This window comes from Modicisalibacter sp. (assembly GCF_055145905.1).
The window spans coordinates 1-54,309 of the sequence record NZ_JBSREH010000033.1 but is presented as its reverse complement, the minus strand read 5'-3'; the positions used below and the strand labels follow the sequence as shown (position 1 = coordinate 54,309).

The 54,309-nt window shown below is 68.1% G+C and carries 53 protein-coding genes and 3 tRNA genes (1 of these 56 only partly in view); 31 read left to right on the top strand and 25 right to left on the bottom strand.

Annotated elements, in window-relative coordinates:
* Positions 1-810: the 3' portion of a dicarboxylate/amino acid:cation symporter gene (locus ACTCB7_RS10675; protein WP_463006666.1), read on the top strand. Its footprint begins 450 nt before the window's first position; the window shows 810 of its 1,260 coding nt (coding positions 451-1,260); its start codon lies off the left edge, out of view; it ends in the stop codon at positions 808-810.
* A 237-nt stretch (positions 811-1,047) separates the two neighbouring features.
* Complete coding sequence (locus ACTCB7_RS10670; protein ID WP_463006665.1) at positions 1,048-1,608, top strand: hypothetical protein; 561 nt, start codon at positions 1,048-1,050, stop codon at positions 1,606-1,608.
* An 11-nt stretch (positions 1,609-1,619) separates the two neighbouring features.
* On the opposite strand, the gene ACTCB7_RS10665 is transcribed toward ACTCB7_RS10670, so the two are convergent.
* From ACTCB7_RS10665 to ACTCB7_RS10655, 3 genes are all read right to left on the bottom strand, one after another.
* Positions 1,620-2,624 carry an NADP-dependent oxidoreductase gene (locus tag ACTCB7_RS10665; RefSeq protein WP_463006664.1) on the bottom strand — a complete coding sequence of 335 codons (1,005 nt, stop codon included), beginning with the start codon at positions 2,622-2,624 and terminating at the stop codon, positions 1,620-1,622.
* 38 nt (positions 2,625-2,662) lie between these two features.
* Positions 2,663-3,679 (bottom strand): nucleoid-associated protein, encoded by a 1,017-nt coding sequence (locus ACTCB7_RS10660; protein ID WP_463006663.1) that lies wholly within the window; start codon positions 3,677-3,679, stop codon positions 2,663-2,665.
* A 95-nt stretch (positions 3,680-3,774) separates the two neighbouring features.
* A complete protein-coding gene (locus tag ACTCB7_RS10655) occupies positions 3,775-4,071 on the bottom strand; it encodes a hypothetical protein (protein WP_463006662.1) in 297 nt (98 codons plus the stop codon).
* A 537-nt stretch (positions 4,072-4,608) separates the two neighbouring features.
* On the opposite strand from ACTCB7_RS10655, the gene ACTCB7_RS10650 reads away from it, so the two are divergent.
* Positions 4,609-6,069 carry a catalase gene (locus tag ACTCB7_RS10650; protein WP_224416572.1) on the top strand — a complete coding sequence of 487 codons (1,461 nt, stop codon included), beginning with the start codon at positions 4,609-4,611 and terminating at the stop codon, positions 6,067-6,069.
* A 264-nt stretch (positions 6,070-6,333) separates the two neighbouring features.
* Here ACTCB7_RS10650 and ACTCB7_RS10645 read toward each other — a convergent pair whose 3' ends face one another.
* From ACTCB7_RS10645 to ACTCB7_RS10630, 4 genes are all read right to left on the bottom strand, one after another.
* Positions 6,334-6,882: a class I SAM-dependent methyltransferase gene (locus ACTCB7_RS10645; protein ID WP_463006661.1), complete on the bottom strand. Its 549-nt coding sequence runs from the start codon at positions 6,880-6,882 to the stop codon at positions 6,334-6,336.
* Positions 6,883-7,062: 180 nt separating this feature from the next.
* Positions 7,063-8,109: an aldo/keto reductase gene (locus ACTCB7_RS10640; RefSeq protein WP_463006660.1), complete on the bottom strand. Its 1,047-nt coding sequence runs from the start codon at positions 8,107-8,109 to the stop codon at positions 7,063-7,065.
* Positions 8,110-8,250: 141 nt separating this feature from the next.
* Positions 8,251-8,442: a DUF3008 family protein gene (locus tag ACTCB7_RS10635; protein ID WP_463006659.1), complete on the bottom strand. Its 192-nt coding sequence runs from the start codon at positions 8,440-8,442 to the stop codon at positions 8,251-8,253.
* A 133-nt stretch (positions 8,443-8,575) separates the two neighbouring features.
* The gene (locus ACTCB7_RS10630) at positions 8,576-9,301 is read right to left on the bottom strand and encodes a YebC/PmpR family DNA-binding transcriptional regulator (protein WP_463006658.1); all 726 of its coding nucleotides are present in this window, start codon (positions 9,299-9,301) and stop codon (positions 8,576-8,578) included.
* 181 nt (positions 9,302-9,482) lie between these two features.
* On the opposite strand from ACTCB7_RS10630, the gene ACTCB7_RS10625 reads away from it, so the two are divergent.
* Positions 9,483-9,854 carry an SPW repeat protein gene (locus ACTCB7_RS10625; RefSeq protein WP_463006657.1) on the top strand — a complete coding sequence of 124 codons (372 nt, stop codon included), beginning with the start codon at positions 9,483-9,485 and terminating at the stop codon, positions 9,852-9,854.
* Positions 9,855-9,974: 120 nt separating this feature from the next.
* The gene (locus ACTCB7_RS10620; RefSeq protein ID WP_463006656.1) at positions 9,975-10,430 is read left to right on the top strand and encodes an aminoacyl-tRNA deacylase; all 456 of its coding nucleotides are present in this window, start codon (positions 9,975-9,977) and stop codon (positions 10,428-10,430) included.
* Between the two features lie 57 nt (positions 10,431-10,487).
* Here ACTCB7_RS10620 and ACTCB7_RS10615 read toward each other — a convergent pair whose 3' ends face one another.
* On the bottom strand, positions 10,488-11,768 hold the full coding sequence (locus ACTCB7_RS10615) for an MgtC/SapB family protein (protein WP_463006655.1): 1,281 nt from the start codon (positions 11,766-11,768) through the stop codon (positions 10,488-10,490).
* Positions 11,769-11,852: 84 nt separating this feature from the next.
* Positions 11,853-12,983: an AI-2E family transporter gene (locus ACTCB7_RS10610; RefSeq protein ID WP_463006654.1), complete on the bottom strand. Its 1,131-nt coding sequence runs from the start codon at positions 12,981-12,983 to the stop codon at positions 11,853-11,855.
* Between the two features lie 263 nt (positions 12,984-13,246).
* On the opposite strand from ACTCB7_RS10610, the gene ACTCB7_RS10605 reads away from it, so the two are divergent.
* Positions 13,247-14,254 carry a zinc-dependent alcohol dehydrogenase family protein gene (locus ACTCB7_RS10605; protein ID WP_463006653.1) on the top strand — a complete coding sequence of 336 codons (1,008 nt, stop codon included), beginning with the start codon at positions 13,247-13,249 and terminating at the stop codon, positions 14,252-14,254.
* Positions 14,255-14,285: 31 nt separating this feature from the next.
* The gene (locus ACTCB7_RS10600; RefSeq protein ID WP_163649809.1) at positions 14,286-15,152 is read left to right on the top strand and encodes an NAD(P)-dependent oxidoreductase; all 867 of its coding nucleotides are present in this window, start codon (positions 14,286-14,288) and stop codon (positions 15,150-15,152) included.
* A 93-nt stretch (positions 15,153-15,245) separates the two neighbouring features.
* Here the strand turns inward: ACTCB7_RS10600 and ACTCB7_RS10595 are convergent, their stop codons facing one another.
* The 6 genes from ACTCB7_RS10595 to ACTCB7_RS10570 form a co-directional block, all read right to left on the bottom strand.
* Complete coding sequence (locus ACTCB7_RS10595; protein ID WP_463006652.1) at positions 15,246-16,745, bottom strand: tripartite tricarboxylate transporter permease; 1,500 nt, start codon at positions 16,743-16,745, stop codon at positions 15,246-15,248.
* A 34-nt stretch (positions 16,746-16,779) separates the two neighbouring features.
* Positions 16,780-17,316, bottom strand: a complete 537-nt coding sequence (locus ACTCB7_RS10590; RefSeq protein WP_463006651.1) for a tripartite tricarboxylate transporter TctB family protein — start codon at positions 17,314-17,316, stop codon at positions 16,780-16,782.
* Positions 17,317-17,327: 11 nt separating this feature from the next.
* The gene (locus ACTCB7_RS10585; RefSeq protein ID WP_463006650.1) at positions 17,328-18,326 is read right to left on the bottom strand and encodes a tripartite tricarboxylate transporter substrate binding protein; all 999 of its coding nucleotides are present in this window, start codon (positions 18,324-18,326) and stop codon (positions 17,328-17,330) included.
* A gap of 89 nt (positions 18,327-18,415) precedes the next feature.
* Positions 18,416-18,946, bottom strand: coding sequence for a chromate transporter (locus ACTCB7_RS10580; protein ID WP_463006649.1), 531 nt, complete (start codon positions 18,944-18,946; stop codon positions 18,416-18,418).
* A complete protein-coding gene (locus ACTCB7_RS10575) occupies positions 18,946-19,506 on the bottom strand; it encodes a chromate transporter (RefSeq protein WP_463006648.1) in 561 nt (186 codons plus the stop codon). Before ACTCB7_RS10575 ends, ACTCB7_RS10580 begins: the two co-directional genes overlap by 1 nt.
* A 2-nt stretch (positions 19,507-19,508) precedes the next feature.
* Complete coding sequence (locus ACTCB7_RS10570) at positions 19,509-21,143, bottom strand: gamma-glutamyltransferase family protein (RefSeq protein ID WP_463006647.1); 1,635 nt, start codon at positions 21,141-21,143, stop codon at positions 19,509-19,511.
* Between the two features lie 140 nt (positions 21,144-21,283).
* Between ACTCB7_RS10570 and ACTCB7_RS10565 the strand changes: the two genes are divergently transcribed.
* Positions 21,284-21,949, top strand: coding sequence for a GntR family transcriptional regulator (locus tag ACTCB7_RS10565; protein ID WP_463006646.1), 666 nt, complete (start codon positions 21,284-21,286; stop codon positions 21,947-21,949).
* A 74-nt stretch (positions 21,950-22,023) separates the two neighbouring features.
* Here ACTCB7_RS10565 and ACTCB7_RS10560 read toward each other — a convergent pair whose 3' ends face one another.
* Positions 22,024-23,334 carry a DEAD/DEAH box helicase gene (locus ACTCB7_RS10560; RefSeq protein ID WP_463006645.1) on the bottom strand — a complete coding sequence of 437 codons (1,311 nt, stop codon included), beginning with the start codon at positions 23,332-23,334 and terminating at the stop codon, positions 22,024-22,026.
* Positions 23,335-23,500: 166 nt separating this feature from the next.
* Between ACTCB7_RS10560 and ACTCB7_RS10555 the strand changes: the two genes are divergently transcribed.
* From ACTCB7_RS10555 to ACTCB7_RS10545, 3 genes are all read left to right on the top strand, one after another.
* Positions 23,501-24,211 carry a ZIP family metal transporter gene (locus ACTCB7_RS10555; RefSeq protein ID WP_463006644.1) on the top strand — a complete coding sequence of 237 codons (711 nt, stop codon included), beginning with the start codon at positions 23,501-23,503 and terminating at the stop codon, positions 24,209-24,211.
* 152 nt (positions 24,212-24,363) lie between these two features.
* Positions 24,364-24,633 carry a PepSY domain-containing protein gene (locus tag ACTCB7_RS10550; RefSeq protein ID WP_163649817.1) on the top strand — a complete coding sequence of 90 codons (270 nt, stop codon included), beginning with the start codon at positions 24,364-24,366 and terminating at the stop codon, positions 24,631-24,633.
* 3 nt (positions 24,634-24,636) lie between these two features.
* Positions 24,637-25,185 (top strand): cytochrome b/b6 domain-containing protein, encoded by a 549-nt coding sequence (locus ACTCB7_RS10545; protein ID WP_163649818.1) that lies wholly within the window; start codon positions 24,637-24,639, stop codon positions 25,183-25,185.
* 90 nt (positions 25,186-25,275) lie between these two features.
* On the opposite strand, the gene ACTCB7_RS10540 is transcribed toward ACTCB7_RS10545, so the two are convergent.
* Positions 25,276-26,865 (bottom strand): ArnT family glycosyltransferase, encoded by a 1,590-nt coding sequence (locus ACTCB7_RS10540; RefSeq protein ID WP_463006643.1) that lies wholly within the window; start codon positions 26,863-26,865, stop codon positions 25,276-25,278.
* 313 nt (positions 26,866-27,178) lie between these two features.
* Between ACTCB7_RS10540 and ACTCB7_RS10535 the strand changes: the two genes are divergently transcribed.
* Positions 27,179-27,985 carry a TSUP family transporter gene (locus ACTCB7_RS10535; RefSeq protein ID WP_463006642.1) on the top strand — a complete coding sequence of 269 codons (807 nt, stop codon included), beginning with the start codon at positions 27,179-27,181 and terminating at the stop codon, positions 27,983-27,985.
* Here ACTCB7_RS10535 and ACTCB7_RS10530 read toward each other — a convergent pair.
* A complete protein-coding gene (locus ACTCB7_RS10530; RefSeq protein WP_463006641.1) occupies positions 27,972-28,910 on the bottom strand; it encodes an AraC family transcriptional regulator in 939 nt (312 codons plus the stop codon). The two genes, ACTCB7_RS10535 and ACTCB7_RS10530, sit on opposite strands and share 14 nt — an antisense overlap.
* 227 nt (positions 28,911-29,137) lie before the next feature.
* On the opposite strand from ACTCB7_RS10530, the gene ACTCB7_RS10525 reads away from it, so the two are divergent.
* Positions 29,138-30,199, top strand: a complete 1,062-nt coding sequence (locus ACTCB7_RS10525) for an NAD(P)-dependent alcohol dehydrogenase (RefSeq protein WP_463006640.1) — start codon at positions 29,138-29,140, stop codon at positions 30,197-30,199.
* Positions 30,200-30,285: 86 nt separating this feature from the next.
* Here ACTCB7_RS10525 and ACTCB7_RS10520 read toward each other — a convergent pair whose 3' ends face one another.
* On the bottom strand, positions 30,286-31,098 hold the full coding sequence (locus ACTCB7_RS10520; RefSeq protein ID WP_463006639.1) for an acyl-CoA thioesterase: 813 nt from the start codon (positions 31,096-31,098) through the stop codon (positions 30,286-30,288).
* 57 nt (positions 31,099-31,155) lie between these two features.
* On the opposite strand from ACTCB7_RS10520, the gene tadA reads away from it, so the two are divergent.
* Entirely contained in the window at positions 31,156-31,629 is a 474-nt protein-coding gene (gene tadA / locus ACTCB7_RS10515) for a tRNA adenosine(34) deaminase TadA (RefSeq protein WP_463006638.1), read from the top strand.
* A gap of 3 nt (positions 31,630-31,632) precedes the next feature.
* On the opposite strand, the gene mltF is transcribed toward tadA, so the two are convergent.
* Positions 31,633-33,090: a membrane-bound lytic murein transglycosylase MltF gene (gene mltF, locus ACTCB7_RS10510; protein WP_463006637.1), complete on the bottom strand. Its 1,458-nt coding sequence runs from the start codon at positions 33,088-33,090 to the stop codon at positions 31,633-31,635.
* Between the two features lie 176 nt (positions 33,091-33,266).
* Between mltF and purL the strand changes: the two genes are divergently transcribed.
* Entirely contained in the window at positions 33,267-37,193 is a 3,927-nt protein-coding gene (purL, locus tag ACTCB7_RS10505) for a phosphoribosylformylglycinamidine synthase (RefSeq protein ID WP_463006636.1), read from the top strand.
* Positions 37,194-37,275: 82 nt separating this feature from the next.
* Here purL and ACTCB7_RS10500 read toward each other — a convergent pair whose 3' ends face one another.
* Entirely contained in the window at positions 37,276-37,512 is a 237-nt protein-coding gene (locus tag ACTCB7_RS10500) for a transposase (protein ID WP_224416594.1), read from the bottom strand.
* 169 nt (positions 37,513-37,681) lie between these two features.
* Between ACTCB7_RS10500 and ACTCB7_RS10495 the strand changes: the two genes are divergently transcribed.
* The 8 genes from ACTCB7_RS10495 to nadA all read left to right on the top strand — a co-directional run bounded on the left by ACTCB7_RS10495 (position 37,682) and on the right by nadA (position 44,034).
* Positions 37,682-39,493 (top strand): DEAD/DEAH box helicase family protein, encoded by a 1,812-nt coding sequence (locus ACTCB7_RS10495; protein WP_463006635.1) that lies wholly within the window; start codon positions 37,682-37,684, stop codon positions 39,491-39,493.
* Between the two features lie 308 nt (positions 39,494-39,801).
* Positions 39,802-40,776 (top strand): segregation and condensation protein A, encoded by a 975-nt coding sequence (locus tag ACTCB7_RS10490; RefSeq protein ID WP_463006634.1) that lies wholly within the window; start codon positions 39,802-39,804, stop codon positions 40,774-40,776.
* A complete protein-coding gene (gene scpB, locus ACTCB7_RS10485) occupies positions 40,754-41,566 on the top strand; it encodes an SMC-Scp complex subunit ScpB (RefSeq protein WP_463006633.1) in 813 nt (270 codons plus the stop codon). Before ACTCB7_RS10490 ends, scpB begins: the two co-directional genes overlap by 23 nt.
* Positions 41,563-42,423 carry a 23S rRNA pseudouridine(2605) synthase RluB gene (gene rluB / locus ACTCB7_RS10480; RefSeq protein WP_463006632.1) on the top strand — a complete coding sequence of 287 codons (861 nt, stop codon included), beginning with the start codon at positions 41,563-41,565 and terminating at the stop codon, positions 42,421-42,423. The genes scpB and rluB overlap by 4 nt, the downstream gene beginning before the upstream one ends.
* Before the next feature lie 70 nt (positions 42,424-42,493).
* Positions 42,494-42,569, top strand: a tRNA-Lys gene (locus ACTCB7_RS10475).
* A 40-nt stretch (positions 42,570-42,609) separates the two neighbouring features.
* Positions 42,610-42,685, top strand: a tRNA-Lys gene (locus ACTCB7_RS10470).
* A 31-nt stretch (positions 42,686-42,716) separates the two neighbouring features.
* A tRNA-Lys gene (locus ACTCB7_RS10465) sits at positions 42,717-42,792 on the top strand.
* Between the two features lie 213 nt (positions 42,793-43,005).
* A complete protein-coding gene (gene nadA, locus ACTCB7_RS10460; RefSeq protein WP_396821771.1) occupies positions 43,006-44,034 on the top strand; it encodes a quinolinate synthase NadA in 1,029 nt (342 codons plus the stop codon).
* 72 nt (positions 44,035-44,106) lie between these two features.
* Here nadA and ACTCB7_RS10455 read toward each other — a convergent pair whose 3' ends face one another.
* A complete protein-coding gene (locus tag ACTCB7_RS10455) occupies positions 44,107-45,555 on the bottom strand; it encodes a M48 family metallopeptidase (RefSeq protein ID WP_224416600.1) in 1,449 nt (482 codons plus the stop codon).
* A gap of 101 nt (positions 45,556-45,656) precedes the next feature.
* Between ACTCB7_RS10455 and ACTCB7_RS10450 the strand changes: the two genes are divergently transcribed.
* Both ACTCB7_RS10450 and ACTCB7_RS10445 read left to right on the top strand, forming a co-directional pair.
* Entirely contained in the window at positions 45,657-45,902 is a 246-nt protein-coding gene (locus tag ACTCB7_RS10450) for a sulfurtransferase TusA family protein (RefSeq protein ID WP_224416601.1), read from the top strand.
* Positions 45,899-46,996, top strand: a complete 1,098-nt coding sequence (locus tag ACTCB7_RS10445; RefSeq protein ID WP_463006631.1) for an AI-2E family transporter — start codon at positions 45,899-45,901, stop codon at positions 46,994-46,996. Before ACTCB7_RS10450 ends, ACTCB7_RS10445 begins: the two co-directional genes overlap by 4 nt.
* On the opposite strand, the gene ACTCB7_RS10440 is transcribed toward ACTCB7_RS10445, so the two are convergent.
* Positions 46,987-47,463 (bottom strand): peroxiredoxin, encoded by a 477-nt coding sequence (locus ACTCB7_RS10440; protein ID WP_463006630.1) that lies wholly within the window; start codon positions 47,461-47,463, stop codon positions 46,987-46,989. The genes ACTCB7_RS10445 and ACTCB7_RS10440 overlap by 10 nt on opposite strands.
* Before the next feature lie 223 nt (positions 47,464-47,686).
* Between ACTCB7_RS10440 and dapA the strand changes: the two genes are divergently transcribed.
* From dapA to purC, 4 genes are all read left to right on the top strand, one after another.
* Positions 47,687-48,571: a 4-hydroxy-tetrahydrodipicolinate synthase gene (gene dapA, locus ACTCB7_RS10435; RefSeq protein ID WP_463006629.1), complete on the top strand. Its 885-nt coding sequence runs from the start codon at positions 47,687-47,689 to the stop codon at positions 48,569-48,571.
* 35 nt (positions 48,572-48,606) lie between these two features.
* Positions 48,607-49,554 carry an outer membrane protein assembly factor BamC gene (locus tag ACTCB7_RS10430; RefSeq protein WP_463006628.1) on the top strand — a complete coding sequence of 316 codons (948 nt, stop codon included), beginning with the start codon at positions 48,607-48,609 and terminating at the stop codon, positions 49,552-49,554.
* Positions 49,554-50,357 (top strand): MBL fold metallo-hydrolase, encoded by an 804-nt coding sequence (locus ACTCB7_RS10425; RefSeq protein WP_224416604.1) that lies wholly within the window; start codon positions 49,554-49,556, stop codon positions 50,355-50,357. Before ACTCB7_RS10430 ends, ACTCB7_RS10425 begins: the two co-directional genes overlap by 1 nt.
* Before the next feature lie 109 nt (positions 50,358-50,466).
* Complete coding sequence (gene purC / locus ACTCB7_RS10420; protein WP_463006627.1) at positions 50,467-51,180, top strand: phosphoribosylaminoimidazolesuccinocarboxamide synthase; 714 nt, start codon at positions 50,467-50,469, stop codon at positions 51,178-51,180.
* Between the two features lie 10 nt (positions 51,181-51,190).
* Here the strand turns inward: purC and tsaA are convergent, their stop codons facing one another.
* The gene (tsaA, locus tag ACTCB7_RS10415; protein WP_463006626.1) at positions 51,191-51,940 is read right to left on the bottom strand and encodes a tRNA (N6-threonylcarbamoyladenosine(37)-N6)-methyltransferase TrmO; all 750 of its coding nucleotides are present in this window, start codon (positions 51,938-51,940) and stop codon (positions 51,191-51,193) included.
* 94 nt (positions 51,941-52,034) lie between these two features.
* On the opposite strand from tsaA, the gene ACTCB7_RS10410 reads away from it, so the two are divergent.
* Positions 52,035-52,538 (top strand): GNAT family N-acetyltransferase, encoded by a 504-nt coding sequence (locus tag ACTCB7_RS10410; protein WP_463006625.1) that lies wholly within the window; start codon positions 52,035-52,037, stop codon positions 52,536-52,538.
* On the opposite strand, the gene nadC is transcribed toward ACTCB7_RS10410, so the two are convergent.
* Positions 52,535-53,389 carry a carboxylating nicotinate-nucleotide diphosphorylase gene (gene nadC, locus ACTCB7_RS10405; protein ID WP_463006624.1) on the bottom strand — a complete coding sequence of 285 codons (855 nt, stop codon included), beginning with the start codon at positions 53,387-53,389 and terminating at the stop codon, positions 52,535-52,537. The genes ACTCB7_RS10410 and nadC overlap by 4 nt on opposite strands.
* Before the next feature lie 76 nt (positions 53,390-53,465).
* Here nadC and ampD point away from each other — a divergent pair, with 76 nt between their 5' ends.
* A complete protein-coding gene (gene ampD / locus ACTCB7_RS10400; protein WP_463006623.1) occupies positions 53,466-54,026 on the top strand; it encodes a 1,6-anhydro-N-acetylmuramyl-L-alanine amidase AmpD in 561 nt (186 codons plus the stop codon).
* Positions 54,027-54,309: the final 283 nt, after the last annotated feature.

Genomic DNA, 54,309 nt, shown 5'->3' with positions numbered 1-54,309 from the left:
TTTACCGCCATCGTCTTCGGTATCGCGCTGCTGATGCTGCGCTCCTCGGAGCGCCAGGGCGAGCTGGGCGAGCGCCTCTACCGGGTCATCGAGGCCCTGAACGAAGTGACGCTGCGGGTGATGGGCGGTGTGCTGCAGTACGTGCCCATCGGGGTGTTCGCGATTGTCGCCGGGACCGTGGGCAGACAAGGGCTGAACACGATCCTCTCGCTGGGCGACATGGTGGCGGTGCTCTATATCGCCCTGGCGGTGCAACTGGTCATCTATGCCGTGCTGATGGGGCTGTTCGGCGTGCGGCTGGGGAGTTTCTTCCGCGAGGCGCGCACGCCGATGGCCACCGCCTTCGCCACCCAGAGCAGTTCGGGCACGCTGCCGCTGACCCTCGATGCCGCCCGCCGCCTGCAACTGCCGCGCAGCATCTACGGCGTCAGCCTGCCGCTGGGGGCGACCATCAACATGGATGGCGCGGCGATCCGTATCGCCATCTCGGCGGTGTTCGCCGCCAACGTGATCGGCGCGCCGCTGGATCTGACCAGCATGCTCGAGATTGTGGTGATCGGCACGTTGACCTCGATCGGCACCGCCGGGGTGCCGGGAGCCGGCATCGTGATGATCGCCACCGTCTTCACTCAGGTGGGGCTGCCGATCGAAACGGTCGCGTTGCTGACCTCCATCGACGCGCTGGTCGGCATGGGCTGCACGGCGCTCAACGTCACCGGCGATCTGGTGGGTACGTCGATCATCGCCCGCAGCGAACGCCGGAACTCGACAGCCTCCGTCGCCGCGGCATCCGAGCCGGCCGGAGGGTGACGAGCGGAGTATGGCGGGGCGGGATGGTCGGAAACCCGCACCCGGGATGGCGGGGCTCGTGCTCCCGCCGTCGCGACAGGCAGCATGCCGGATGAGGGCGGTTTCCTGTGGTGAATGCGCCTGAACTTGCCTTGACTGGAAGGGCAGCGACCGTGTCGCTGCAGGTCATGCGCGTCACGCGAGGGGCCCGCGCCGGCCATGGCGGCAGGCGCGGGCCCGGCAAGGGAGGGCAGGACGATGAAAGCACGTATTGCGGTTGCCTGGGCCGGTGTCGCCAGCCTGGTTGCCGGTGGCCTGGTGGTAGCGGGGCCCGTGTCGGCCGCATCGGACACGCTCCGGGAGGCCTTGAGCGCCGCCTGGCCGGGGATGGCGAAAGAGGCCACCGTGGTCGACTGGGAGGGCAATGTCCTGCAGGAGGGCAGCAACGGGTATACTTGCATGCCGACGCCGCCGAGCCTGTCGGGCACGGCGCCGTTGTGTCTCGACGCAGCCTGGATGGCGTGGGCCAAGGCCTGGCAGGACAAGCAACCCTTCACCGCCGACCGGCTGGGCATCGCCTACATGCTGCAGGGCGATGCCGGGGCCAGCAACGTCGACCCCTACGCCGCGCAACGAACCGATGACAACCAGTGGATCGTCGAGGGGCCGCACCTGATGATCATCGCCCCGGCGGCGCTGCTCGGGGCGTTTCCCACCGACCCTGACAACGGCGGCCCCTACGTGATGTGGAAGGGCACCGACTACCAGCACCTGATGGTGCCCGTGGGCACTCGGCCGGCAGCCGGTGGCGATGAATAGACGGGCCGGTTTTACAGCCTGACCAGCATCTTGCCGGTATTGCTCCCGTCGAAGAGCTTGAGGAAGGCGTCGGGCGTGGCTTCCAGCCCTTCCTCGACGGTTTCGCGATAGGTGATCTCGCCGTTGGCCACCAGCGGGCCGACCGTGGTGAGGAAGTGCGCGTAGTGGTCCCAGTGATCCGTGACGATGAAGCCTTCCATGCGCGCCCGGTTGAACAGCAGCTTGGCGAGATTGCTCGGGCCGGGTGCGGGGGCCGTGGCGTTGTAGCTGTCGATCAGCCCGCATATGGCGATGCGGGCGCCGATGCGCAGGTTGTCGAGGGCGGCTTCCAGGCAGGCGCCGCCGACGTTCTCGTAGACCACGTCGAAGCCGTCGGGGCAGGCCTTGTGCAGATCGGCGGCGAGCTCGCCGGCGTCCTTGCCACGGTAGCTCACCGGCTCGACGCCCAGCGAGGCCAGCCACTCGAGCTTTTCCGGGGCGCCGGCGATGCCGACCACCTTGCCCTTGCCGCCCCGGGCCTTGGCCAGTTGCACGGCGAGTGACCCCACGGCACCGGCGGCAGCACTGACCAGCACGTTGTCGCCCTCGCGCATGTCTGCAATGCGATTGAGGCCGGTCCAGGCGGTCATGCCGGGCATGCCCAGCACGCCGAGGAAGGCGGAATCGGGCACGTCGAGCTCGGGCAGGGGATGAACGGCGTCACCGGGCAGCTGGGCCACGTCGCGCCAGCCGGCCATGTGGCTGACCCGGGTGCCCACCGGCAGGCGGGCGTCGCGGGATTCGATCACCTCGCCCACGGCGGCGCCATCCAGCGGTTCGCCGGCGATGAAGGGGTCGACATAGGTCTTCACGCCGCTCATGCGGCCGCGCATGTAGGGGTCGACCGACAGCCAGGTGTTGCGCACCCGGATCTCGCCGTCGCCGAGTTCGGGCAACTCGCGGGTACGCAGGTCGAACAGCTCGCGCGCCGGGGTGCCGTCGGGATAGTCGATGAGCGTGAAGTAGCGTGACTGCATGGGGCCTCCTGGCCGATGACGGTTGGCAGGGAAATGATTCAGGTGTGGCGCTCCCGAAGCTGTGTCTTCAGGGCGTCGGGCACCTGCTTGATGATCAGCCGGTCGCGATCGGCATCGTACTCGATGCTGTTGCCCAGCAGGTGCGAGTCGAAGCTGATCGAGACGCCGCCGGCGCGCCCGGTGAAGCGCTTGAACTGCTGCAGGGTGCGCTTGTCCGGCGGGATCTCCGGCGCCAGTCCGTAGTCTTGATTGCGAATGTAATCATAGAAGGCCCGGGGCTGCTGGTCGTCGACGAGTTCGGAAAGGGCGTCGAGCGTCAGCGGCTCGCCGCGGCCGGCCTGATCGCTGGCGTAGTCGAGCAGGGCGTCGGTCTTCTCGCGGGCGGCCTCCTCGGGCAGGGCCTCGCTTTCCACATAGTCGCTGAAGGCCTTGAGCAGGGTGCGGGTTTCCTCGGGGGCATCCGCCCCCTCCTCGCAGCCCAGCCAGTCGCGGAACGCCTCGGCCAGGGCCTGACCACCGCGGTCGCGGGTGAAGGCGACATACTGGCGCGAGTGGCCGGCACGCATCTGGGTCAGGTCGATGCGCGCGGCCAGTGCGGGCTGGCTGACGTTGAGCGGGGCGGCCGGCACGACCGCGAGCTGCGCGTCCACGCCGAAGCCGGCCCGGGCGTGCAACAGGGCCAGGGTCAGGTGCTCGGTCTCCCCCTGGCGGACGTGGGCCATGAGCAGGTAACCGCCGGTCGGCAGCTGCTGCTCGACCAGCTCGCGCAGGCTTTCCGCCGCCTGGCGGGACAGGGTGGCGAAGGCCTCGGTCCGGGGCTCGGCCTCGCCACTGTCGAGATAGGCGGGCAGCAGGGCGGCCAGTGAACGGCCGGCGGCGTCCTCGCGGAAATAGCCCCAGCCCTTGCGCTTGGCATTGAAGCGCGTGGTCAGCTCGGCGAGCAGGTCGTCCAGCTGCGGCGAGGGGGCCAGGGGCGTGTCGGCGGCGGTCAGCACCGCAGGCTGGTCGCCGTCGGCCTTGTCGATGCGGTGAACGATGCAGTGGAGAATCGGCATGGCGCGCGCTCGCAGGAAGTGAGTCGGTATGGTAACGCGTCGCCGGGAGCGGCCGTAGGGGCGTCCCGGAGCCGGGCGACTCCGGGAACTGGGTCTCAGTCGTAGAGTTCCGCCTTGGCGTCGCGCATGACGTGTTCGCAGGCGGCCTGGTGGGCGAGTTGCGTGAGCAGACCCTGGGTGACTTCAAAGCCCTTGCCAAGGCAGGTGTCGATGTCCTCGCGGCTGACGTGGGGAGAAATGTTGTAATCGATCTTCAGGGTTCGGCCGCTGCTGTCGATGCGGTCCGCGAAGGCCCGCAATCGCCAGGCGAGGCGCTCCTTCCAGGTGGATGATTCCTCGGCTTCGTCGCTGACGCTGAACAGGCACCGCCACTCCGGCTTGTAGACTGCCATGAGAACCTCCCGTATCGGCTGAATCAATGATCGATCGTGTGTCGTGACTCCTGCTGACGTTGTTGCGTCTTTCATCCTACCGTTTTTTGCTCCCGTGCACAGGGCGGGGGCATGAATCGGCCCCTTCCGATGGCACAAGGCGATGAATAATAACCATGGCCGGCATCGAACGCCGCTATGAAGCGCGCCGTTACCCGCGCGGTCGGTTGGTGCTCCAGCCGCCGTGTGGTGCGGGCTGGCGACGAGGGCGGGCAATGGATCGGAACAGGACTTGTGGGCTACCGGACCGATTCTGCCGGTCCGGCGCCGCCGGCGGCGTTGGACAGGCACTCGCGTGACTAACTATAACTCCCTTCGTGCGTTCCGTTCGGTCGAGGCCGACGGGCTATCACCGTTTTTCGTCTCTCGGGGCGTGCAGCCGGTTCGTCACCGGCCGCGAGACGCCGGGCGGTTGCAGGGATCTGCAGGCACGGCCGCCGGCCGAGACACCACTGCGTGGCTGCCCAGGCCACGGTTATAGAAAGGGGAGTAATCATCGTGACGACCGACAATCGCAAGCCCACGACCACCGATGCCGGCATCCCGGTTGCCAGCGACGAACACTCACTGTCCGTCGGCCCGGATGGCCCGCTGGTGCTGCACGATCATTACCTGATCGAGCAGATGGCCCAATTCAATCGCGAGCGCATTCCCGAGCGTCAGCCCCACGCCAAGGGCAGCGGTGCCTTCGGGCATTTCGAGGTCACCGAGGATGTCAGCCAGTACACCCGGGCGGCGGTCTTCCAGCCCGGCACCCGGACCGAAGTACTGAGCCGCTTCTCCACGGTGGCCGGCGAGCGCGGCAGCCCGGACACCTGGCGCGACCCGCGCGGCTTCGCGCTGAAGTTCTATACCAGCGAAGGCAACTACGACATGGTCGGCAACAACACGCCGGTGTTCTTCGTGCGCGATCCGCTGAAGTTCCAGCACTTCATTCGTTCGCAGAAGCGCCGCGCCGACAACAACCTTCGCGACCACGACATGCAGTGGGACTTCTGGACCCTGTCGCCGGAGTCCGCGCATCAGGTCACCTGGCTGATGGGCGACCGCGGCATCCCGAAGACCTGGCGCCACATGAACGGTTATTCCAGCCACACCTACATGTGGGTGAATGCCCAAGGGGAGAAGTTCTGGGTCAAGTACCACTTCAAGACCGACCAGGGCATCGAGTGCCTGACCCAGGAAGAAGCCGATCGGCTGGCCGGCGAGGACAGCGACTACCATACCCGCGATCTGTTCGAGGCGATCGAGCGCGGCGAGCACCCGAGCTGGACGCTGTACGTGCAGGTCATGCCGTTCGCCGAGGCGGACACCTATCGCTTCAACCCCTTCGACCTGACCAAGGTCTGGCCGCACGAGGACTATCCGCCGATCAAGGTGGGCAAGCTGACGCTCGACCGCAACCCGACCGACAATCACGCCGAGATCGAGCAGGCGGCCTTCGAGCCCAACAACCTGGTCCCCGGCATCGGCATCAGCCCGGACAAGATGCTGGTCGCCCGGGTGTTCTCCTACGCCGACGCGCACCGGGCCCGGCTCGGCGTCAACTACAAGCACATTCCGGTCAACGCGCCGGTGGCGCCGGTCCACAGCTACAGCAAGGACGGGGCGATGCGCATCAACAAGGTCTCCGATCCGGTCTATGCGCCCAACTCCAAGGGCGGCCCGGCGGCGGACGGCGAACGTTATCCCACCGATTCCACCTGGGAGGCCCACGGCCAGATGGTGCGCGCGCCCTACGCCCTACGCCGGGACGATGACGACTACGGCCAGGCCAACGCCCTGATCAACCAGGTGATGGACGACGCGGCCCGCGAGCGGCTGGTCAACAACGTGGTCGGTCATGTCGCGGGGGGGGTGAAGGAGCCGGTGCTCTCACGGGTCTTCGAATACTGGAAGAACATCGACGCCGAGATCGGCCGGCGCATCGAGGAAGGCGTGAAGTCGAAGACAGGCTGATCGGCACGCCGGCTCCCGCGGAGCCTGGGCCCTGAATCCCGGCCCGCCAACCTCACGGTTGGCGGGCCGGTGTCATTCAGCGGGCGGTTTTGACAGGGGCGTGCTGCTGGCCCCTGCTGCGGTAAGAAAGCGCGAGGAAGAAGGACGCCTTCCAGGTTGCCCACACCGGCGCGGCAGGCTGCTGGTGGCCGACGACGTCGGCAACGTGATCCGGCCGGTCGAAGCGAAGGCGCCCTGATCCGTGTTGTGCGGTCGCCTCCGGGGTCAGGGCTTGCAGCGATAGAAGTGCGCCGGCAGGAAGTTGATCGGCTCGAACTCGCGGGTCACCTTGGAGAAGGTCTTGCGCAGCGTGGGAAGGAGCCTGGGGGAGAATTGATAGAGCAGGAAGGTTCCGGCGGGCGAGATTACCTGATGTGTCGCATTGAGGATGCTTTCGCCGACGTAACTGGGCAACGTGCTGAAGGGAATCCCGGCGATGACGTAATCGACCTGGCCCAGGCCGCGTTCAGCGAGGATCTGCTCTATGTCGGCCGCCGAGCCATGGACGACCTGCATGCGAGGGTCGGGATAGACGCGCTGGATGTAGTCGACGAAGTCCGCGTTGGTCTCGATCACGATCAGTACCGCATCGGCAGGCATCTGCCTCAGGATCTCGCGGGTAAAGGTGCCGACTCCCGGTCCGTACTCGACCAGCACCCGGGTGCGCTGCCAGTCGACGTGATTCAGCATGCGCCGCACGAGGAAGCGAGAGCTCGGGATAATCGAGCCCAGCATCTTCGGGTGCTTGAAGAAGTTGCGGGCGAATAGTGCCATCTGGTGTTGGCGGGCGGAGGGGGGGCGGACGTTGTTCTGGCTCGGCAGGCTTCATGGGCGGTGGCTCGTTGGTTAACGAAAGCGTTTGGCAACGCTGTTCATCTCACGGTAGACCACCGCATCGCTTACTGAAAGGCGCGCTCGGGGCACGGCGACCCGGTAGGCCGCCGTGTCGTCCTTTTACTCCCTGGCCGAGTCGTCCAGCTGCTGGCGCCGGACCTCGCCCTGGCGTTCCAGCATCCAGCCCGGGTACTCGGGTGGCAGGGCGCTGACGCGGTCGAGGGTTTCCAGCTCGTCGTCGCTCAGGCGAATCTCGGTGGCGGCGATGTTGTCATCGAGCTGTTCGAGCCGCTTGGCGCCGACGATCACGCTGGTCACCGCCGGGCGATGCAGCAGCCAGGCCAGCGCGATGCGCGCCACCGAGACGCCGTGCGCGTCGGCAATGGTGCGCATGGCGTCGATGCAGTCATAGGCCCGTTCGACATTGACCGGCGGGAAGTCGAAGTGGGTGCGACGACTGCCGGCCTCGGCGTCCTTGTCGCGGCCGTACTTGCCGCTGAGCAGGCCGCCCGCCAGCGGGCTCCAGACCATCAGACCGAGCTTCTCGCTGTCGAGCATCGGGACCAGTTCGCGCTCCAGGTCGCGGCCGGCCAGGGTGTAGTAGGCCTGCAGCGACTCGAAGCGAGCCAGGCCGCGGCGCTCGGCGATGCCCAGGGCCTTCATGATCTGCCAGGCGGCCCAGTTGGAGACGCCGATGTAGCGCACATGGCCGTGGCTGACCAGGTTGTCCAGGGCGCGCAGGGTCTCCTCGATGGGCGTGGCCGGGTCGAAGCCGTGCACCTGATAGAGGTCGATGTGATCGACCTGCAGGCGCTTCAGGCTGGCCTTGACGCCTTCCATGATGTGGTAGCGGGTCAGCCCGCGGGCGTTGACGCCGGGGCCGGTTTCGCCGAACACCTTGGTGGCCAGCACCACCTCGTCCCGCGGCACGCCCAGATTCTTCAAGGCCTGGCCGGTGATGACCTCCGAGCGGCCCTCGGAGTAGACGTCGGCAGTGTCGATGAAGTTGATGCCGGCCTCCAGCGCGCGGCCGACCAGACGGTCGGCGTCGCTCTGCTGCACGTCGCCGATCTGGCTCCACAGTTCCCCCTGGCCGCCGAAGGTCATGGTGCCCAGGCACAGCTCGGAAACGAACAGACCGGTATTGCCCAACTGGCGATAACGCATGCAATGACTCCTGTCGTGGCGAAAGACACAACTTGCACCCGGCAGTATGGTCAGCGTTCGGCGTGGGGTGGTAATGCGATCCTGTCGGATTCTTGCTCGATCCTGCGGCCGTTCGGCGCGGCGGCCGCAGGCGGAGGGGCATCAGGACGAGTGGTTGTCGTGCTTCGGCTTGTCCTTGCGCGAGGTGGCGGCCATCGCCTCTAGCTCGGATTCGTCCATCGAGTCGTACATCGAGCGGGCGGCCCCGTCGAGGTCACTGACCTTCTGCTCGCCACGCCTGGCGGCGAGCGCGGCGCCGGCGGCCTTCTGCTGGGCTTTGGAATGGGCGGGCATGACACACCTCCTGTCGTCGAATGGCCGGGGCTTCGTGCCCCGGCCATCAGCGTAGCGAAGATGTGTCGGCCGTGCCGCCGGGGGCAGCGGTCCGGCGGTTCGGCGATCCGGCGGCCCGGCGCTCCGGCGGGGTTCAGGCGTCGGCGACGTCGGCGTTGTGGTAGACGCGCTGCACGTCGTCCAGGTCGTTGAGGGTGTCGAGCAGCTTCTCGAACATCGCCACGTCGTCGCCCTCGACCGGGGTGGTGGTCTGCGGGATGAACTGGATCTCGTCGACCTCGAAGTCGAGCTCGCCGAAGGCGTCGGTCAGCGCCTGCTTGGCCTTGGCATACTCGGTATGCGGGGCGAAGACGGTGATGCGGCCGTCCTCGTTCTCGATGTCGGTGACATCGACGTCGGCTTCCATCAGGGCTTCCAGTGCGGCTTCCTCGTCGTCGCCGGCATAGGCGAGGATGGCGCAGTGGTCGAACATGTGGCTGACGCTGCCCGGGGTGCCGAGCTTGCTCTTGGCCTTGTTGAAGCAGGCGCGCACGTCGCCGAAGGTGCGGTTGGGATTGTCGGTCAGGCAGTCGACGATCACCATGCAGCTGCCGGGGCCGAAGCCCTCGTAGCGCGCCGCCGAGTAGTCCTCGCCACCGCCGCCCGAGGCCTTGTCGAGGGCCTTGTCGATCACGTGCGAGGGCACCTGATCCTTCTTGGCGCGCTCGATCAACCCGCGCAGCGCCAGGTTGCCGTTGGGGTCGGTCCCGCCGGCCTTGGCGCAGACGTAAATTTCGCGACCGTACTTGCTGTACACCTTGGTCTTGGCGGCGGCCGTCTTGGCCATGGATTCCTTGCGGTTCTGGAAGGCCCTGCCCATGTCGTTCGTCTCGTCACAGTCATCAGCGAAGACAGGCATCTTACTCAACAAGCGCCGGGCGGAACAGGGGCGTATCGTCTGTTGACCCAGCGCATGGAAACCTCGCACGGAGCGCCTATACCCAGAAGAGGCGACACGGCGTCACCGTGAACGCCATCAACCGAGGGACGGGAGGTGCATCATGAAGACGGCACAACTGCATTCCCGCTGGCGCGACCGGATCATGCTGCTGTTCGGCGCCTGGCTGGCGGTATCCCCCTATGTGCTCGGCTTTGCCACGACGGCCTCGCTGGCGATGTGGAGCACCCTGGTGGTCGGCCTGGTGCTGATCGCCATGTCCGCGCTGGCGATCTGGAAACAGAAGGCCTGGGAAGAATGGCTACTGCTGGCGCTGGGCGTCTGGCTGCTGGTGGCGCCCTTTGCCCTGGGTTTCCTGGGACTGACCAACGCGGCCATCAACAGCTTCATCATGGGCGTGCTGGTCGGCGGCGATGCCATCTGGTCGCTGATCAACATGCGCGGGCACGGGGGGCACGGCGGCAGGCCCGCCTGATGTCGAAGGCGACGGGCGTGACGCCGCCCTTTACCGGGGCGGCAGCGTCCCCGCGCATCGTTGCTGCCCCTGTGGGCGCACAACGGTGCGCCTTGTCCCATCAACGCGAGGGTGAACGTCATGGCCATGGAGCGCGTGACACGATATCTGGATGAGCAGGGCGTCAAGTACGTCATCATGCACCACTCCCCGGCCTTTACCGCCCAGGAGATCGCCGAGGCGGTGCATGTTTCCGGCCGCCACTTCGCCAAGAGCGTGGTGGTATCGATCGACGGCCGCCTGGCGCTGGCGGTGCTGCCGGCGAGCGACCATGTCAACCTGCAGCGCATGGCGCGATCGGTGGGTGCCGAGAGCGTCGAACTGGCCAGTGAGGCGGATTTCCAGGACAGCCTGCCGGATTGCGAGGTCGGCGCGATGCCGCCGTTCGGCAACCTCTTCGGGATGGAAGTCTTCGTCTCGCCGCACCTGACCCAGGCCGACCTGATTGCCTTCAATGCCTGCAGCCACACCGAGGTCATGCAGCTGCCCTACGAGATCTTCGCGCGGTTGGTGAATCCGGTCGAAATCGCCATGTAGGCGTGATCGGAAGCGTTTGTCGGCAGCGAGACCGGTGCGGAAAAGCCGAGTGCGTCGTCACCACCACCAGGCGATGACCAGTCCTGCCGCCAGCGAGAGCAGCATGGGGCCGGCGACACGGATCGCCAGCTTGCCGGAACCGATCAGTGCGGCCATCAGCGTCTTGACGAGGTTGTTGACGGCCGCCGCCACGACGATGCCGATCACGGCGGTCGCGGGGTCGAGTGCGGCGCGCGACATGCGAGCCAGCGACAGGGTGATGGCATCCACGTCGGCGATCCCGGAGGCGGCCGACAGCAGGTAGATGCCGGCATCGCCCAGCCATTCGCGGCACCACTCACCGAGCAGCATGATGCCGGTCAGCAGGCCGCCGAAGTAGAGGGCGGACTTGAGGTCGAGCGGGTTCTGCTCGAGCGCCGGTCCCGCCACCGGCGACTTGCGTCGGCTGGATCGCCAGAGCAATAGCGCCGGGAGATAGAGCAGCAGTGCCATCACCGCGATCGGCGGCAGCAGGCGGGCGGCCAGCGTCGGATTCAGCATTGTGCCCAGCAGCAGCATGCGCGGGAACATGGTGCCGCAGGCGATCAGGATGCCGGCGGCCAGCACCGGGTCGAGCGCCGGTGAGCGACGCGACAGGCGCGAGAAGTGCAGGGTCAGTGCGGTCGACGAGCTCAGGCCGGCGAACAGGCTGGTGAACAGCAGCCCCTTGCGGGTTCCGCCGACCCGCACCGCGAAGTAGCCGGTGAAGGAGATTGTGGCGATCAGCACCACCATCCACCAGATCGCGTAGGGGTTGATGGCCCCGCCGGGCCCCAGGTTGCGGTTGGGCAGCAGCGGCAGCACCACCACCGAGATCAACAGCAGCTTGAGCCCGGCGTCGAGTTCGTGGGCCTGAAGCCGGTTGAGCAGGCCGTGGATCGCCGCCTTGTTGTCGAGGATGATCGCGGTGATCACCGCGGCCGCCGTCGCTATGGCCGGCTCCACGGCCACGGCGATCGCGCCGTAGCTGAAGGTCAGCATCAGCCCCACCAGGCCGGTGATGCTGTAGTTGGGTACCTGGGCGAGCCGCGCCCGGTAGGCGGTCAGGCCGGTGGCGATGACGCCCAGGAACAGGGTGGGGAAGGCCCATACGGTCAGACGCTCGGCGAGCAGCGCGGCGACACCGCCCAGCAGGCCGACCAGGGCGAAGGTACGGATGCCGGCGATGCGCTGGCCGGCTTGCTGATGGCGGGCTTCCCAGCCGCGCTCCAGACCGATCAGGGTGCCCAGCAGCAGGGCCACCGTCAGGCGCAGCAGCACCTGATGACCGGCGATGAACTGACGGGTGACCTCATCCATGAACCGCCCCCTGCAGTACGGCATCCGACGCCCCTGCCTTCAGCATAGATGGGTCGGAAGAACGGGGGCGTCGCCCGGGCAGGGCTAGTCGCTGGCCGAATCGATGTCGTGGCGCGGTGGCTCGGCGTGACGTTCGGCCAGGAAGTGGCCGAGCGGTTCCAGCCTGTCGATATGCTCGCTGAGTGTCTTGACCGCGACCAGCAGCGGCACGGCGACGATCATGCCCACCACCGACCACAGCCAGGCCCAGAAGGAGATGGTCAGGAACACCACCACGGTGTTGAGCCGCAGGCTGCGACCGACGAAGTAGGGCGTGATGATCTGGCCTTCCAGCGTGGTCAGGAAGAAATAGGTCCCCGCGACGATCAGCGGCCAGCCCAGCCAGTCGAACGAGACCAGCGCCACGACCGAGGCGATGAGGATGCCGGCCAGGGCGCCGAGATAGGGAACGAAGTTGAACAGGAAGGCGATGATGCCGAAGCTCAGCGGGCTGGGCATGCCCAGCAGCCACATGGCCATGCCGACCGCGGTGCCCAGGCCGGCGTTGATCAGGGTGATGGTGAACAGGTAGCGGGAGAGCTTGCGCTCGATGTCCTGGGTGATGCGCACCGCGCGTTTCTTGTCGCGCAGGGTCGGCAACACGTGCACGATCTTTTCATAGAACATGTCGCCCGAGGCGAGCAGAAACAGCAGCAGTACCAGCGTGAACAGGCACTGGGTGACGAAGGTGGGTATGAGGCCGGCGAGCTTTTTGGTGAGGGTGCTGTCCTGCATCTCGACCTGCTGGACATTGCTGTCGTCGGACTCGGTCATCGACTCGAGTTTCTCCTTGGCCCTGAAGAAGCCGCTGAACGGGCCCGAGACTTCGTTGAGGCGCGTCTCGATCTTGCGCTCGATGGTCGTGGCATTGTTCAGCCAGCCGCTGACCGGTACGGCCAGGGCGGTGGCGAGCGTGGCCAGCCCCACCATCAGGGCGATCATGATGAGAATCGCTGCCAGACCTTGCGAGAGGCCGCGCCGGTGCAGGGTGCGACGTACCGGGCTGAAGACCATCGACAGCAGGAATGCCAGCACGATGGGCACGAGAAACAGCTGGGCAAAGCCCAGCGCAAACACGGAGAGATACAGAAAGATGCCGATGGCGGCCCACCGTGGCACCGCCTGCGACCAGCCAACGGGTTGCGCCTGGCCGTCGCGCTGTCTATACGGGGTCATGGGCTGTCCTTCCCTGAATGCCTTCCCTGGAAACCGCCGGAGCGCTGGTAGCGGCCTGTCCTGGCCCGAGCGCATTCCTCCCGGCGCGATGTGTACTCCTGCACAGCTCGGGGTGGTGCGTGCACCGTGCCGGGGCCGGAGCGGCTCCAGCCTAGAGCGTTCCCGTCAGTTTAGCCAACTCGACGTGGTGCATCCCTTGAAGTTCCCGGCACTCGATGCCAAGAATGATTTGGACGCTATCAAACTGAGAGAAGGAGGCGGTGATGAAGGTGGTGACACTGAAGGCCCCGGGCGGGCTGGATCATCTGGAAGTGCAGGAACGCCCGGAAGCCGGCCAGCCCGGTCCGGGCGAGATTCGCGTGCGGATTCATGCCAGCTCGCTCAACTACCACGACTATGGCGTGGTGTCGGGGGCGATGCCCACCGAGGATGGCCGGATTCCGATGTCCGACGGGGCCGGTGTGGTCGAGGCGGTCGGCGAGGGCGTCGAGGCGTTCGCCGTCGGTGACCGCGTGGTATCGGTGTTCTTCCCCACCTGGCAGACCGGGCCGGCGCCGGTGGGCGATTTCACGACGGTGCCCGGCGACGGGGTCGACGGCTATGCGCGCGAGCAGGTCGTGCGTCCAGCCGGCTGGTTCACCCACGCGCCGGCCGGCTACAGCCATGCCGAAGCGGCAACGCTGACTACCGCCGGTCTCACCGCCTGGCGGGCGCTGGTGGTGGACGGCCACATCAAGCCGGGTGACAGCGTGCTGGTGCTGGGCACCGGCGGGGTGTCGATCTTCGCCCTGCAGTTCGCCAAGCAGCTCGGTGCCACCGTGATCGCCACCTCGTCATCGGACGAGAAGATTGCACGCCTGCAGGAATTGGGCGCCGACCACACCATCAACTACAAGACCGAGCCCGAGTGGGGCAAGCGCGTCAAGGAACTCACCGGCGGGCGTGGCGTGGATCACGTCATCGAGGTCGGTGGGCCGGGTACCCTGCCGCAGTCGATCGAGGCGGTGCGGATCGGCGGGCATATCGCGCTGATCGGCGTGCTCACCGGCCGCGGCGGCGAAGTGCCCACGGCCAAGCTGATGGCCAAGCAGGCCACGCTCAAGGGGCTGATCGTCGGCAGCCACCGGGACCAGGTCGAGATGATCCGGGCCATCGAAGCCTGCGGCCTGCGCCCGGTGATCGATCGCTCCTTCGCGCTCGACGAGATCGCCGACGCCTTCCGCCATCAGGAATCCCAGAAGCACTTCGGCAAGATCTGTCTGGAATACTGAGCCTGACCATCCATCGAACCGGGAGTGTCACATGAAGGCAAGTTTCATCGGACTGGGGATCATGGGCCGGCGCATGGCCCGCAACCTGCTGGCGCACGAGGGGCTGGAGCTGACCGTGGCCAACCGCTCGCCGGAGCCGCTCGCGGCCCTGAAGGAGGCTGGCGCCGCCACGGCCGATAATTGGCGCGAGGCGGTGGCGGAGGCCGAGGTGGTCTTCACCATGCTGGCCTCGCCGGAGGTGGTCGAGAGTGTCGCCTTCGGCGAGGACGGCTTCGTGCCGGCGATGCGTGACGATGCCCTGTGGGTGGACTGTTCCACCGTCAATCCGTCGTTCAGCCGCGCCATGGCCGAACGTGCCCGGGAGCACGGGGTACGCTTCGTCGATGCGCCGGTGGCGGGTACCCGTCAGCCGGCCGAGGACGGGACGCTGACCTTCCTGGTCGGCGGTGAGCGGACCGACTTCGAGGCCATCGAGCCGCTGCTGTCGCACATGGGCGGGAAGATCCTGCACGTCGGCGACACCGGGCAGGGCACCAGCTTCAAGATGCTGGTCAACGCCCAGCTCGCCCAGTCGATGGCGGTGTTCTCGGAAACCGCTTTGCTGGGCGAGAAGCTCGGCTTCTCGCGGGAGTTCCTCATGGACACCCTGCCGGGGCTGCCGGTATCGGCACCATTTCTGACCGGCAAGGCGGAACTGATCCGGCGTGGCGACTATGAGCCCCAGTTCCCGCTGGAATGGATGCACAAGGACCTGCACCTGCTGGCACTGACCGCCTACGAGCACGAGCAGCCGATGACCCTGGCCAACCTCGCCAAGGAACTTTATGCCGGCGCCAGGCAGGCCGGACGCGGCCGCGAGGACTTCGCGGCGATCTTCGAGCACCTTGACAACGGGTGAGGGGCTGTTTCCCTTGTTACCGCCGGGCCCTGGCCCGGCGGTTTTCGTTCATGGACGGGAAGCGGGTGGCGGCACGGGCAGGCGCATGAAGGCTCAGGTTGCCGGCGCATGCCGCTGACGCAGGCGGTGGCGGATGGCCAGGGCGACGGACACCACGGCCAGTACCAGCAGGATCAGCGAGATCGGTCGCGTGAAGAACAGCGTCCAGTCCTCGTCGGTCATCAGCGCCCGGCGCAGGTTGGTCTCGGCTATGGGGCCGAGGATGACCCCGAGCACCAGCGGCGCCAGCGGGTACTCGAGCTTGCTCAGCACGTAGCCGATGACGCCGACACCCAGCAGCAGGTAGATGTCCGTCACGCGGTTGTTCAGGGCGAAGGCGCCGATCACGCAGCACACCAGTACCACCGGCACGATGATCGAGCGTGGAATGTCGGTCACGCGCAGGAAGAAGCGCATGCTGAACAGGCACACCACCAGCACCATCGCCGCCGCCACCAGCATGGCGGTGAACATGCCATAGACCAGGTCGCCGTGGTCGAGGATAAGACGCGGCCCGACGCCGATTCCGTGCACCATCAGCGAGGCCATGAGCACCGCGTCGACGGCGCTGCCGGGAATGCCCAGCGCGATCATGGGAATCAGCCCGCCGCCCGAGGTGGCCGAGTTGCCGGATTCCGAGGCGATCACGCCCTCCGGGGTACCGGTGCCGAAGCGCTCCGGTGTGGGCGAGGCCCGCCTGGCCTGGTCGTAGGCGAGCAGGTTGGCGATGCTGCCGCCGGCCCCGGGCACCGCGCCGATGAACACCCCGACCAGCGAGGAACGCAACAGGTTGACCGGGTAGGCCAGCGTCTCGCGCATCGCCGTCAGCGGATTGAAGGACACGTCGGCGTTGATCAGGCGCTTGCCCTGCTTGATCTGTTCGGCGTCCTCCACTTCCTGGAGCAGCTGGCTGACCGCGAACATGCCGATCAGTACCACCAGGAACGGAAAGCCGTCGGCCAGCAGGTCGCTGCCGAAGGTGAAGCGGGCCACGCCCATCATCGGGTCGGCGCCGACGGTGGCGATGAACAGCCCCAGCAGCCCGGTCATCAGCCCCTTGAGCATCGACTTGCCGACCAGGCTGGCGACCACGGTCATGGCGAAGATGATCAGCGAGAAGTATTCCCAGGCGCCGAGCTTGACCGCCACCATGGCCAGCGGCGGCGCGGCGATGATCAGGATGACCGCACTCACCAGTGCGCCGAAGAAGGACGACCAGATGCCCAGTGCCAGGGCGCGCCCGGGCTGGCCGCTGCGTGCCATGGGAAAGGCGTCGAAGGTGGTGGCGACCGCGGAAGGCGTGCCGGGGATGCCCAGCAGCGCCGCGCTGATCAGGCCACCCGAGTAGCCGCCCATGTACACCGCCAGCATGGTCGCCACGCCCTGCAGCGGCGCCATGGTGAAGGTCAGCGGCAGGGTCAGCACGATGGCCATGGTAATGGTGAAACCGGGAATGGCCGCGGCGATGACGCCGGCGATCACGCCGAGCAGCATGCTGACCATCGTCCCCAGGGTGAAAAGCTGTTCCACGCCGGAAAGCAGCGTTTCCATCATGGCGAGTCTCCTTTCAAGGATCGCAGGCCTGCGCTCAGCCCAGCGGGCCGCGCGGCAGGCTGATCACGAATACGTCGCGGAAGAGCCAGTCGAGGCCGAACGAAAAGACCCCGGCGATGACCAGCGCGATAATCAGGCTGCGTGGCCGCCGTGCGCCCAGCAGGATCTGCACCAGCAGCAGGAAGGCGAGCGCGGACAGCGGGAAGCCGAGCACCGGGACCGCCAGGCTGAACAGCGCGAACAGGCCCAGGACGCCCATTGCCAGCCGGTGACGCCACAGCCAGTCGCGGACCAGGCCGTGCGGTGGAGCGGCGAGCCGCGGATAGCGTTTCGCCTCCTGCACGATGATGGCCAGGTTGATGACGATCAGCGCACCCAGAACCAGTTGCGGGAAGCTGCCGGCACCCAGGGGCTCCCACATCGAGGACGGCAGGGAGGCCGACTGGGCGAACAGCCCGACGAACAGCATCGCCAGGGCGGCATTGAGCACGATATGCGCGCGCGCATTCGCCTGGCTGGCGGTGGTCTCGACGGCTCCCTCCCGGCCTGCCGGCCGGGGGGAGTGGGTCATGCTGGCCCGGCTCATTTGGCAAGCTTCCCGGCCAGCCGCTCGACGGTGGCATCGGTGGTCTCGAGGTAATCCGCGTAGGCCTCGGGACCCATGTAATGCACCTTGGCGCCGGCGTTGGCGACACCGGAGACGAAGTCGGAATCCTCGGACAGGGCCTTGAGGTCCTCGGCCAGGGTATCGATGCGGGCCTGCGGCGTGCCCTTGGGCGCGATGATGCCGCGGATGATGTTCAGCGACAGCTGGTCATAGCCCAGCTCGGCGAAGGTCGGGACGTCCGGCGTCTCGTCCTGGCGCTCCTGGCTGCCGACCGCGAGGAAGCGCAGGTCCCCGTTCTTGACGAACTCGCCGCTGGAGGCGATGTCGCCGATCGCCGCGTCGATGTGTCCACCGACCAGTGCCCGAATGCGGGCACCGGTGCCCTCGAAGCCGACGTAGCGGAAGGAAAGATCCTCGGCATCCTCGATCATCGCCGCATGCAGGTGGGGAATGCCGCCGAGCGTGACGCCGACCCGGATTTCCCCGGGATGCTGCTTGGCGTAGTCGATGAATTCGCCGAAGGTCTGCCAGGGGCTGTCGGCGTTGACGGTGAGGTACTGGGGCGAGGCGGTCAGCGCCGCGACCGGGGCGAAGTCGTCCCAGTTCAGCGGCGTCAGGCCGGTATGGTTGGCCACCAGCAGCCCCTCGTGAAGCTGGCCCACGCTGTAGCCGTCGGCATCGCGCTGGGACAGCTCCTTGAGGCCGATGGTGCCGCTGACCCCGGGCATGTTGATGACCGGCATCGGCTGGTCGAGGTAGGGCTCGGCATGATTCGAGACCACGCGCATCAGGGTGTCGCTGCCACCGCCCGGTGACCAGGGAACGATCAGCTCGACCGGCTTGGTGGGATAATCGCCTTCGGCGGCCAGTGCACTGCCCCCGGCCAGCGCCAGGCTGCCGGCGAGCAGCCCGCCGACGGCGGCTTTCCAGGGTTGTTGGGTAATGTGACGCAAAGTCCGAGATAGGGTAGCCATGCTGTTTGTCCTTGTTGGCTGTGGAATGTTAAGGCCCCAGCGGGCCGGTCCGGACGGCGCCCGGCGCCGCCTGGATGCTCATTGGCGCGCTAGCCCAGCAGCAGCGCGCCATAACCGAGTCCGAAGCACACCGCGACGGCGGGGTGGATCCGTGTTGCGCCCAACAGCAGCGCCGCCACGCCGCCGATGATCGCCGTGTGCAGGAGGCCGGCACTTGCCAGCCCCTCGTCGAGAAAGCGCCAGGTCAGAAATGCCATCAGCACCATGACCACCGGGCGCACCCACTGGCTCATCGACTTGACCTTGATCGAGTCGCGGTAGCGATACAGCGTGCCCAGCGCCAGTAGCATCAGCAGCAGCGAGGGGGCCACGGTGGCGAACAGGGCGACGAGCGCGCCGGGAACGCCACCGATGTCGTAGCCGATGTAGCCGGCCATCTTGGTGGCGATGGGGCTGGGCAGGGCGTTGCCCAGTGCCAGGGTTTCGGCGAAGGTCTGGGCGGTCATCCAGCCGTAGCGGCCCACGACCTCGTTCTCGATCAGCGGGATGATCGCCGGGCCGCCGCCATAGCCGACGATGTTGGGGATGAAGAAGGCGATGAAGAGGTGCCAGTAGAGCATCAGTTGGCCTCCTTCGTGGACTCGCGCCGTTCGGGGCGCAGCAGGGCGGCGACGAGCAGGGCGCCGATCACCAGCCCCGGGTGGATGCCGAGCCCGTAGATCAGCACGCCCGCCGCGCCGCCCAGGGCCAGGGTGAGCACCCAGCCGAGGCCGGCCCGGGCCTTGTTGAAGAAATCCAGCGTCAGCCTGGCCATCATCACCATCACCACCGGCACCACGCCCTGGCCCATGCCCTGGACCCAGCCCTGGTCACCGTGCCGGGCGTAGAGCCCGAGCAGCGCGACCATGGCGACCACCACCGGGGCGACCACGGCGATCACCGCGTTGACGGCGCCCAGGGCACCCCCGACCCGATAGCCGATGTAGCCGGCCATCTTGGTGGCGATGGGGCCGGGCAGGGTGTTGCCGATCGCCAGCACGTCGGCGAAGGCCTCGTCGTCCATCCAGGCATGGCGCTTGACCACCTCCTGGTGCACCAGCGGGATCATCGACGGGCCGCCGCCGAAGCCGAACAGGCCCACGCGCAGGAAGGCGAGAAACAGCTGTCGTTGCGACGCCATGGTCACAGCACCGCGATGCTGGCGTCGGTGCGCGGTTCGGTCCCGCCGCAGTAGACCCCGGTGTCGGGGTCGCGAATGATCATCTGCCCGCGTCCGAAGCCGCGACTGTCATGCTCGACCCGCATGTCATGGCCACGCTCGGCCATGGCGCGCACCAGGGGCGCGGGGAAATGATGCTCGACGCCGATGCGCCTGCCGCCCATCCATTGCCAGCGGGGCGCGTCGAGCGCGGCCTGCGGGTTCAGGCCGAAGTCGACCAGGTTGGTCACCACCTGGACGTGCCCCTGGGGCTGCATGAAGCCGCCCATCACCCCGAACGGGCCCAGCGGCACGCCGTCGTCGCGGGTCAGAAAGCCCGGAATGATGGTGTGGAAGGTCTTCTTGCCCGGAGCCAGCACGTTGTCGTGCCCGGGGTCGAGGCTGAAGTTGTGGCCGCGGTTCTGCATGGCGATGCCGGTGCCCGGTACCACCACGCCGGAGCCGAAGCCGTGATAGTTGCTCTGGATGAACGACACCATGTTGCCGGCGTCGTCGGCGGTGGCCAGGTAGACGGTACCGCCGGCCTGCGGCTGACCGGGGCGCGGGTCGAGGGCGTGCTCGCCGATCAGGGCGCGCCGCTCCCGGGTGTAGGCGTCGCTCAGCAGGGCGGCGACGTCGTGCGTCATGTGCGCGGGTTCGGTGATGTGGGTCTGGCCGTCGATGAACGCCAGTTTCATGGCCTCGAGCTGGCGATGCAGGGTGGCCGGGTCGTCGCGCCCGACCGGATCGAAGCCTTCCAGGATGCGCAGGGCCATCAGCGCCACCAGGCCCTGTCCGTTGGGGGGGATTTCCCAGACATCCACGTCCCGGTAGCGCGCGGCGATGGGCGTGACCCACTCGGGCGCGTAGGCGGCGAGGTCCGTGCCACGCAGGTAGCCGCCGGTCTCGCGGGAGAAGACGTCGATGCGTTCGGCGAGCTCGCCGCGATAGAAGCTCTCGGCGCGGGTCTCGGCGATCGCCTCCAGGGTGCGGGCCTGGTCCTCGCAGCGGTGCCACTCGCCGGCCCGCGGGGCGCGTCCCGCCGGCGTGAAGGTGTCGAACCAGGCGGCCGTGGCGGGGTCGGTCAGGTGCTTGCGGAAAGTGGACTCGGCGCGCTGCCAGAGGCTGGCGATGACCGGCGACACGGGAAAGCCGTCGCGGGCCAGGCGGATCGCCGGTTCCAGCAGGGTGGCGAAATCCAGCTTGCCGAAACGGCGTGACAGCTCGGCCCAGGCGGCGGGGGTACCCGGCACCGTGACCGGCGTCCAGCCGTAGAGCGGCATTTCGCCGTGGCCTGACGCCATCACCGCCTCGCGGGTCAGGGCCTGGGGGGCCTGGCCGCTGGCATTGAGCCCGTGGAGCCGGCCCTTGCCGTGATTATCATCGGCGATCCACACCAGCGCGAAGGCATCGCCGCCGATGCCGCAGCCGGTCGGCTCGACGACCGTCAAGGCCGCGGCGGTGGCGATGGCGGCATCCACCGCGTTGCCGCCGCGCGCGAGCATGTCGAGGCCGATCTGGCTGGCCTGGGGCTGGGAGGCGGCGACCATGCCATGACGGGCATAGGTGGCACTGCGTTGCGAAGGATACGGGGTGGCGGGGGAAAAGGGCGTCAGCATGCCGTCTCCAATCGATTGTTGTGGTATAAATCGTTATTGATAAAAAAATCGATTTTTAGGGAAATGACTATGGCCCGTGACTGGGATAACGTCAACAGCCTGTTTTTTCGTCACCGCGATCGATCAACGAGAGGGGCACCATGACCACATCGCCCTCCGCCGGCACCACGGCGTCCAGCCAGGTCTTCGAGGCGCTCAAGCATGACCTGATACGCGGGCGTTTCGCGGCCGGCGAGAAGCTCGCCATCAGCGCGCTGAAGACGCACTACGGGGTGGGGTTGAGCCCGCTGCGCGAGGCGCTCAATCGGCTGGCGGCCTATGGCCTGCTCGAGCAGGAGAACCAGCGGGGCTTTCGGGTGCCGGCGATGCGTCTCGAGGAGCTCGACGATATCGCCGGGCTGCGCACGCAGCTGGAGTGCATGGCCTTGACCCAGGCGTTCCAGAACGGGGATTCCGAGTGGGAGTCGCAGCTGCTGGCAGCGGCGCATCGCCTGCGGCGGGCGGACGAGCAGCCGGAGCGCATCGAGGAGTGGGAACAGGCGCACCTGCGCTTTCACCGGGCGTTGCTGGGGGCCTGCGGGTCGCCCTGGTTGCTGCGCTTCATCGGCCAGCTGCACGACCAGTTCGATCGCTATCGGCGCATGGCGCCGCCCAACCCCGGAATCCGCACCACGCTGGACGAGCAGCACGCGGCGCTGGTGGAGCTGGCGCTGGCCCGCGACATCCAGGGAGCCCGGGCCCTGCTGGACACGCATATTCGGCTGTCCCACGAAGTGGCGCGGGGGTGTTGCTCGGCGGCGCCCTGAACGCATGGGCCAGACGCACGACGGCGGGCCATTGGCCCGCCGTCGTGCGTCTGGCGTCAGGTCGGTAACGCGGCCTATTCGCCGGCGGCGGCCCCATTGCCGCGCCGGCGGTTGCGACCGCCACGCCGGCGGCGACGCGGACGCTGGCGGGCTTCCTCGTCGGGGCGTGACGCAGTGTCGCCACGGGGCGCGGGCCGAGGCTGGCCGCGGCGTGCGCCGGGCTTGCGCTCGGCGTCGGGCGTGTCGACGGCCTGGCCCGGTTCGAAACCGCTGATCGGGTGGCGCGGCAGGTTGCGCTTGATCAGCCGTTCGATGCCGGCGAGCTCCTTGCTCTCTTCCTTGCACACCAGCGACACGGCCTGCCCGCTGGCACCGGCTCGGCCGGTACGGCCGATGCGGTGAACGTAATCCTCGGCGACGTTGGGCAGCTCGAAGTTGACCACCTGCGGCAGCTGGTCGATATCCAGGCCGCGGGCGGCGATGTCGGTGGCCACCAGCACGCGGATCTCACCGGACTTGAAGCCGCCGAGCGCCTTGGTGCGGGCGTTCTGGCTCTTGTTGCCGTGAATCGCCGCGGCCTCGATGCCGTCGGCCTCGAGCTGGCGGGTGAGCTTGTTGGCGCCGTGCTTGGTGCGGGTGAACACCAGCACCTGATCCCAGCCCTCGCTGTGGATCAGGTGGCTGAGCAGCGCCGGCTTGCGCGGCTTGTCCACCGGGCAGACCCACTGGTTCACCGTGGCCGCGGTGGTGTTGCGCGGCGCGACGTCGACCTCCACCGGCTCGTCGACCAGGCCCTTGGCGAGGCGGCGGATCTCGTCGGAGAAGGTGGCCGAGAACATCAGCGTCTGGCGCTTGGCCGGCAGCACCTTGAGAATCCGGCGGATGTCGTGGATGAAGCCCATGTCGAGCATGCGGTCGGCCTCGTCGAGGATCAGCACCTCGAGGGCATCGAAGTTCACGGCCTGCTGGCCGTGCAGGTCGAGCAGGCGGCCGGGTGTGGCGACCAGCACGTCGACGCCGCGCTTCAAGGCGGCGATCTGCGGATTGATCTTGACCCCGCCGAAGACCACGGTGCTGGTCAGTGGCAGGTGCTTGCCGTAGGTGGCCACGCTCTCGCCGACCTGGGCGGCCAGCTCGCGGGTCGGGGTGAGCACCAGGGCGCGGACCTGGCGCGGACGGGCGCGCGGGCCCTCCTTGAGCCGCTCGAGCAGCGGCAGGGTAAAGCCGGCGGTCTTGCCGGTGCCGGTCTGGGCGGCGGCCATCACGTCGCGGCCTTCCAGCACGGCGGGGATCGCCTTGGCCTGAATCGGTGACGGCGTGTCGTAGCCCTGTTCGGCCACGGCCTTCAGCAGCGGGGCGGACAGCCCCAGGGAAGCAAAGCTCATGAAATCTCTCGGTGGCTGCAGGATGGGGCCGGCGCGAAGGTGCCGGCGGGGCAGCGGGCCTGCAGCTTACCGGATAAGTCGCGCCGCGGCTAGCGAGGGAGGTCGTGGGCAACGGGCTCGTGGCATACTCGGGCCTCATCTCGAGCCGGAGGGAGCAGCGCGCGTCATGGATATCCTTGCCACCATCGTCACCGTCGCCTGGCTGTCCGGGCTGTGCGCCTTTGCCGGCGGCCTGGGCGCCCGGCTCGGCGGGCGGGCCCGGACGGCGACCCAGCAGGAGCTGATGCACGGCATCGTGGCCTTCGGGGGCGGCATCCTGGTGGCGGCGGTGGCCTTCGCCCTGATCCCCGAGGGCATGGTGGCGCTGCCGCCGGCCGGCCTGGCGGCGGCCTTTCTGGTCGGGGGCGGGCTGTTCTGCGTGATCGATGCCTACCTCGAGCGGCGTGGCGGCAACTGGGCACAGTTCATGGCGCTGCTCATGGACTTCGTGCCGGAGGCGATCTCGCTGGGGGCGGTGTTCGGCCACGACCGGCGGCTGGGCACGCTGCTGGCGGCCTTCATCGGCCTGCAGAACCTGCCGGAAGGCTTCAACGCCTTCCGCGACATGCGCCGGCTGGGGCTGTCCTCCCGCCGGATCCTGCTGGTGCTGCTGGCGGTGAGCGTGCTGGGGCCGCTGGCGGCAGGACTGGGCTACCTGTTCCTGGAGGATCGGCCGGCACTGACCGCCGCGATCATGGCCTTCGCCGGGGGCGGGATCCTCTATCTGGTCTTTCAGGACATCGCACCGCAGTCGCGGATGCGCAATCACTGGACCCCGCCGCTGGGCGCGGTGATGGGCTTCATGATCGGTATGCTGGGCAACGTGCTGGTGGTGTGATGCCCGGGTTCGGCCAGGCCAGGCCCGGCCAGGCCGCACCGCGCGCCGTCATCGCTTCGTCATTCTCCTCTTAAGCCATCGTTAAGCTTGGGGCTCTAGCGTGGGCACGGTCACCGCGCGTGACACCAATAACACCCTGAGAGGAGATTTCCATGAAGACGACCGTGCTGACGGCAACCGCCCTCGCCGCCCTGACCCTGGCCGGCAGCGCCCTGGCCGGCGATCGCTGCCAGGTGCCCAAGGACCAGTGGCAGCCCCAGAGCGCTCTGGAACAGCAGCTCTCGGCGAAGGGCTGGGACATCAAGCGAGTCAAGCAGGAAGAGGGCTGCTACGAGGTCTACGCGCTGGATGCCGACGGCCATCGCCGTGAAGTCTACTTCAATCCCAGGACGCTGGCCCCGGTCGGGGGCGAGGACGACTGATCCATGACCCACGAGACTGCCACCATCAAGGTCTGGGACCTGTGGACGCGCCTCTTTCACTGGAGTCTGGTGACCGCCTTCGCCACCGCCTGGCTGACGTCGGGCGTCTGGCAGACGGTCCACGAGTGGGCGGGCTACAGCGTCGCCGCCCTGATCGCCTGGCGGTTGCTGTGGGGTCTGGTGGGGCCGCACCACGTGCGGTTCCGCCACTTCATCGCCTCGCCGGGTGCGGCGCTGGGTCATCTGAAGGCGATGGCACGCCGCCGGGAACCGCGCTACCTCGGTCACAATCCGGCCGGGGGGCTGATGATCGCCGTGCTGCTGGCGGGGCTGGCCGCGCAGGCGCTCACCGGCTGGCTGCAGACCACCGACGCCTTCTGGGGCGTGGCCTGGGTGCAGGAGACTCACCAGTTCCTGGGCAACGCCCTGCTGGCACTGGTCGGCCTGCACGTGGCCGGGGTGATCGCCTCGAGCTGGCAGCATCGCGAGAACCTGGCGCGCTCGATGGTGACCGGCCACAAGCGGGCGCCGGGGCCGGATGATATCGCCTGACGCTGCCCGGTGAACGAATCGCGAGTTGTGCCTGACGACAGGGCCCGGCGGATGCCGGGCCCTTTCGTGTTCGGGGGCGGAGGGGGTGGCTCAGCGGTCGAGCAGGCCGTAGCGGGCGGTGGGCATCAGCACCAGGACGCTGCCGCGGTAGGGCTGGGTGAACAGCGCCGCGTCACGCTGGGCGGGCGAGACCTCGTCGAGCACCTCGATCAGCGCGCCCTGCGGGTGGTCGGCACTCCAGGCGGCGACCTCGTCGGAGTCGATCACGGCCATGTCGTGGGTGAGGCGGCCGAGGAAGCGGAACTGGTCGGCATAGTCGCCGATATAGGCGACCGGCACGCCCTGCTGTTGCTGATGGCCGATCTCGCGGGCGATCGGCGTGACGTCATAGTAGCGAGTCAGCGCCGGCGACAGCCCCACCAGCAGGGCCAGCAGGCTCAGCGGCCAGGCCAGGGTCATGACCACGCGCCGGGAATGCAGGCTCAGCCAGGCGATGAACGCCAGCGGCACCAGCGCCGTCAGGCGCGCGGCATTGGACAGGGGCGCCAGCGGGTAGAAGCGCTGGGCGATCTCCGGCAAGGCCACCATCAGGGCGGCGAGTACCAGCAGCAGAGCACGGTAGAGCCAGGTACGCCGCGGCGGATGACGCTCGATCTGTCCGGCCACCCAGATCGCCAGGAAGGGCAGGGCCGGCATCAGGTAGTGAATCTGCTTGCCGCTGACCAGGCTCAGGATCGCCAGCGGCGGCAGGCAGCCCCACAGGGCGAAGCGCTCGAGTGAACCGCTCGTCAGCGGACGGCGCCATAGCCAGACGGTCGGCCAGGGCAGGGTCAAAAGCGGCAGCAGCGGCAGGTACCAGTACCAGGGGCGGGCGTGGTCGAAGGCGTTGGCCACGCGACCGGCGGACTGCCCCCAGAAGATCGCCTCGGCGTAGGCGGGGCCGCCATCGATCGCGGCGGGGATGGCCCAGGCCAGTACCACGGCGGCACCGAGCAGGGTGGCCGGCAGGATCGCCCAGTAGTGGCGGGCGCCGATGGTCACGCCCTCGGGGCGCCAGAAGCGCATGCTCAGGGTCAGCGGCAGCCAGTAGATCAGGATCACCGGCCCCTTGGCGAGCAGGGCCAGGCCCAGGCCGAAGCCGGCCAGCCATACCCAGCGACGATCATCGCGGTGTACGTAGCGCACCCAGCCCAGCACCGCGACCAGGAAGCAGGTGGTCAGCAGGATGTCGAACATGCTCAGGGCCATGTAGACGAACCACATGGTCATGGCCAGCAGCACCGGCGGTGCCCAGCGGATGCCCGGTGCCTGTGACTCGGGCCACTCGCGCTGGATGGCCACCAGCAGCGGGAAGGCCAGCAGGCCGACAGTCGGGACCGCCAGGCGTGCCACGATATCGCTGGTGCCGAACAGCGCCCAGGCAGCCTGGATCACCCAGAACAGCAGCGGCGGTTTGTGGGCGTAGGTCTCACCGTTGAGCAGCGGGACCAGGAAACTATGGTGCTGCCACATCTCCCAGGCCACCGAGAGATAGCGTGTCTCGTCGATGGGCATCAACGGCAGGTGGGTGACCCGGATCACGGCGACCGCGACGGCGGTGACCAGGGTCAGCAACAGGCCCGATTGCCAGGTGTGGATCCGGGGCCATGACGACAAGCGAGTGGATAGGGATCGAAGCATCGAAGTTCCAGCGATGGCGTGATGAGGGTGGCGACAGGGTGGGCGCGAATTCTTAACGACAGCTTAGCGATTGTCCTCGGCCGGCCCGCAGGGGGCATCATTATCGGGCCGGGAAGGCACACGTGAATACGCGCTCAGCCATCGTAATCGGCGTGTGTTCGCCCGATTCCGCCCTGCTTGCCTGGTGATGCACGTGACGCGGTGCAGCCGTCAGCGCGGCGCGTTGAATTATACCTCGACACGACGGGCGGTGCGCCAACGCACCGCGCCAGCATGGGGCAGGGCGCTGCGAGCCCCGGCCGCCGATGGTAACATGGCTATTTTAGCCGATACCGATGGCGACGTGGCATCGTCGTTCATCGCCTGTCGAGAGGAGCCTGACGCCGTGACGCTTCCCCTGACCGTTGCGTTCTTCGCCGTCGTCTTCCTGACCTCGGCGCTGTCAGGCATCTTCGGCATGGCCGGCGGCCTGATCCTGCTGGGGTGCCTGCTGCTGGCGCTGCCGGCCAGTGTGGCGATCGTCGTGCATGGCGTCATCCAGCTGGCCTCCAATGGCTCGCGGGCCTGGCTGTCGCGCCAGTACATCGCGCCGCGCATCGTCGCCCTGATCGCCTCCGGCGGCGCCGTCTCGGCCGTGGCTCTGGCCTGGCTGGACTATCACCCGGATGTCACCATCGTGTCGCTGTTGATCGGCGTGATGCCGGTGCTGGTGTGGATCCCCCGGCGCTGGTTCCACTTCGATGCCTCGCGGCCCGGTCATGCGCTGGCGTGCGGGGTGATCGCCGGGGGCCTGACCATCGCCGCCGGCGTCTCCGGGCCGACCATCGACCTGTTCTTCATTCGCACCGGGATGGATCGTCGCCAGATCGTCGCCACCAAGGCGGCCGTACAGGTGATCGCCCACGCCATCAAGATCCTCTTCTATGCCGGTTCGGCCCTGGCGTTGAGCGCCGACCAGTGGGGGGCCATCGCGCTGGCCGTGCCGGTGGCCTTCCTCGGTACCCGTGCGGGCAATGGTGTCCTGCGGCGGCTCAGCAATGCCCACTTTCGCTACTGGACGCGCTGGATTGTCACGGTCGTGGGCGCGGTCTACCTGGTTCAGGGGCTCATGGCCCTGTGACGCCGGCAGTGTCGAGCGGGTGGCGGCGCTCCGCGCCGGGACTGAGGCCGAAGTAGCGCTTGTAGTCGCGACTGAACTGCGAGGGGCTCTGGTAGCCCACCGCAGTCGCGGTACGCCCGACCTGCCAGCCCTGCTGGTCGAGCAGCGAGCGCGCCTTGAGCAGGCGCAGCCGCTTGAGATACTGCATGGGCGCCAGATGGGTGGTGCGCTTGAAGTGGTGGTGAAAGTGCGAGGCGCTCATGCTGACCTGCTCGGCGAGGCGGTCCACCGTCAGCGGCTGGGCGTAGTGGCGGTGCAGGAAGTCCAGCGCCTCGCCGATGCGCGCGTACTGGCCGGAGGTGGCCAGCAGCTGCAGCAGCGACTCGCCCTGGGGGCCGCGCAGGGCCTCGAAGACCACTTCGCGCAGGCGGGCCTCGCCGAGTGTCTCGGCGACCAGCGGGTCGTGCAGGCAGTCGAGCAGGCGGGTGACGTTTTCCGCCATGCGCCCCTCCAGGGGTACGGCCGCCATCGGCGTCGGCGGACCGGCGGGGCGCTCCTGCCCGGCCCTGAGCCAGGGGCGGGCCAGCTCGCCGAGCATCAGCCGGTCCAGGCGGATCGAGACACCCAGCAGCGGCTCCCGGTCGCTGGCCTGGGTCTCGCACTCGAAGGGCAGCGGCAGGGCCTGGACCAGGTAGTGGCCGGCGCCGTAGTGAATCACGCGCTCGTTCAGGTAGCCGATCTTGCCGCCCTGGACGATGATGATCAGGCTGGGTTCGTAGATCAGCGGCGTGCGCGCGTGGCCGCAGTGCGAGGCGATCAGCTGCACGCCCGGCAGTGCGGTGGGCTGGAAACCGTCGCCGTCGACGAGCGGAGCGATCAGCGCGGCCATGCGCTGCAGACGGGTCGGCGTCGCGGTCGCCAGCGATGGGGCGGTGATGGCGGTCATCGGTGAGCCTGTAGGTTTGCCGTGAAAGTCTCAGGATAACGTACTCCTGAGCAGAAAATCCGCGGTTTTTCAGGGCATGGGTGGGAGGCTGTGGAGTATCGGGCATGAATCGCACAGAATCCGGCATGGCCGTTGGCGGGGCCATGAACCACACTGTGCGGCGTTATTCGTCCCGTATGCCGGCCGCCGTGGCCGGCGGGTTTCATGATCCAACAGGGAGTGACTTCATGGCCAACGCCAAGGGTTATGCTGCCCATTCCGCCGAGTCGGTGCTTGAACCGTATGCCTTCGATCGTCGCGAGCCGCGCTCCGATGATGTCTCGATCGAGATTCTCTACTGCGGCGTCTGCCACAGTGACCTGCACTTCGCCCGCGACGACTGGGGCATGGCGGCCTACCCGGTGGTGCCGGGCCACGAGATCGTCGGCCGCGTGACCGCCGTGGGCAGCGACGTCAAGAACTTCAAGGAGGGCGACCTGGTCGGCGTGGGCTGCATGGTCGATTCCTGCCGCCATTGCCAGGCCTGTGAAGACGGCCTGGAGCAGTACTGCGCTACAGGCTTCACCATGACCTACGGCAGCGAGGATCCGCACGACGGCACCCTGACCCAGGGCGGCTATTCCGACAAGGTCGTGGTCAGCGAGCGCTTCGTGCTGCGCATGCCGGAAGGCATCGACCTGAAGTCAGCCGCGCCGATCCTGTGTGCCGGCATCACCACCTACTCGCCGCTCAAGCACTATGGCGTCAAGCCGGGACACAAGGTCGGCGTGATCGGCATGGGCGGCCTGGGCCACATGGGGGTCAAGCTGGCCAAGGCGCTGGGCGCCGAGGTGACCATCTTCACCCGCTCCGAGAGCAAGGTGGCCGAGGCCAAGTCCAACGGTGCCGACCACGTGGTGGTTTCCACCGACGAGGAGCAGATGGCGGCGGTCGCCGAGACCTTCGACTTCATGCTCGATACCGTGCCCAACGAGCATGACCTGAACCCGTACCTGCAGGCCCTGACCTACGACGGCACGCACATCCTGGTCGGCCAGATGCAGCCGCTCGAGCCCGGCGTGGCAGGGGCCAACCTGATCTTCCGGCGCCGCGTGCTGGCCGGCTCGCTGATCGGCGGTATCCCCGAGACCCAGGAGGTGCTCGATTTCTGCGCCGAGAAGGGCATCACCTGCGACGTCGAGATGATCGACATCCAGAATATCAACGAAGCCTGGGATCGCATGCAGAAGGGTGACGTGCGCTATCGCTTCGTCATCGACATGGCCTCGCTGAAGAAGGACGCGGCCTGAACCGCGACCCTCTCACCGGCGATCACGCACAGCGGCCGACCCTTCGGGGTCGGCCGCTGGCGTTTCGGCGGAGGTCGCGGGGAGAATCAGGCGTCCTTGAGCCGTACCAGCCCCTCCTGCGCCGACGAGGCGACCAGCCGGCCGGCCCGGTCGAAGAGGCTGCCGCGGGCGAAACCGAGCGCGCCGCCGGCCCAGGGGCTTTCCATGTCGTAGAGCAGCCAGTCGTTGATCGGCGCGTCGCGGTGGAACCACAGGGCATGGTCGAGGCTGGCGATGCGCAGCCGCGGATCGCCGAAGCGGGTGCCGTGGCCGATCAGGCTGGTGGTCAGCAGATTGAAGTCCGAACTGTAGGCCAGCAGATAGCGGTGCAGGATGGCGTCGTCGGGCAGTTCGCCGGCCAGGCGGAACCACAGCCGCTTGGTGGGCATGCCGTCGCGCTCGCCGTCCGGCAGGTGCAGGAATTCCACGGGGTGGCCGTCGAAACGCTGTGGTTCGGCGCCCTCGGCGATCAGGGTGTCGGGATCGGCGACGTCGGGCCGGCGCGCCTGGTGGGTGAAGCCGGGCTCGTCGACATGGAACGAGGCGCTGCAGAAGAAGATCGTGCGGCCGTGCTGGATGGCGCTGATCCGGCGCGTGGAAAAACTGCCGCCGTCGCGCACCCGGTCCACCTGATAGATCACCGGATGGTGAGCGTCGCCGGCGAGCAGGAAGTAGCCGTGCAGGGAGTGCACGCGCCGCGCCGGGTCGACGGTCTGGCTGGCGGCGGAGAGCGCCTGACCGAGGACCTGGCCGCCGAACAGCTGGGGGAAGCCGAGATCCTGACTGCGTCCCCGGAACAGGTTCTCCTCGAGCATCTCCAGACCCAGCAGTGAAACCAGGCCGTCGAGTGCGTGTGTCATGCGTGTTCTCCCTGCGTGTAACCTATATCCATCGACAGGATACCCGAGACCCCGTTCATGCGCAGCGACACCTACTATATGCACCGTGCCCTGGACCAGGCCCGCGAGGCGCTGTCACGCGACGAGGTTCCGGTGGGGGCGGTGGTGGTGGATGCCGCCGGTGAACTGATCGGCACCGGCTACAATGCGCCGGTCAGCGGCCACGACCCCAGCGCCCATGCCGAGATTCGTGCGCTGCGCGCCGCCGCCGAGCGACGGGCCAACTACCGCCTGGCAGGTTGTACCCTGTACGTGACGCTCGAGCCCTGCCTGATGTGCACCGGGGCGATCATCAACGCGCGGCTGGCGCGCGTGGTGTACGCCGCCGCCGAGCCCCGGACCGGCATGGTGGAGTCCCGCGCCAACCTGTTCGCCCAGCCGTGGTTCAATCACCGGGTGGCGGTCGAGGGCGGCGTGCTGGCGGCCCGGGCGCGGCGGCTGATGCAGGAGTTCTTCGCCGCGCGGCGTGCGCCGGAAGGCGGGGTGGAGTGAGCGCTACAGGACCGGCGGCACCACGTCGAACAGCTGCTGAGTGTCCGCCTCGCCGGGGGCGCGCTGGTTGAGCTGGAAGAACTGCTGCTCGCTGCGCTCCATGTAGTTGAGGATCTCGTAGTAGCGGCGGATGTTGCGCACGTAGATCACCGGCTCGCCGCCCCGGGCGTAACCGTGGCGGACCTGGCTGTACCACTCGCGCTTCTGCAGCAGGGGCAAGGCCTTGCGCACATCGGGCCAGGCGTAGGGGTCGTCACCGCGCATGTCGGCGATCTTCTGGGCGTCGTAGAGGTGGCCCAGGCCGACGTTGTAGGCGGCCAGCGCCATCCACAGGCGGTCCTGGCCCTGGATCTCGGGCTGCAGGCGCTGCTCCATCTCGCGCAGATAGCGGGCGCCGCCCTCGATGCTCTGGGCGGGATCCAGGCGGTTGTCGACGCCCACTTCCTGAGCGGTGCGTTCGGTCAGCATCATCAGGCCGCGCACGCCGGTCGGCGAGGTGGCGCGGGGCTTCCAGTGGGACTCCTGATAGCCCAGGGCGGCGAGCAACTTCCAGTCGAAGCCGGTGTCCTTGGCAGCGGTGATGAAGTCGTCCTTGTAGTCGTCGAGGCGCTGGTTGGCCTGCTGAATGAAGGTGCGTGCGCCGACGTACTCCAGATAGTCGTCGTGGCCGAAGTAGCGGTTGATCAGGGTGTCCAGCGTGCCACTGCCCTGCATGGCGTCAAGAAAGGCGTTGACCCGGCGCAGCAGGGCCAGGCCGCCGCTGGCGGGCAGGGCCCAGGCCAGGCTCAGCGGGTCGCCGATCAAAAAGCCGTTCTCCACCCCGGGAAAGAACAGGCGGTTGAGCTTGAACTGGTGCTCATAGATCACCGCCGCGTCCAGTTCGCCGTTTTCCACCATGCTCAGCAGGTCGGCCACCTCGAGATCCGCCGATTCCTTCCAGCTCAGTTTCGTCAGCCGGGATTGCAGCTCGCGCAGCACCAGACCGGCCCCCGAGCCCTTGATCACGCCGATGGAATGCCCGATCAGGTCCTCGGGCGTGTCGATCGGCGGCAGGCCGCGCCGGTATACCACCAGTGGCTGCAGCGTCATGATCGCGCGGCTGAAGTTCACGCCCGGCAGGGACGGGTCCAGCGGCAGGGCGGCCGCCCCCAGGTCGGCGTCGCCGTCGCGTACCGCCGAGAGCACGTCGTCGATGTTGCCGTCGCTGTCCAGCGCCAGGCTCACGCCCAGGCGATCCGCGAAGCGTCGGGCCAGCTCGAACTCGAAGCCGGTCGGCCCCTGTCGCCCCTGGTAATAGGTGGTCGGCGTGTTGCGGGTGGCCACCTGCAGGAAGTCGCGGCCACGAATCGCCGCGAGCAGGGCGTCGTCGGGCGGCGCCTGCCGGGTCGGCCAGCTCAGCAGCATGGCACCCAGCCCGGTCAGCGCGGTGCGACGCCGGTGGCGAGCGAAAGCCTGGAGCATGTGTTGCAGTCGGTTACAGTGGACGGCCCACCATACCCGGCGGTCGGGAAACTGTCATCTCGAGCCTTTCCACGCAGCCGCGGATTTCTCGATATCTTCCCTTTCCAGTATCATGGGCGCTCATTGCCGCCGCCGCGGCCACCATCTTTCGGCTTTCTTCAGAGGCTTCTTTCGACATGCTCGAACTGCGAGGAGCGCCCGCCCTTTCCGCTTTCCGCCATGCCAAGCTGCTCAGCACCCTGCGCGAGCGGGTCCCCGAGGTCGACTCGCTGCACGCCGAGTACGTCCACTTCGCGGACCTCGACGGAGAGCTGGACGCCCGCGAACGCGAGGTGCTCGACAGCCTGCTGACCTACGGCGCCCGGGACGATGCCGAGGCGCCGCGCACCGGCCACCTGTTCCTGGTCGTGCCCCGCCTGGGTACCATTTCGCCCTGGTCGTCCAAGGCCACCGACATCGCTCGCAATTGCGGGCTGGACAAGGTCTGCCGCATCGAGCGCGGCATCGCCTATCGCGTGCGGCTGGACGGCGTGCTCAGCGAGTCGGCCTTCTCGGCGATCGTCGACACGCTCCACGACCGCATGACCGAAACGGTCCTGGCCAACACTACGGACGCCGTCAAGCTGTTCGCGCATCACGAACCCGCGCCGCTGGGGCAGGTGGATATTCTCGGCGGCGGCCGTGCGGCACTGGTCGAGGCCAACGGTGCGCTGGGTCTGGCGCTGGCCGACGACGAGATCGACTACCTGGTGGAGGCCTTCCGGAATCTGGAGCGCAATCCCAGCGACGTCGAGCTGATGATGTTCGCCCAGGCCAACTCCGAGCACTGCCGGCACAAGATCTTCAACGCCGAGTGGACCATCGACGGCGAGGTGCAGCCGCACTCGCTGTTCCAGATGATCCGCAACACGCACCAGCACGCGCCGGAGGGCATTCTCTCCGCCTACAGCGACAACGCGGCGGTGATCGAGGGTTCCGAAGCGGGTCGCTTCTTCGCCGAGCCGCGGCTGGGCGACAGCGAGGCGCGCTATGCGGCGACGCGCGAGCCGATCCATATCCTGATGAAGGTGGAGACCCACAACCACCCCACGGCGATCGCCCCGCACCCCGGCGCAGCCACCGGCTCGGGCGGCGAGATCCGCGACGAGGGCGCCACCGGCCGCGGCGGCAAGCCCAAGGCCGGCCTGACCGGGTTCGCGGTCTCCAATCTGCGCATTCCCGAGTTCGTCCAGCCGTGGGAAGCCTTCGACTACGGCAAGCCCGAGCGCATCCAGTCGGCGCTGGCGATCATGCTCGAGGCACCGATCGGCGGCGCGGCGTTCAACAACGAGTTCGGCCGCCCCAACCTCAACGGCTACTTCCGCACCTACGAGCAGGATGCGGTGGGCGCCGACGGCATCGAGCGGCGCGGCTACCACAAGCCGGTCATGCTTGCCGGTGGCTACGGCAACATCCGCGCGCCGCACGTCGAGAAGGGCGAGATCCCCGTCGGCGCCCGGCTGATCGTGATGGGCGGCCCGGCGATGCTGATCGGTCTGGGCGGCGGCGCGGCCTCGTCCATGGCCTCCGGCAGCTCCAGCGAGGATCTCGACTTCGCCTCGGTGCAGCGCGACAACCCCGAGATCGAGCGCCGTGCCCAGGAAGTCATCGACCGCTGCTGGGCGCTGGGCGAGGGCAACCCCATCGCCTTCATCCATGACGTCGGCGCCGGCGGGCTGTCCAATGCGCTGCCCGAGCTGGTCAAGGACGGCGGCCGCGGCGGGCGCTTCGAGCTGCGCGACGTGCCCAACGCCGAGCCGGGCATGAGCCCGCTGGAGATCTGGTGCAACGAGGCCCAGGAGCGCTACGTGCTGGCGGTGGCGGCCGAGGACCTCGAGACCTTCGATGCGCTGTGCCAACGCGAGCGCTGCCCCTACGCGGTGGTCGGCGAGGCCACCGAGGCCCATCACCTGCGCGTCCATGATGGCCACTTCGACAGCCTGCCGGTGGATCTGCCGATGAGCGTGCTGTTCGGCAAGCCGCCCAAGATGCAGCGCGGCTTCGAGCGCGAGGCGCGGCCGATGCCCGGCGCCGACTTCGACAACCTCGACCTGCGCGAGGCGCTGGATCGCGTGCTGCGCCTGCCGGCGGTGGCCTCCAAGAGCTTTTTGATCACCATCGGCGACCGCTCGATCACCGGCATGGTGGCCCGCGACCAGATGGTCGGCCCCTGGCAGGTGCCGGTGGCCGACTGCGCGGTGACCACGGCCGCGTTCGACACCCATGCCGGCGAGGCGATGGCGATGGGCGAGCGCCCGCCGGTGGCGCTGATCGACCCGGCGGCCAGCGCGCGCCTGGCGGTGGCCGAGACGATCACCAACCTGGCGGCGGCGCCGGTCGCGGCGCTGGGCAACGTCCGGCTCTCCGCCAACTGGATGAGCGCGGCCGACCACCCGGGCGAGAATCAGGCGCTCTATGACGCCGTCCATGCGGTGGGCATGGAACTCTGCCCGGCGCTGGGCATCGCCGTGCCGGTGGGCAAGGATTCGATGTCGATGCGCACCGCCTGGCAGGAAGGCGAGGGCGACGCCGCCGAGGACAAGATGGTCACCGCGCCGCTGACGCTGAACATCACCGGCTTTGCCCCCGTCACCGATGCGCTGAAGACGCTGACGCCGCAGCTGCGCCTCGATCAGGACGAGAGCGACCTGATCCTGATCGACCTGGGAGCCGGGCGTAATCGCCTGGGCGGCTCGGCGCTGGCCCAGGTCTACGGCCAGGTGGGCGACGAGTGCCCGGACCTCGACGACGCCGAGGATCTCAAGGCGTTCTTCACGGTCATCCAGGGACTCAACGCCGACGGCAAGCTGCTGGCCTATCACGACCGCAGCGACGGCGGCCTGCTGGTGACCCTGCTGGAGATGGCCTTCGCCGGGCGCGGCGGACTGGAGATCAAGCTCGACTGGCTGATCGACGACGCCTATGCGGCGCCCGGCGCACTGTTCGCCGAGGAGCTCGGTGCGGTCATTCAGGTCAACCGCCAGGACACCGAGTTCGTGCTGGCGCAGTTCGCCGCCGCCGGCATCGAGACCTGCGGGGTCATCGCCCGGCCGCGCTACGACGACCAGGTCCGCGTCACGCTGTTCGAGGAGCCGCTGCTCGAGACCACCCGTGCGCTGGCGCAGCGGACCTGGGCCGAGACCAGCTACCGGCTGCAGGCGCTGCGCGACAATCCCGACTGCGCCAAGGCCGAGTTCGACAACCTGCTCGACCTGCGCGATCCGGGCCTGTGCGCGGAGCCGACCTTCGCCGTCGACGAGGACGTGACCGCGCCGTTCGTCAACACCGCCCGCCCGCGCATGGCGATCCTTCGCGAGCAGGGCGTCAACGGCCATGTCGAGATGGCCGCGGCCTTCGACAGGGCCGGCTTCGAGACGTTCGACGTGCACATGAGCGACATCCTGGCCGGGCGCGTCGACCTGGCCACCATGAAGGGGCTGGTCGCCTGCGGTGGTTTCTCCTACGGTGACGTGCTGGGCGCCGGCGGCGGCTGGGCCAAGTCGGTGCGGTTCAACGAGCGGGCGCGGGCGCAGTTCGCGGACTTCTTCGCGCGCGACGACAGCTTCGCGCTGGGCGTGTGCAACGGCTGCCAGATGCTCTCCCAGCTCAAGGAGCTGATCCCCGGGGCCGAGAGCTGGCCGCGCTTCGTGCGCAACGAGTCCGAGCAGTTCGAGGCACGCGTCTCGATGGTGCGGGTCGAGCAGAGTCCGTCGATCCTGCTGGCCGGCATGGAAGGCTCACGGCTGCCGATCGCCGTGGCCCATGGCGAAGGGCGCGCCGAGTTCCGCGACAGCGGCCACCTGCGGGCCATGCAGGGCAACGGTCAGGTCGCCCTGCGCTATGTCGACAACTACGGTCAGGTGACCACCCACTACCCGGCCAACCCCAACGGCTCGCCGTCCGGCGTCACCGGTCTCACCACGCCCGATGGCCGTGTGACCATCATGATGCCGCACCCCGAGCGCGTGGCGCGGGCGGTCACCAACTCCTGGCGCCCGGGCGAGTGGACCCGCGACGGCGCCTGGATGCGGCTGTTCCGCAACGCACGGGTCTGGGTGGGCTGATCCCCGGACCGCGTCAGCCACGAAAAGGCCGCAGCCTCCGGGCTGCGGCCTTGACGTTGTGCTGGCGGCGGTGCCGCGGTCGTCAGCGCGGCGGGGCGTCGGACGACTCGGGGGTCGAGCGCGGCGAGGCGTCGTCGATGCCCAGCTGGTGCTCGAGATCGTCGAGGATGTGGCGGAACTGGCCGATCAACTGGTCGTAGCGACCGAAGTCATGGTCGCAGTTGTCGCAGAAGACGTGATACTGCCCCTCGCGCCCCGGCGGGAAGCGCTTTTCGCGACTGCCGCAGACGGGGCATTCGGGACCGGTGGGTGCTTTCATGGTGGGCCATCTCCTCTTGCGATGTGGGCGAAGACAGGGCCGGCGACGTCCCTGTCGGCCGCCGAGGTGTACATAAGTATGTCGGGTCGTTGTCCGTTTCTTCAACTCTCGTGTCCGGGGAATCCTCTCCGGCAGGCCGGGAGGGCATTGTCGGCGAGGAGGCCTCGGCATGAGTGACCGCCCCGACGTGCCGACGCTGCGCCCCTACCAGCGCCAGGCCGTGGCGCGCGTGGTCGAGCACTTTCGTGCCGGCGACGACCCGGCGGTGGTGGTGCTGCCCACCGGCAGCGGCAAGTCGCTGGTGATCGCCGAGCTGGCGCGCCTGGCACGGGGCCGGGTGCTGGTGCTGGCCCATGTGCGCGAGCTGGTCGAGCAGAATCACGCCAAGTACCGGGCCTACGGTCTCGAGGCCGACATCTTCAGCGCCGGGCTGGGCCGCAAGGAGGCCGCGCGGCAGGTGGTTTTCGGCTCGGTGCAGTCGGTGGTGCGCAACCTCGAGGCCTTCGCGGTGGGGGATTTCACCCTGCTGGTGATCGACGAGTGCCATCGCGTCTCGCCGGACAAGGACGCCGGCTATCGGCGGGTGATCGCGCATTTCCGCGCCGCCAACCCGCGCCTCAAGGTGCTGGGCCTGACCGCCACGCCGTACCGCCTGGGCCAGGGCTTCATCTACCACCGCCATCATCACGGCATGGTGCGCGGCGAGGCGGACTGCTTCTTTCGCGACTGCGTCTTCGAGCAGCCGCTGCGGCTGATGGTCAAGCAGGGCTATCTGGCCGAGCCGCGGCGCATCGACGCCGCTGTCGAGCGCTACGATTTCTCGCGACTGACCCCCGGTTCGCGCGGCGTCTTCGCCGAGGCGGAGCTCAATCGCGTGGTCAGCGGTCACCGGGCGACGCCGACGATCGTCGCCGAGGTCGTCGAGCGTGCCCGCGAGCGGCGCGGGGTGATGATCTTCGCCGCCACGGTGGCCCACGCCGAGGAGGTCCTGGGCTATCTGCCCGATGCCGAGGCGGCGCTGCTTACCGGTGCCACGCCCTCGCACGAGCGTACCCGGCTCATCGAAGCCTTCAAGGCGCAGCGGCTCAAGTATCTGGTCAATGTGGCGGTGCTGACCACCGGCTTCGACGCGCCCCATGTCGATCTGATCGCCATCCTGCGGCCCACCGAGTCGGTGAGCCTGTACCAGCAGATCGTCGGCCGTGGCCTGCGCCTGGCGCCGGGCAAGCAGGACTGCCTGATCCTCGACTACGCCGGCAACCCCTGGGATCTCTACGCACCGGAAGTCGGCGCACCGCGGCCCGACTCCGACGCCGAGCCGGTCCAGGTCGAATGTCCCGAGTGCGGGCATGCCAACCTGTTCTGGGGCAAGCGCGACGGCGATCTGGTGATCGAGCATTACGGTCGGCGCTGCCAGGGGCTGGTTGATAGCGCCCGAAGCCGCGCTAAAAGCACAACGTCAAGACCGACAGCGATGGAGCAGTGCGCGTTCCGCTTTCGCTTCAAGACCTGCGAGCAGTGCGGTGCCGAGAACGACATCGCCGCGCGGGCCTGTCACGGCTGCGGGGCGCGGCTGGTCGACCCCGACGACAAGCTGCGCGACGCGCTGAAGCTCAAGGACGCTCGGGTGCTGCGGGTCTCGGGCATGCAGCTGGCCGCGGTCACCAACGGCCGCGGGTTGCCGCGCCTGAAGGTGACCTATCACGACGAGGACGGCGCGACCCTCGACGAGTGGTTCGCGCTCGAGACCCCGGCCCAGCGGCGGGCCTTCGCCGCGGCGTTTCTGCGTGCGCACCTGCGTGCCCCGGGCAGCGACTGGCGACCGGAGACGCCCGAGGCGGTGATCGACGGCGAGCGGCGGCTCAAGGCGCCGGACTTCGTGGTGGGGCGGCGCGTCGGCCGCTACTGGCAGGTGCGCGAGAAGCTGTTCGATTACACCGGCCGCTACCGCAGGGCGGCCCCCGCCGGCACTGGTCCGTGACGGGCGAGGTACGACTCCAGGGCCACTGCAAATAGCTGCAACATGACTCGGGCCGATCCGTCGGCAGGTCTGCGAGGGGGCGCTGTGAACCCCTCCATGGGCGCTACCTACGCCATCTGACCGCCATGGATGGCGGAAATGCCGGAATGGAAAGGAGCACTTTCCGGCCATGGCGTAGGACCCCCTCTTCAACCTGCTCCCGGCGCCCTCGCCAGAGCCAACGGCGATTGCCCTGGGAACGGCTTCGGCAAGGGTGTTTCCGTGGCCCGGCCTTGGTAGACTGCCCGGTTCGGCGAACGAGGACCCCCATGACGGCCAGCGACTCTTCTCACGATGCCCTGCAGGATGCCGCGGGCCAGCAACCGCCCGCGAGCGACGCCGGTGCCGAGGGCGTCGAGACGGTGCTGGCGCTGGTCGCCGGCGAGCCGCTGCGCGAGCTGCCGGAGGATCTCTACATCCCGCCGGAGGCGCTGCGGGTGTTTCTCGAGACCTTCGAGGGGCCGCTCGACCTGCTGCTCTATCTGATCCGCCGCCAGAACCTGGATATCCTCGCCATCGACGTGGCGGCGATCACGCGCCAGTATATCGAGTATGTGGAGCTGATGAAGGCGCTGGAGATCGACCTGGCCGGCGAGTACCTGCTGATGGCGGCGATGCTCGCCGAGATCAAGTCGCGCACGCTGCTGCCGCGGCCACCGAAGGGCGACGCCGAGGATGACGAGGCGGACCCGCGTGCCGAGCTGATCCGTCGCCTGCAGGAGTACGAACGGCTCAAGAACGCCGCCGAATCGCTCGACGAACTGCCGCGTCAGGGGCGCGACTGGTTCCCGGCGAGGGCGGCGCTGCCGCCGCTCGAGACCCGGGTGGTGCACCCCGAGGTGGAGCTCGACGAGCTGCTCGGCGCGCTGGCCGGCATCCTGCGGCGGGCCGAGCTGACCCAGGCGCACACCGTCAGCCGCGAGGTGCTGTCGACCCGCGAGCGCATGCTGCGCATCATGGCGGCCCTGGACCATGACCGCTTCGTGGCCTTCGAGTCCTTGTTCACGCTCGAGGAGGGGCGTGCCGGGGTGGTGGTGACCTTCATGGCGATTCTCGAGCTGGCCAAGGAGGCGCTGATCGAGATCGTCCAGAACGCGCCGTTGTCACCCATCCACGTGCGTGCCCGGCAGGGCGGGGAGCCCGGTGACACGGCGAACGAGGACTGGGAAGACGAGCACGGCGAGAGTGCCTTTGCAGAGAGTGCCTTCGAGGAGAGCCCCGATGAGCGAAACCCGGCTGGATGAGATTCTCGAGGCGACGCTGCTGGCGGCCGGCGAGCCGCTGTCGCTGGAGCGGCTGGCGGAGGTCTTCGACGATCACGAGCGCCCGCCGCGCCGCGAGCTGCGCGAGGCCCTGGCGCACCTCGAGACGCGGCTGACCGAGAGCGCGCTGGAACTGCTCGAGTCGGCCTCGGGCTATCAGCTGCGCATCCGGCGGCGCCTGTCGCCCTGGGTGGCGCGGCTGTGGGACGAGCGGCCCCAGCGCTACTCGCGGGCGCTGCTCGAGACCCTGGCGCTGATCGCCTACCGTCAGCCGGTGACCCGGGGCGACATTGAGGAGGTGCGCGGGGTCTCGGTGAGCGGCTCGATCATGCGCACCCTGAGCGAGCGTGGCTGGATCCGCGTGGTCGGCCACCGCGACGTGCCGGGGCGCCCGGCGGTCTATGCCACCACCCGGCAGTTCCTCGACGATTTCGGCCTGAAGACCCTGGATGCGCTGCCGCCGATGCACGCGCTGCAGGACGTCGAGCTCGGCGAGGAATCGGGCTATGCTGAATCCAGCGCGGCTGGGGACACGCCGCCGGGCGATGCGCCGGCGACAGGCGCCGGGGAAACCGGCACAATGCACGACCCGACGGCCGGGACGGCCGACGAAACGACACACGCCGGGACGGCGTCAGCGCGGACGGGCCTGAGCTTCGCCGATCTCGAGGCACGCCTGGCCGCACGCGCCCGCCCAGCAGACAGCGACGCCGATGATGGCGCCGCGGGCGGCGCGGATCACTCATCAGACGAGATGTCATCCGATTCATGAACAGCAACACCGAGAAACTCCAGAAGGTCCTGGCGCGTGCCGGGCTGGGCTCGCGCCGCGAGATGGAAGCGGCGATCAGCGACGGCCGCGTCAAGGTCAATGGCCAGGTCGCCACGCTCGGCGACCGGGTCGAGATCCGCGACCGCGTGAGCCTCGACGACAATCCGGTCAACCTGCGCGCCGACGCCGAAGTGCCGCGCCGGGTGATCATGTACAACAAGCCCGAGGGCGAGCTGTGCACGCGCAAGGACCCGGAAGGGCGGCGTACCGTCTTCGAACGGCTGCCGCGGCTCAAGGGCGAGCGCTGGATCGCCATCGGCCGGCTGGACATCAACACCAGCGGCCTGCTGCTGTTCACCACCGACGGCGAGCTGGCCAACCGCCTGATGCACCCCTCGACGCAGATCGAGCGCGAGTACGCGGTGCGGGTCATGGGCCACGTCCAGCGCGAGCACGTGGTGGCGATGGTCGAGGGCGTGATGCTCGAGGACGGGCCGGCGCGCTTCACCGATATCCAGGAGTTCGGTGGCGAGGGCATCAACACCTGGTTCCATGTGGTGATCATGGAAGGCCGCAACCGCGAGGTGCGCCGGCTGTGGGAGTCCCAGGGGCTGACGGTCAGCCGCCTCAAGCGCGTGCGCTACGGCAACATCTTCCTCGACAAGCGGGCCAAGGCCGGCGAGTGGGTCGAGCTGACCCAGGAGGAGATCGATGACCTGTCGGCCATGGCGGGGCTCGAGCCACGCAAGGTGCCGAGCCTGACGCCCGAGGAACAGAATCGCTGGAGCCGCGACAAGAACAAGCGGCGCCCGGTGCGGGCGATGCGCAAGCCGCGCGGTGCGCCGCATTCGCGTTAAGCGCTGAATCGGATCAAGAAAGTGCTTGCCAGTTCGGCGCACGGAAAGTACTATGTGCGCCCTGTCGGACGGGTCGTTAGCTCAGTTGGTAGAGCAGTTGGCTTTTAACCAATTGGTCGTAGGTTCGAATCCTACACGACCCACCATCCGCTCCCGTATCGGTGGCGGTTCCGACGATCCGGCGGCGGGTCGTTAGCTCAGTTGGTAGAGCAGTTGGCTTTTAACCAATTGGTCGTAGGTTCGAATCCTACACGACCCACCACTCCCGCCGATTCTGGCGCCTATGGCGCTTCGGGTCGTTAGCTCAGTTGGTAGAGCAGTTGGCTTTTAACCAATTGGTCGTAGGTTCGAATCCTACACGACCCACCAGAATTTCCCGAAAACGCCCCGACGGCCCTGCTGTCGGGGCGTTTTTGCGTGTGCCTGGATCTGCGGGAGGGGGTAGGGAGGATTCCGGGGCTGGGCAATGTCGGAGCGGCGCAGTACCATCAGTGTTTCAGGTGCGTGACGGACGAGCCTGATCGTCCGTGGCGCTTCCGGTGAACGCAGGGGGAGCCCCTGCCTGTCGCAGTGGTAGACACGATGACAACCATGACTTCCCGTGCTCTCGTCCGAGAGCATCTGACGCGCACCTATTGCCCGACGCGGATCGCCGCCGAGGACGAGGCGCGCATCGACGAGATCAAGCAGCTGCTCGAGCAGCGCGATGCCGTGCTGGTCGCCCATTACTACACCGATGACGCCATCCAGCAGCTTGCCGAGGAGACCGGCGGCTGCGTCGCCGACTCGCTGGAGATGGCCCGCTTCGGTGCCCGTCATCCGGCCTCGACGCTGGTGGTCGCCGGGGTGCGCTTCATGGGCGAGACGGCCAAGATCCTCTCGCCCGAGAAGCGCGTGCTGATGCCCACCCTGGAGGCGACCTGCTCGCTGGACATCGGCTGCCCGGCGGACGCGTTCAGCGCCTTCTGCGACCAGCATCCCGACCGCACCGTGGTGGTCTACGCCAACACCTCGGCGGCGGTGAAGGCCCGGGCCGACTGGGTGGTGACCTCCTCCATCGCGGTGGACGTGATCGAGCACCTGCACGCCCGCGGCGAGAAGATCCTGTGGGCCCCCGACAAGCACCTGGGCGGCTATATCCGTGACAAGACCGGGGCCGACATGCTGCTGTGGGACGGTGCCTGCATCGTCCACGACGAATTCAAGGCCAGGGGCATCACCGATCTCAAGGCGCTGCATCCGGACGCCGCGGTGCTGGTGCATCCCGAGTCGCCGGCCTCGGTGGTCGAGATCGCCGATGTGGTGGGCTCCACCTCGCAGCTGATCAACGCCGCCCGGGAGCTGCCCCAGCAACGGCTGATCGTTGCCACCGACCGCGGCATCTTCTTCAAGATGCAGCAGGCGGTGCCCGACAAGACGCTGTTCGAGGCGCCCACCGCCGGCAACGGCGCGACCTGCAAGAGCTGCGCGCATTGCCCGTGGATGGCGATGAACGCGCTGGACAACCTGGCCGGCTCGCTGCGCGAGTTGAGCGGCGAGGTATTCGTCGATGCCGAGCTGCGCGAGCGCGCCCTCAAGCCGCTGGAGCGCATGCTCAACTTCCAGCGTTAAACCCGGATGAACCCCGCCCGAGCCGGTGTTGTCGCGATACCGGCTCGGGCGTCATCGCTGCCACAGCGCCCGCTAGAACTGCTGCAGGGTGGTGCGGTAATCCAGGTAGTCCCGGCGACGGGCCTTGAAGCGGCCGGCCATGGCGAAATCCCCGGCCCGCCGGGCGTCCTCCTCGGCGATGTCGAGCTGCTTGATCGCCCGGTCGATGTGGCCGGTGAGCTGCAGTTCCTCGGCACGTGCCAGCATGCCCCACAGCGGATGACCGCTGCGGCCCGCCGCTTCCGCCAGCAGATCGAAGACCCGCGGATTCTCGGGATACTGTCGGCTCATGTCGCGCAGCCGCTCGAAGGCGGCGGCGGGAGCGTCCTGTAGTTGCACCCGAGCCTTCACGAGTTGCGCCGGATAGTAGTCTGGCATGAGCTGCAGCAGGCGGTCGGCTCGCTTCGCCGCGGCGGCGCGGTCCCCGGCGTCGAGGGCGACGTCGGCGGCGGTCGCCGGGAGCAGGGCTAGATCCGGCCAGCGCTCGGCCAGCGCATCGAGCTGATTGAGTGCCTGGGTGGTCCGGTGGTCAGCAGCGGCGGTCAGTGCCTGCAGGTAGTGCTGCGCGTCGGGCGGCGCCTTGCCCTCGCGAAGCCGGGCCATGGCCTGTTCCGGATCGTCGGCATACAGCGCCAGCAGGGCACGGGCGCGGATCATCGCATAGCGCGGGTCGTCGCCGGTTTCCGGCGGGCTGGGCAGCTGGTCGGCCCGGGCCTGGGTATCGCTGATCCGTGACTGGGTCACCGGGTGGGTGAGCAGAAACTCCGGCGGATTGCCGCCCTGCAGGCTGGTCAGACGCTGCATGGCGCGGAACATGGCGGGCATGGCCTGCGGGTCGAAGCCGGCATCGGCCATGGCCTGCAGGCCGACGCGGTCGGCTTCCTGCTCGAAGCGCCGCGAGTAGGCCAGCTGATCCTGGATAAAGGCCGCCTGGGAGCCGGCCATGGCAGCCATGCCGGCGTTGCCGGCACCACCGGCGGCCAGCACCATGCCGGCCAGCATCGCCGCCATGGTCGGCAGCTGGGTTTCCTCCGCGCGCTCTTTGCGCCGAGCGTAGTGATCCTGCCCCAGGTGGCCGAGTTCGTGGGCGAGCACCGAGGCGAAGGCATCCTCGCTGTCGGCGAAGGCGAACAGCCCCTGGTTGACGCCGATCACCCCGCCGGGCACGGCGAAGGCGTTGAGCAGGCGGCTGTCCACCAGGGTGACGGTCCAGTCGAGATCGCCGACGTGGCTGTAGGGCAGCAGGCGGGCGACCAGCGAGGCCACGTAGGTGCGGGTTATCGGGTCCTGCCAGGTCCGGGTCTGGGCGCGGAACTGGCGCAGCCAGGCGCGTCCCAGCCGGTACTGTTCGTCGCTGGAAACCCCACCACCGCTGTCGCCCAGCGTCGGCAGGGCGGCATCGCCGGAGGGCGTGGCCGCGGCGGCCGGCAGCGGCGAGGCCAGCAGTGCCGTCAGCAGGGTGGTCGTCAAGAGCCGCAACATGGCGCTCCTCGTCGTTGATGGGCACCCTGGCTCGGACATTGATTCACCGTACAAAGTGCCGTTAAATCGAGGCGTTTTCGACCATTCTCACGGGAGGCGGCATGGGCCTGCAACCGAATGACGAGCTGGACGCGCGAGGCCTGAGCTGCCCGTTGCCCCTGCTGAAGGCCAAGCAGGCGTTGTCGCGCCTGGCTTCCGGCGAGACGCTGTACGTGGTGGCGACCGACCCGGGCTCCTGGCGCGACTTCGAGGCGTTCGCCGCCCAGGGGGCCCACGAGTTGCTGGCGCGCGAGACGCGCGACGACGAGTATCATTACTGGATTCGCAAGGGCGGTAGCGGGGCATGACCATGAAGGCGGTCTTCAAGACCTGGTTCGAGCGTTACTTCTCCGACGAGGAAGCGATCGTCCTGCTGCTGGTGCTGGTGCTCGGCTTCGCGGCGGTGATCTGGCTGGGCAAGATGCTGGCGCCGTTCTTCACGGCCCTGATCCTGGCCTTCATGCTGCAGGGCGTGGTCGGCTGGCTGGAGCGCCACGGCCTGCCGCGACTGCTGTCGGTGCTGGTGGTGTTCCTGGTGTTCCTCGGCATGCTGCTGGCCCTGGCGCTGATCGTCATGCCGCTGGTGTGGAACCAGATGGTGGATCTGGTACAGGAGACGCCGCGCATGTTCACCAGCGTCCAGGCCTGGCTCGAGCACATGCAGACCCGCTATCCCACGGTCATCACCCCGGCGCAGATCGACAGCTGGGTCGCCACCGCGGGGCGCGAGGCGACCCAGCTGGGCCAGCGTGCCCTGACGCTGTCGCTGGCCTCGCTGGGCAACGTGCTGGGGCTGATCATCTACCTGGTACTGGTGCCCATCCTGGTATTCTTCCTGCTCAAGGATCGCGAGTCGCTGACTCGCTTCACGCTCTCCCTGCTGCCGCAGAAGCGCACCCTGATGACCCGTATCTGGTACGAGATGGATGACCAGATTGCCAACTACATCCGCGGCAAGGCGATCGAGATCGCCATCGTCGGGGGCACCGCCTTCGTCACCTTCTGGTTCTTCGGGTTGCCCTATTCGGCACTGCTGGGGCTGATCGTCGGGCTCTCGGTGCTGGTGCCCTACATCGGCGCGGCGGTGGCCACGGTGCCGGTGGCGGCGGTGGCCGGCTTCCACTTCGGGCTGGGCGAGCAGTTTGTCTACGTGGTGGTCGCCTACGGCGTGCTGCAGGCGCTGGACGGCAACGTGCTGGTGCCGATCCTGTTCTCCGAGGCGGTCAACCTGCACCCGGTATCGATCATCCTGGCGGTGCTGTTCTTCGGCGGAATCTGGGGCTTCTGGGGCGTGTTCTTCGCGATTCCGCTGGCCACCCTGCTCAAGGCGCTGGTGCAGGCCTGGCCCCGCAGCGTGGCGAAGCGGGACCAGCCGTTGCCCCAGGTCGACCTTCAGGACTGAGCGTGGAGCTCCCGGGCCGCGTCGAGCACCTCGGCGACGTGGCCCGGTACCTTGACCTTGCGCCACTCCCGGGCCAGCCTGCCGTCGGTGTCGATCAGGAAGGTGCTGCGCTCGATGCCCAGGTGTTCCTTGCCATACAGCTTCTTGAGCTTGATGACGTCGAACAGGCGGCACAGGGACTCGTCCTTGTCCGAAATCAGCTCGAAGTTGAAGCCCTGCTTGGCCTTGAAGTTCTCGTGGGCGCGCAGGCCGTCGCGGGAGACGCCGAGGATCACCGTGTTGGCGGCGTCGAAGTCGGCCTTGTGGTCGCGGAAGTCACCGCCTTCGGTGGTGCAGCCGGGGGTGTGGTCCTTGGGATAGAAGTAGATCACCACCTGCCTGCCGCGCAGCTCGGACAGGGTGACGGTGGTGTCGTTGGTTGCCTGGGCGGTGAAATCGGGAACTGGTTGGCCGGGACTGACGCTCATGATGGACTCCTCGGGTGGCGGGACGAGACTCCGCGATTACACGCAAGCCGCGCTCGGCTGTAAAGCCCCCGCCACCCGGTGGATTGACGCCGGTGGCGCTTGACCTGTACAGGCCTCGAGCGCCTGAGTACCATTTGGCCTCTGGACCGGGTATCGATCACGATGGTTTCGCCGGCCCGGTAGCCGCTACCGGACGGGCCGATCAACAGGAGAGCACTGCAGGATGATCACAGGCAGCATTGTCGCGCTGGCGACCCCCATGAAAGCGTCCGGCGAGATCGATTGGGAGGCGCTGCGTCGCCTGGTGAGCTTCCATCTCGACAATGGCACCGATGCCATCGTCGCCGCCGGCACCACCGGCGAGCCCACCACCATGTCGTTCGCCGAGCATTTCGACGTCATTCGCACCGTTGTCGAGGAAGTTCGCGGCCGCATTCCGGTCATCGCCGGCACCGGTGCCAACGCCACCTCCGAAGCCGTCGAGCTGGCGCGCTACGCCAAGGAAGTGGGTGCCGACTATTGCCTGTCGGTTTGCCCCTACTACAACAAGCCCACCCAGGAAGGGCTCTACCAGCACTTCAAGGCCGTTGCCGAAGGCGGCGACCTGCCGGTCATCCTCTACAACGTGCCGGGACGTACCTGCTCCGATCTCTACAACGAGACCGTCTTCCGCCTGGCCGAGGTGGACAACATCGTCGGCCTCAAGGACGCTACCGGCAACCTGGAGCGCGCCGAGGAGCTGATCGAGCGGCTCAAGGGCACTGGCTTCGCGCTGTATTCCGGCGACGATCCCACCGCCTGCGACTTCATGCTGATGGGGGGCCACGGCGACATCTCGGTGACCGCCAATGTCGCGCCGCATGCCATGCACGAGCTGTGCGAGGCGGCGGTTTCCGGCGATACCGAGCGGGCCCACCAGATCAACACGCGCCTGATGCCGCTGCACACGGCGCTGGGCGTCGAGGCCAACCCTATCCCGGTCAAGTGGTCGCTGAGCCGCATGGGGTATGCCGACAAGGGCATTCGTCTGCCGCTGACCTGGCTGTCCGAGAAGTACCATTCCACCGTGGGCGAGGCGCTGCAGCTCGCCGGCGTTCTCGAAGATTGAGTCGCACCCGGCCCCACGCAAAACAAGGTAGAAGCATGAAACCCGTCTTCAAATGGATGCCGCTGGTCGTTGCCGTCGGCGTGGTCGTCAGCGGATGCGGCGGTGACGGCTACTACTACGACCGCAACGACGAGTATCGCGCCGCCGAGATGGCCCCCCCGCTAGAGCTGCCGGACAGCCGGCCCGCGGGACGCTACCAGAACGCCATGCCGGTTCCCGAGGTCAACAACGACTTCGCCGCCGACGGCGAGTTCGAGGCGCCGCGTCCGCAGCCGCTGGCCGGCGGTGAGGAAGACGACGCCCCCTACGTTCAGTTGCGCAAGGCGGGCAACGACCGCTGGCTGCTGGTCAATGCGGCGCCGGGCGGCGTCTGGCCGCAGCTGCAGCGCTTCGTCCAGACCCGTGGGTTGACGGCCACCACCCAGGATGCCTCGCGGGGGCTGATCGTCACCCCCCAGGCCGAACTGAGTGTGCGCCAGGGGCTGCGCGAGGCCACCAGTGAAGTGCGTTGCAACGGCCCGGCGTCCGAGGCCGGTGAGTGCCTGACCGCGCTCAAGGGTTATCTGGATGCCACCGGCGCCGATACTCAGGGCGTTTCGCTGGCCGCCCAGCAGATCGGCCAGGAGAAGCGGGTACGCCTGCAGAACGCCGGTGGCCAGTGGCAGTTGGTGCTGGCTCTGCCGCAGGACCGCGCCTGGTCGGAGCTGCAGTACCAGCTCGAGAATAACTTCACCGGCGACGGACGGCGTCTCGTCGACCAGAACCGCAGCGCCGGCGAACTGCTGATCGACTACCGCTCGAGCGCCGAGGACGGCGGCTGGTTCGACTGGTTCAGCAGTGACCAGCCGCAACGCTACCGCCTGTCGCTGAGCGATGCCGGCGCCGGCCGCACCGTGGTCAAGGTCGCCCGTGCCGACGGCAAGACGATGGGCGAGCGCGAGGCCCGCGAGGTGCTCGACGCCGTGGCCGCCACGCTGCGCTGATGACGGTGGACACCACGCCGGCCCCGCTCGCCGGGCGCCGGTTGCGCTTCGCCTCGCTGGGCAGCGGCAGCAAGGGCAATGCGACCCTGGTCAGCGACGGCGAGACGCACGTGCTGGTCGACTGCGGTTTCGGCCTGCGCGAGACCGAACAGCGCCTGGCCCGCTTCGGGCTGCATCCGCGCCAGCTCGCGGCGGTACTGGTCACCCACGAGCACGGCGACCATATCCGCGGGGTGGGGCCGCTGGCGCGGCGTCACCACCTGCCGGTGTATCTCAGTGCCGGCACCTGGCTGTCGCGGCGGCTCGGCGAGGTGCCGCGACACACCCTGATCACGCCCCAGGCGCGCTTCGCCATCGCCGGCCTCGAGATCGACCCGGTGACCGTGCCCCACGATGCGCGCGAGCCGGTGCAGTTCCGCTTTCACGCTCATCGGCGCTCGCTGGGCATCCTCACCGACCTGGGGCATCCCAGCGAGCACGTGATCGAGTGCTTTCGCGGCTGTGACGCGCTGGTGCTGGAATGCAACCACGACCCGCGCCTGCTCGCCGACGGGCCCTATCCGCCGAGCCTCAAGCGGCGGGTCGGCGGCGACTGGGGGCACCTGGCCAACGCCCAGGCGAGCCGGCTGCTCGGGCGGCTGGGGCTGGACCGGCTGCAGCACATCGTCTGCTCCCATCTGTCGGAGCAGAACAATCGTCCCGAGCTGGCTCGGGAAGCGCTGGAGCCGCTGCTCGACGGCGACACGGGGCGGCTGACCGTGGCCGCCCAGGCGCATGGTTTCGACTGGCGGGACGTGGCATGAACGGTATCCTTCGGGCGACCGGGCCGTGTAACGCTGCCAACGGATCGGCGGGGCGTCGCGAGTGACGCCCCGCCCTGGTTTTTCGCCTCACTTCGGAGGGTCTTCCCCCATGGAAAAACGCGACGAGCTCTACGCCGGCAAGGCCAAGTCGGTCTACCGGACCGACGACCCCGACCGCCTGATTCTGCATTTCCGCGATGACACCAGCGCCTTCGACGGCGAGCGTATGGAATCGCTGGCGCGCAAGGGTCTGGTCAACAACAAGTTCAATGCCTTCATCATGGGCAAGCTGGCCGAGGCCGGGGTGCCCACCCACTTCGACGGCCTGGTGTCCGACACCGAGTGCGTGGTCAAGAAGCTGGACATGATTCCCGTCGAGTGCGTGGTGCGCAATCGCGCCGCCGGCAGCCTGGTGCGCCGCCTCGGCGTCGAGGAGGGCATGGTGCTCGATCCGCCCACCTTCGAGCTGTTCCTCAAGAACGATGCCCAGCACGACCCGATGATCAACGAGTCGCTGGCCACTACCTTCGGGTGGGCCACGGCGGCACAGCTGACGCGAATGAAGGAGCTGACCTTCAAGGTCAACGAGGTGCTCAAGCAGCTGTTCCTCGACGGCGGCATGCTGCTGGTCGACTACAAGCTGGAGTTCGGCCTGTTCCACGGCGAGATCGTGCTGGGCGATGAGTTCTCGCCCGACGGCTGCCGCCTGTGGGACGCCGAGACCCTCGAGAAGATGGACAAGGATCGCTTCCGCCAGGGGCTGGGCGGTGTGATCGAGGCCTACGAGGAAGTCGGCCGCCGGCTGGGCATCGCCTTCGACTGACCCCGGCGCCTCAGGGGCGCGGCGTGGCCAGCGGCACGATCTCGAGCACCTCGAGGGTCACGCCGCCGCCGTCACCGTCTTCGACGGCCCGGAAGCGCACATCGACGTCGCGCAGCGGGACGCCGTAGCGCCGTGCCTCGGCGCCGCGCCGGTAGGCGGGGCGGGGGTCCTGGGCAAGTATCTGGGCGATCAGCCGGTGCAGCGAGTCGCCGTCGACGCGCCCGGCCAGTTGGCCGGCGGCACGGTTGCTGAAGCGTACCGGCAGCCGGGCGGGCGGGGCCGGGGCAAACCCGGCGCGTGCCTCGGACGGTGATTCGGCCCAGGGCAGAAAGGGCTTGATGTCGAGCACCGGGGTGCCGTCGACCAGGTCGTGACCGCGCAGGTGCAGGGTCACGCCGTCGCGGGTGTCGATGCCGGCGAGCTCGACCAGCGACAGCCCCAGCCGGTTGGGGCGGTGCGTGCTGCGGGTGGCGAACACGCCGATGCGAGCGTTGCCGCCCAACCGCGGCGGCCGCACCAGCGGCGTCCAGCGCTCGGGGCTGCGGTGGAAGACGAAAGTCAGCCACAGGTGACTGACGTCTTCCAGGCCGCGCACCGTCAGCGGGTCGTTGAACGGCGGCAGCAGTTCGAGCCGGCCGCGGGCCTCCGGCGCCAGCCCCGGCTGGCGGGGAATGCCGAACTTGTCGGGATAGTCGCTGACAATGCGGCCGATGGGTGTCAGCGTGAAGGCGTCGGACGAGGCAGGGGGATGATCGTGCATGGTGTCATTATGCCCGCCGCTGCGTCCGTCGACGAGCGGTGTTTGGCCTGCGGGGGGATGAAGTCAGCCGGCGCCGGCCGGCGAGGAGCAAGCCATGGATGAACGGATTCGTTTTCGCGAGGCCTTGCCCCGCGACGCGGCGGACCAGGCCGAGGTCTTCCATCATGCCGTGATGCAGGGCGCGGCCAGTCGTTACACGCTGGCCCAGCGCGAGGCCTGGGTCAGTGCGCTGCCCCGCGAGGCCAGCGCCTGGTCGGCGCGGCAGGCGCTGCATGCCACGCTGGTCGCCGAGTGCGACGGGCGCTGCGTGGGTTTCTGCGAGCTCGACGTCGCGGAGGGGCGCATCGTGACGCTCTATGTCTGGCCGTCGCTGGCACGCCGGGGCATCGGCGCACGCCTGCTCGCGCTTGGCGAAGCGCTGCTGCGCGAGCGAGGCCTGACCCGGGTGACCATCGAGGCCAGCCTGGTGCTGGCCGACGGCCTGGTGCGCCGCGGCTGGCGGCGCCTGGGTGACGAATGGGTCGAGCGCCAGGGGGAGTCCTTGCCCCGGGTGCGCATGGTTCGTGAACTTGATGCGGTGCCGGACGAGCCGCGTTAGCGGCTCTCGACGTGCTCGACGCGCATCGACAGATCGATCGCCTTGACGTCCTTGGTCAGCGCACCAATCGAGATGCAGTCGACACCGGTGGCGGCGATCGCCTCGAGGGTGGCGTCGCTGACGTTGCCCGAGGCTTCCAGCGTCGCCTTCCCGGCGGTGCGCGCCACCGCCTCGCGCAGGTCGTCGAGCGAGAAGTTGTCGAGCATCACCACATCGGCGCCGGCCGCCAGGGCCTGGTCCAGCTCCTCTAGATTCTCCACTTCCACTTCCACCGGCAGGTCGCTGGCGATGTTGCGCGCCTCGCGCACCGCCGCGGCGATGCCGCCACAGGCGGCGATGTGGTTCTCCTTGATCAGGAAGGCGTCGTAGAGCCCGATGCGATGATTGTGGCAGCCGCCGCAGGTGACGGCGTACTTCTGTGCCAGGCGCAGCCCCGGCAGGGTTTTGCGCGTGTCCAGTAGGCGCACGCCGGTGTCGGCGACCCGGTCGGCGTAGGCCCGCGCGCGGGTGGCGGTGCCGGACAGCGTCTGCAGCAGGTTGAGTGCCGCGCGCTCGCCAGTCATCAGGCTGCGGGCGGGGCCTTCCAGCTCGACGAACACCTGGTCGGGCTCGAGCCGGTCGCCGTCGGCGGCGTGCCAGGTGAGGTTGACTCGGGGGTCGAGCCGGCGATACAGCTCGTCGACCCAGGCCACGCCGCACAGCACGGCCGCCTCGCGGGTGATCACCCGGGCGCGAGCCCACTGGCGTTCGGGAATCAATTGCGCCGTGATATCACCCGGTCCGACGTCCTCGGCAAGCAGGCGTGCGGTACTGGTGCGGATCTCCTCGGCGAGGGCCTCATGATAGTGCATGGCGGGTCTGGCTCTCCGGTGTGCGACAATGCGGCCATTATAGGCAATGCGGCCGGACTACGGCAGGGGAGGCGGTGTGAGAATCGAGGCTGGCTGGCTGGCAACGGTGCGGCGGGTGGTTTCGCCCAACGCCAACGCGCGACCGGATGGGGAAATCTCGGCGCTGGTGCTGCATTCCATCAGCCTGCCACCCGGCGAGTTTGGCGGCGATGCCATCGAGCGGCTGTTCACCAACCGCCTCGCGCCCGAGGCGCATCCGGCCTTCCGTGATATCGCCGCGTTGCGGGTGTCGGCGCATCTGCTGATCCGTCGCGATGGTGAGTGCGTGCAGTTCGTGCCGTTCGAGCAGCGTGCCTGGCATGCGGGACGCTCGCGCTGGTTCGACGGCACGCGCGAACGCGTCGAGCTCAACGACTTCAGCATCGGCATCGAGCTGGAGGGCGATGAAATCACCCCCTATCGGGAGCGTCAGTACCGCCGGCTCGCCGAGGTGACCCGGTCGTTGGTGGCGGCCTATCCGGCGCTCGACGACACGCGCATTACCTCTCATGCGCGCATCGCGCCGCTGCGCAAGAGCGACCCCGGCCCGGCGTTCGACTGGGCCTATTTCCGTCAATGCCTGGCGGTGGCGCGGTAAGCTTCCCGGTAGTCGTGCTACACAAGGCAGACGTGGCCGTGGCGCGAAGTCTGCAAGTGGCTAATATTGCAACACAACGGCTTGTTTGGAAAATATTTCCAGATTAAGCATAATTGGCAGATTGCAGTGTTTGCGGTATCTTCGAACGCTGAATCTGTCACTTTCGCATACGTGTCTGTAATTCCATTACACCGCGAAGGACACGGAGACACGACCCGCAGAAGGTCGGCCCGCACTGAAGAGCGCTACATGCCCCGATGCTGTGATCCAGCGGAAGGGCAGA

Coding starts and splice junctions, on each gene's coding strand:
- tsaA (WP_463006626.1), bottom strand. CDS start 51,940: ATGCACGATCATCCCCCTGCCTCGTCCGACGCCTTCACGCTGACACCC.
- purC (WP_463006627.1), top strand. CDS start 50,467: ATGGAAAAACGCGACGAGCTCTACGCCGGCAAGGCCAAGTCGGTCTAC.
- ACTCB7_RS10555 (WP_463006644.1), top strand. CDS start 23,501: ATGGATATCCTTGCCACCATCGTCACCGTCGCCTGGCTGTCCGGGCTG.
- ACTCB7_RS10450 (WP_224416601.1), top strand. CDS start 45,657: ATGGGCCTGCAACCGAATGACGAGCTGGACGCGCGAGGCCTGAGCTGC.
- ACTCB7_RS10635 (WP_463006659.1), bottom strand. CDS start 8,442: ATGCCCGCCCATTCCAAAGCCCAGCAGAAGGCCGCCGGCGCCGCGCTC.
- ACTCB7_RS10550 (WP_163649817.1), top strand. CDS start 24,364: ATGAAGACGACCGTGCTGACGGCAACCGCCCTCGCCGCCCTGACCCTG.
- ACTCB7_RS10520 (WP_463006639.1), bottom strand. CDS start 31,098: ATGACACACGCACTCGACGGCCTGGTTTCACTGCTGGGTCTGGAGATG.
- ACTCB7_RS10410 (WP_463006625.1), top strand. CDS start 52,035: ATGGATGAACGGATTCGTTTTCGCGAGGCCTTGCCCCGCGACGCGGCG.
- ACTCB7_RS10645 (WP_463006661.1), bottom strand. CDS start 6,882: ATGGCACTATTCGCCCGCAACTTCTTCAAGCACCCGAAGATGCTGGGC.
- ACTCB7_RS10575 (WP_463006648.1), bottom strand. CDS start 19,506: ATGGCGTCGCAACGACAGCTGTTTCTCGCCTTCCTGCGCGTGGGCCTG.
- ACTCB7_RS10540 (WP_463006643.1), bottom strand. CDS start 26,865: ATGCTTCGATCCCTATCCACTCGCTTGTCGTCATGGCCCCGGATCCAC.
- ACTCB7_RS10585 (WP_463006650.1), bottom strand. CDS start 18,326: ATGGCTACCCTATCTCGGACTTTGCGTCACATTACCCAACAACCCTGG.
- ACTCB7_RS10595 (WP_463006652.1), bottom strand. CDS start 16,745: ATGATGGAAACGCTGCTTTCCGGCGTGGAACAGCTTTTCACCCTGGGG.
- ACTCB7_RS10565 (WP_463006646.1), top strand. CDS start 21,284: ATGACCACATCGCCCTCCGCCGGCACCACGGCGTCCAGCCAGGTCTTC.
- ACTCB7_RS10495 (WP_463006635.1), top strand. CDS start 37,682: ATGAGTGACCGCCCCGACGTGCCGACGCTGCGCCCCTACCAGCGCCAG.
- ACTCB7_RS10670 (WP_463006665.1), top strand. CDS start 1,048: ATGAAAGCACGTATTGCGGTTGCCTGGGCCGGTGTCGCCAGCCTGGTT.
- ACTCB7_RS10665 (WP_463006664.1), bottom strand. CDS start 2,624: ATGCAGTCACGCTACTTCACGCTCATCGACTATCCCGACGGCACCCCG.
- ACTCB7_RS10640 (WP_463006660.1), bottom strand. CDS start 8,109: ATGCGTTATCGCCAGTTGGGCAATACCGGTCTGTTCGTTTCCGAGCTG.
- tadA (WP_463006638.1), top strand. CDS start 31,156: ATGCGCAGCGACACCTACTATATGCACCGTGCCCTGGACCAGGCCCGC.
- ACTCB7_RS10545 (WP_163649818.1), top strand. CDS start 24,637: ATGACCCACGAGACTGCCACCATCAAGGTCTGGGACCTGTGGACGCGC.
- ACTCB7_RS10570 (WP_463006647.1), bottom strand. CDS start 21,143: ATGCTGACGCCCTTTTCCCCCGCCACCCCGTATCCTTCGCAACGCAGT.
- ACTCB7_RS10615 (WP_463006655.1), bottom strand. CDS start 11,768: ATGGATGAGGTCACCCGTCAGTTCATCGCCGGTCATCAGGTGCTGCTG.
- scpB (WP_463006633.1), top strand. CDS start 40,754: ATGAGCGAAACCCGGCTGGATGAGATTCTCGAGGCGACGCTGCTGGCG.
- purL (WP_463006636.1), top strand. CDS start 33,267: ATGCTCGAACTGCGAGGAGCGCCCGCCCTTTCCGCTTTCCGCCATGCC.
- ACTCB7_RS10535 (WP_463006642.1), top strand. CDS start 27,179: ATGGCTATTTTAGCCGATACCGATGGCGACGTGGCATCGTCGTTCATC.
- dapA (WP_463006629.1), top strand. CDS start 47,687: ATGATCACAGGCAGCATTGTCGCGCTGGCGACCCCCATGAAAGCGTCC.
- ACTCB7_RS10605 (WP_463006653.1), top strand. CDS start 13,247: ATGAAGGTGGTGACACTGAAGGCCCCGGGCGGGCTGGATCATCTGGAA.
- ACTCB7_RS10610 (WP_463006654.1), bottom strand. CDS start 12,983: ATGACCCCGTATAGACAGCGCGACGGCCAGGCGCAACCCGTTGGCTGG.
- ACTCB7_RS10445 (WP_463006631.1), top strand. CDS start 45,899: ATGACCATGAAGGCGGTCTTCAAGACCTGGTTCGAGCGTTACTTCTCC.
- ACTCB7_RS10655 (WP_463006662.1), bottom strand. CDS start 4,071: ATGGCAGTCTACAAGCCGGAGTGGCGGTGCCTGTTCAGCGTCAGCGAC.
- rluB (WP_463006632.1), top strand. CDS start 41,563: ATGAACAGCAACACCGAGAAACTCCAGAAGGTCCTGGCGCGTGCCGGG.
- ACTCB7_RS10620 (WP_463006656.1), top strand. CDS start 9,975: ATGGCCATGGAGCGCGTGACACGATATCTGGATGAGCAGGGCGTCAAG.
- nadC (WP_463006624.1), bottom strand. CDS start 53,389: ATGCACTATCATGAGGCCCTCGCCGAGGAGATCCGCACCAGTACCGCA.
- mltF (WP_463006637.1), bottom strand. CDS start 33,090: ATGCTCCAGGCTTTCGCTCGCCACCGGCGTCGCACCGCGCTGACCGGG.
- ACTCB7_RS10490 (WP_463006634.1), top strand. CDS start 39,802: ATGACGGCCAGCGACTCTTCTCACGATGCCCTGCAGGATGCCGCGGGC.
- ACTCB7_RS10625 (WP_463006657.1), top strand. CDS start 9,483: ATGAAGACGGCACAACTGCATTCCCGCTGGCGCGACCGGATCATGCTG.
- ACTCB7_RS10560 (WP_463006645.1), bottom strand. CDS start 23,334: ATGAGCTTTGCTTCCCTGGGGCTGTCCGCCCCGCTGCTGAAGGCCGTG.
- ACTCB7_RS10590 (WP_463006651.1), bottom strand. CDS start 17,316: ATGACCCACTCCCCCCGGCCGGCAGGCCGGGAGGGAGCCGTCGAGACC.
- ACTCB7_RS10430 (WP_463006628.1), top strand. CDS start 48,607: ATGAAACCCGTCTTCAAATGGATGCCGCTGGTCGTTGCCGTCGGCGTG.
- ACTCB7_RS10660 (WP_463006663.1), bottom strand. CDS start 3,679: ATGCCGATTCTCCACTGCATCGTTCACCGCATCGACAAGGCCGACGGC.
- ACTCB7_RS10455 (WP_224416600.1), bottom strand. CDS start 45,555: ATGTTGCGGCTCTTGACGACCACCCTGCTGACGGCACTGCTGGCCTCG.
- ACTCB7_RS10525 (WP_463006640.1), top strand. CDS start 29,138: ATGGCCAACGCCAAGGGTTATGCTGCCCATTCCGCCGAGTCGGTGCTT.
- ACTCB7_RS10500 (WP_224416594.1), bottom strand. CDS start 37,512: ATGAAAGCACCCACCGGTCCCGAATGCCCCGTCTGCGGCAGTCGCGAA.
- ACTCB7_RS10530 (WP_463006641.1), bottom strand. CDS start 28,910: ATGACCGCCATCACCGCCCCATCGCTGGCGACCGCGACGCCGACCCGT.
- ACTCB7_RS10630 (WP_463006658.1), bottom strand. CDS start 9,301: ATGGGCAGGGCCTTCCAGAACCGCAAGGAATCCATGGCCAAGACGGCC.
- ACTCB7_RS10600 (WP_163649809.1), top strand. CDS start 14,286: ATGAAGGCAAGTTTCATCGGACTGGGGATCATGGGCCGGCGCATGGCC.
- ACTCB7_RS10425 (WP_224416604.1), top strand. CDS start 49,554: ATGACGGTGGACACCACGCCGGCCCCGCTCGCCGGGCGCCGGTTGCGC.
- ACTCB7_RS10440 (WP_463006630.1), bottom strand. CDS start 47,463: ATGAGCGTCAGTCCCGGCCAACCAGTTCCCGATTTCACCGCCCAGGCA.
- nadA (WP_396821771.1), top strand. CDS start 43,006: ATGACAACCATGACTTCCCGTGCTCTCGTCCGAGAGCATCTGACGCGC.
- ACTCB7_RS10580 (WP_463006649.1), bottom strand. CDS start 18,946: ATGCTCTACTGGCACCTCTTCATCGCCTTCTTCATCCCCAACATCGTC.